The following is a 57,671-nucleotide window of genomic DNA, read 5'->3' as shown; positions in this document are numbered from 1 at the left end:
ACGCAACCAGCCAATTGCTTTCCCTGCACGTTATGCTGGTTCAAATCCGGATGCAATAATTGCCAAGGACCTAACCCAGCCAACACCCTATGGTGTATTAAAAACTCAAGGAATTAGTCCTATGAATCCGATCGTAAAAATCGACGATCTGGATTTGGTCAATGTCATTCAATTGCAAGAAAATTATGGGCCGATTTACTATATTACTTATCCAAATTTTCAGGTGATTACCACCTATAATCGCAGCCGAATGTACGCCACTGCTTTGTGGTTGTTAGGTACAGAAATCGTGAGTCGATAAGACTCTTATTTACCGCAAGACACAAAAGTCAACAAATATTTATGAGAAATAGTTCAAATTCTGGACTTTTTTCATACTTTGTTACAATTATGGTTATTTTTTAACCAACTATTGTTTATTTTACGTTCTTTTCAAGACTATTTTAATTAAAGACTAGACAGGCTATTACCGGCATGAATATTATCCATTTCGTCAAATGTAGTTGCATAAGTTAAATATCAGGCTCGTTTACTTGGTTTTTCAGCACTTTAGATTAACCTTTTGAACCCGCTGCTAGGAGTTGATTCGATGCATTCTTCAATCAAATACTTAATGGCCATTGCCACGACCGTCACACTAACGCAGTCGCAGGCAGAATTGGTTCAGTCATCATCATTAAATAATGATAATGACCGTTCGCGTGTTGCCACACGTGTTCTGAATCGTGAAGCTCAAAGCTTCAATTCAAACTTTACAAATTTAAACAGCCTTTCAATCACTGAGCGTTCTGGCGATAAAGTTCGTCGTGAAACGATTGCAGCTAAAATTGAAATCCCTGAAGATGAGCCTTCAGTGATTGAAAAACTGAACACTGTTGCTTCCAACACAGTTCGTAAATTCAGCCAGACTGGTACAGCATCTTGGTATGGTCGTCAGTTCCACGGTCGTAAAACGGCTAGCGGCGAAACTTTCGACATGAACGGAATGACTGCAGCTCACCGTAGCCTCCCATTGAATTGTTACATTCGTGTGACTAACAAGAACAATGGTAAGAGTGTGGTAGTGAAAGTAAATGACCGTGGTCCATTCCATGGCAACCGTGTACTTGATTTATCTTATGGTGCAGCCAAGCAAATTGGCATCACCAATGCGGGTACTGCCAAAGTTAGTATTGAGCGTGTACAAGGGCCAAACTCTTAAGATTTAGCTTATTAACGCATTTGACCAAAAGCCACAGATAATGTGGCTTTTTTTATGGAATGATTTGCTGTGCTTAAATTAGAACTTATTTCAGGTGTACTGTTACTGCTCTTATCCGCCCTGCTCGTCTATTGGTCTTTTTCCAGTAAGCTGACTTCCTGACGAGTGCGTTTTGACCACCACCCTGTTCTGCTTTATATTTTAAGAAATAGAAGCAGCAGGAGTGGAAAATGAAAACTGTAACGGAATGGTTTGATGAATACAGCGACAGTCATCAGAACAAGACTAACAAGCTGATCCACTGGGTCTGTGTGCCCACTATCTATTTTTCTATTATCGGTATTCTTGCTCACTTCAGTGCATTACTCACTGCATTACTGGTTGTCTTGGCGATGATCTTTTATACGCGTCTTGATATTGTATTGGCGGTTGCTATGGCAGCACTGACTTTAGTTATGGCCTGGTTGATATGGATCCTGCCAGTCGGCGTCGGTTTTTATATCGGGCTATTTGTTTTTGCCTGGGTTGGCCAGTTTTATGGGCATAAAGTGGAAGGTAAAAAGCCTTCTTTTTTTAAAGACCTCCAATTCCTTCTTATTGGCCCGATTTGGTGCATGGATGCGTATCTAGGTAAAGTAATTCCTTTTTGGAAAAGTCGCCAAATAAGCGAAATGAAGCGCATTTAGCGCTATTTCTCATTTTCCTTCATGGGAAGGACCTTATTGATAGGTTCTTCCTTGATGTTTTAACCAGCCATCAACGTGTTTTCGGCTTGGATCATGATGCGTCCAATGAATGACCCCACCTTTTTCGCTATATTCATATTCACCAAAAAATTCGACAACGTCGCCTTTTTGAATATTTGAAATACGCGGTGCCAGATCAATATTATGAGCGATCAGCACGGTATGGCCATTGTTTAGTTCTAAAATAAACTTCTGATGACGAGACCCTTCATTATCATCTTTTAATATCGCAACCACCTCGCCTGCACCTTGAACCTGAATATCACTTTGTCTTTGCTGATAAGCCTGTTGTATACGTGCAGTACCCGTATTTACCGTATTAATATTTGCACGATCAGGCTGCTGTTTATGTTGTTCAGTAGCTTCCTGTACAGGTGTGAAAGTATTAGTCAGTTGCTTGGACTCAGATAGATCAAGCCCTAAATAAGCAGCAACCAATAGTACGATGACTGCCCCAATCCCTATCTTTGCTTTATTTGCCATCATTCTCCCCTGATCAGTAATGACTTAATCATAAAAAAAGCCCCATTAAATGGGACTTTTTCTAACTTTTACCTAAAGGTAAAAATTATTGAGCAGCAGCAGCTTGAGCAGCAGCAACTTCATCAGCAAAGCTCATTTCAGCTTTCTTCTCGATGCCTTCACCCACTTCGAAGCGAGTAAATTGAGCAACTGTAGTACCAGTTGCTTTAAGGATTTCAGCAACTTTTTTGTCGTTGTCGATAACGTATTGTTGACGCTCAAGAACAACTTCGTTCAGGTATTTCTCAACAGAACCTACAACCATCTTCTCAACGATGTTTGCTGGTTTGCCAGATTCAAGTGCTTTCGCTTCAGCGATTTCTTTTTCTTTCGCGATTAGCTCAGCTGGAACTTGTTCAGCAGAAACTGCAACTGGGTTGAACGCAGCAACGTGCATTGCAATACCTTTACCAGTCGCGTCGTCACCTGTATAAGACACAACAACACCGATCTTAAGACCGTGTTTGTAAACTGCAAGGTTTTCGCCTTCAACAATTTTCGCACGACGTACTTGGATGTTTTCACCGATTTTTTGAACAAGCGCAATACGAGCTTCTTCAACAGTAGCGCCATCTTCAAGTTTAAGTTCAGCGATTTTAGCAACATCAGTTTCGTTAGCAGCAAGAGCAGCAGCAGCAACTTTAGCAGAGAAACCAGCAAAGTTTTCGTCTTTAGCAACGAAGTCAGTTTGACAGTTTACTTCTAAAAGAATTGCTTTGTTGCCTTCCTGAGCGATCGTGATCGCGCCGTCAGCAGCAATATTACCAGCTTTTTTAGCTGCTTTTGCTTGACCAGATTTACGTAGATTATCGATCGCAAGTTCGATGTCACCACCAGCTTCTGTCAAAGCTTTTTTACATTCCATCATTGCAAGACCTGTACGATCACGCAATTCTTTAACCATGCTTGCTGTAACTGCAGTCATGTTTATCTCCTAAATTCGGTAGAAAATGAATTCTTTATAGAACAGAAACGGCCCAGAGGATTCTCATGGGCCGCCTGCATACACGACGCTTACTTTGCCACCATCACGTGTCGCAAAAATGACAAGCTAGCGTCTAACGCATTAAGCCTCAGAAGCTGGAGCTTCTTCTGCTTTAGCTTGTGCATTTGCTTGTGATTGAGCATATTCTTTACCAGCAAGAATCGCGTCAGCCATAGCAGAAGCATAAAGAGTAACTGCACGGATCGCATCGTCGTTACCCGGAATAACGTAATCTACGTTGTCTGGGTTAGAGTTTGTATCAACGATACCGATTACAGGAATACCAAGGTTTTTAGCTTCTTTGATTGCAATTGCTTCGTGATCAACGTCGATTACGAATAGTGCGTCAGGTAAACCACCCATGTTTTTAACGCCGCCAAGACCGCGTTCAAGTTTTTCCATCTCACGAGTACGCTCAAGAGCTTCACGTTTAGTCAGCTTAGCGAAAGTACCGTCTTGAGATTGAGTTTGAAGGTCTTTTAGACGGTTGATTGACTGACGAAGAGTTTTCCAGTTAGTCAACATACCACCTAACCAACGGTGATCAACGTATGGTTGACCAGCGCGTTGAGCTTGCTCACGGATGATTGCAGAAGCTGCACGTTTAGTACCAACGAACAAAACTTTGTTCTTTTTGCTAGCCAATTGGTTAGCAAAGTTCAAAGCATCATTTAACGCAGGAACAGTGTGCTCAAGGTTGATGATGTGAATTTTGTTACGCGCGCCAAAGATGTATTGACGCATTTTTGGGTTCCAGAAACGAGTTTGGTGACCAAAGTGCGCGCCAGCTTGTAGAAGGTCGCGCATGCTTACGTTGTAATCTGCCATTTTCTTTACCTTAAAGATTTGGGTTAGGCCTCCATATATCCGCATTCTCCACCCTTGCGGGCACCCAGAGTAATGTGACGATATATGTGCGGATTTTTAATACACCATTCATCAAGCTACGCAAATATATTCACGAAAAAGCATTTGATAAAATGGGCGGCTATTTATACCATAGTCGCACACAAATTTCCAAAAGTTTTTAGAGATCATGAACACTACTTATCAAGCTCCCCGTCGTTTAATTAAATCCGCTGAAGATATCGAAAAGATGCGTGTAGCTGGACGACTGGCGGCAGAAGTTTTGGATATGATCAAACCGCATATCAAACCGGGTGTTTCGACGCTTGAATTGGATACGATTTGTCATGACTATATTGTAAATGTACAAAATGCGATTCCAGCATGTCTGGGTTATGGCGCAGCGCCAGGCCGTCCTGCTTTCCAGCATACCATCTGTACATCAGTCAACCATGTGGTTTGTCACGGTATTCCCTCTGAAGGCAAGATCCTAAAAAAAGGCGATATTCTTAATATTGACGTGACTGTCATCAAAGATGGTTTTCATGGCGATACCAACATGATGTACATCGTGGGGGGTGAAACTTCTATTCTGGCGAACCGCCTATGTAAAGTCGCTCAAGAAGCGATGTATCGTGGGATCGCAGTAGTTAAGCCAGGTGCAACCATGGGTGATATCGGTCATGCGATCCAAAAATATGTGGAATCTGAACGTTTTAGCGTAGTACGTGAATACTGCGGTCATGGCATCGGTACCACTTTCCATGACGAACCGCAGGTGCTGCATTATGGCCAGCCAAATACCGGTATGATCTTAGAAGAAGGTATGACATTTACGATTGAACCAATGGTCAATGCAGGTGTTTGGCAAACCAAATTGCTGGGTGACAAGTGGACGGTTGTGACCAAGGATCACAAATTATCTGCGCAATATGAGCATACTCTTTTAGTAACAAAACATGGCGTAGAAGTCCTGACTGCCCGCCCTGAAGAAGATTTGTCACGTTTTACGGCATAATCCTTACAGGAAGCGCACAAAAAAGGTTACCCACAGGTAGCCTTTTTTATTTTATATTTCACATATTTTATAGATTTCAAGTTTAGCCTGAAAGCCTTCAGTTACTGCGCCTTAACATCGAAGTTCAAGATAAACTTCGGCTATCAAAACACTTTTTCCGTAAAGTTTTATAAATTCTTTTGCCTAATGTGCACCAATATAGGCTAAGATATTGTGCTTTTTATTTTTTAATCCCTATAAGAAGGAATACCGCCGTGGACGTACGTCTCTCTGATCGTGTAAATGCCATCAAACCGTCCCCAACGCTTGCTGTGACTAACAAAGCTGCTGAACTTAAAGCTGCTGGTCATAACGTAATTGGCTTGGGTGCAGGTGAACCAGATTTTGATACACCACAACACATCAAAGATGCAGCAATTGCAGCGATTAACAACGGTTTCACCAAATACACCGCTGTAGACGGTACGCCAGGTCTTAAAAAAGCCATTATTGCCAAATTCAAACGTGACAACAACCTTGACTATGCAGCAAACCAGATCCTGGTTTCTTGTGGTGGCAAGCAATCATTTTTTAACTTGGCACTTGCCTTGTTAAACAAGGGTGATGAAGTCATCATCCCTGCACCATTCTGGGTAAGCTACCCTGATATGGTGATCATTGCTGAAGGTGTTCCTGTTATTGTGAAATGTGGTGAAGAACAACGTTTCAAAATTACTCCTGAACAATTAGAAGCGGCGATCACTGACAAAACTCGTCTAGTGGTATTGAACAGCCCTTCTAACCCGACTGGCATGATCTATACGAAAGCTGAACTAGAAGCTTTAGCTGCAGTACTGCGTAAATACCCAGAAGTGTATATCGCTTCTGATGACATGTATGAACCAATCCGTTGGGATGACGAGTTCTACAATATCGCAACTGTTGCGCCAGACCTTTATGACCGTACAATCGTATTAAATGGTGTGTCTAAAGCCTATGCAATGACAGGCTGGCGTATCGGCTACGCAGCTGGTCCTGCGAAACTGATTGGCGCAATGAAGAAAATCCAGTCTCAATCAACTTCTAACCCGACTTCAATTTCGCAAGTTGCTGCTGAAGCTGCATTGAATGGTCCTCAAGACGTACTTGAGCCAATGATTGAAGCATTCAAACGTCGTCATGACCTGGTTGTAAAAGGCTTAAATGATATCAATGGTATTTCTTGCCTACCTGCGGACGGTGCATTCTATGCATATGCAAACATCAAACCATTGATTCGTGCCAAAGGTCTTAAATCTTGCACAGAATTCTCTGCTTGGTTACTGGAAGAAACTGGTGTTGCAGTCGTTCCTGGTGATGCATTCGGTCTAGGCGGCTTCATGCGTATCTCTTACGCAACTGCTGACGAAGTACTGGTTGATGCACTTGCTCGTATCAAGAAAGCTGCTGATTCAATCGAAGGCGTAGATGCTGCGATTGCGTCTATCGAAGCTGAAAAAGCTGCTAAATAATTTAGAGACTTTCTCAAGTTTTTAAATAAGAAACCCGCGTTTATCGCGGGTTTTTTTATTTGTTCTCTTTAAATTTAACCTTAAATTTTGCACTTTCAAAACTAAAATTATGAGCGATCCGAATTAAACATCTCGATGACTTCAGCTTCAGTCATTTTTTGGGTTTGATTATTAAATAAATAGAAGGCTGGCTGATGATCCACATAAATCTCCAGATTAAAATCCAAATCCTCAGGTAATTCCTCCAATGTAAAAACATTGATATGGGCAAATGAGTGATCTTTGGTCCGCCAAAAAATAAAAGTACCACAAACCCTACAAAAGCCACGCTCCGCCCATTCTGAAGAGTTAAAAACAGATAAATACTGCTGATCGACAAAATGAATATCTTCGATATCAATAGTCATTAATGGCCCACCGGTCTGGCGGCGACACATCGAGCAATGACAGGCAGCAACTTCATGATTCCTGAGTTGTACTTCAAACCGAGTCACACCACATAAACATCTTGCTTTCATCAGTATTCCTCATTGAACTTATTTTTTATATTTATTTTTAAGCCAAGGTATAAACCCTGCATACTCCAATCATACAATTTTTAATTGATGCCTGAGCCTCCATCCATCTAGAATTTAAAGATCATTCCAAAATCTAAAATAACAAGAGCAAGCAATGGATATCAAGAATCTATCAGGTTTACAGATTATGCAAGAAATGTGTAATGGCAACCTGCCGATGCCTTCTATGGCAACAACCATTCCCATGAAACCTACTTTAATTGAAAGTGGTCAGGTCACGTTTGAGGTGCAGGCAGATCAACACCATTTAAATCCTTTAGGCGGTGTACACGGGGGCTTTGCTGCAACAGTACTGGACACCGTAACAGGCTGTGCAATTCATACCGTTTTAGAAGCAGGTGCAGGATATGGCACGATTGATCTCAATATTAAAATGTGTCGCCCCATTCCCCAAAACAGACCATTGACGGCTATTGGTCAACTCATTAATACCAGCAAAAATCTTGCAATCTCAGAAGGAAAAATTATCGATGAAGATGGCAAGCTTTATGCTTATGCAACAGCCACCTGTATGATTTTTCGTTAAAAACTTCTAGTTTAAGAAAGACTTAAAGCATACCCCACTTCGCATGCGGTGCTTGAACAGCTTTTGGTTGAGTCAAAGCCTGATACTCAAAATAATGTCTAGAGACATTCGCTAGACTTAATTCTTGAGTCTGTGCAGTAGATGTCTGCCAAACTTTAGACTGATTTGAACCCGTGATGAAATTTCCCGAAATAGCATAAATAAACAGATCTTTTGGCTGTATTTCAGGCGCATTCAGGAATACTTCAAAGCTAAATTGGCGCTCCTTCTCAACCAGCCATTTTTCTGCAAACCACAATTGTAACAAGTCACCCAAATACAACTGTTTTGCAGCTAAGGGCCATAAACGGATTTCAGCGCCATGAACAGGAGTAAAATATTGGGTAGAATCTTGAATAATATCAAGGTAGTTTTCTTGATAGAAAGACAGTTGAGCGAAAATTTGAGGGATAGTGAGCGTATTCATTCGCTTTCTCCGGTTTAGCCATTTTTGTGCTGGCAAGTAGGTTTAAATCCACACTGTTTGACCATCTGGTCAAACGACTTTATATTTTCAATTTAGCAATTCGCTTATGCACTGACAAGCTTTTTTTGAATTTTAAATTTGATTGTCTAAATTAAAATCAGACAAACTATATTTGCAATAAATATAGAAGTTTTTGCTTGACCCCTGTCAAAATCCCTCTATAATCGCATTCAGATTCTCCCATAGCTCAGTCGGTAGAGCGACGGACTGTTAATCCGCAGGTCCCTGGTTCGAGCCCAGGTGGGAGAGCCAAATTCAAGAAAGCCCAAGCATTTAAGACTTGGGCTTTTTTATTGTTCTAATCTTTACTCCCATCAAAACTTTTCATCTCCCCCTTCTCACCCCTCTATGAAATTAGAATGATCCTGATTGATAAACAGACTTCCATCAGATATGAAGGATTTTATTTTTAACTCGTACATTTTTTTAATATTTAATATTTAATATATCCCTAAGTAGAGCTGCCTTTAAATCCACACAGTAATAGTAGACATTTAAAATTGCTTAGGCTATTTTTTAAACTTAAAAGACACTGAACTATACTTTCGATAGATATAAAAAATCCCCCATTTTGGAGGATTTTTTTTAAGGATGCTTTAAGCAGCTTTTACTGGTACACCACTATGGAAGCGGAACATCTCATCTGGACTGAGAATCAGATTCTTTTCTACTTCACGAATATGTTCAATACGCGCCTGAATATCTTCTTTTGGATTTTTCAGTTTTGCTGTTTTCGCTACATCCATAGCGAGTGCTAGATAGTCCTCAAAATGGCGAGATTCGGATTTGAGCAGGTAACGGTAATAACGCCCAAGTTCTTCATCCACATACGGTGCCAGTGCATAGAATCGCTCACAAGAGCGAGCTTCTACAAAAGCACCAATGACTAGCACATCAATCAGCGCTTCCGGTTCATAAGTACGGATTTCTTTGCGTAAGCCACCGGCATAGCGTCCTGCACTGAGACCAGTCCACTTCTGACCACGCTTGTTCATGAATTCCAGCACCTGTTCATAGTGCAACATTTCTTCGCGTACCAGCTGTGCCAGCTTTACCTGTAAGTCTACGAAAAAGCTGTAACGAAACATCAGGTTCATTGCAGTACTGGCAGCTTTCTTCTCACAGTTGGCATGATCCTGCATCAGGATCTCCAGATTCTGTAAGGCTTCATCCAGCCAGGCTTTAGGAGTTTCACAACCCAAGAAACCAATGACTGGCTTCATGAGTTCATCATAATCAATATTCGACATAACTTTTTAATCTTAACGTGCAGCTTTAATTGCAGCCTTCATTTGTTGTACAGCTTGTGCCAGACCACCAAAAACTGCATCTGCAATAATCGAGTGACCAATGTTTAATTCATGAATTTGCGGAATTGCAGCAATTGGAGTGACATTATCCAGATTCAGACCATGACCTGCATTCACCACCAGACCTTTAGAAGCAGCATATTCTGCCCCTTTGATAATGCGCTCTAGTTCAGCTTTTTGTGCTTCAGGTGTTTCAGCATCCGCATAAGCACCGGTATGGATTTCAATCGTTGGTGCACCACACGCGACCGCAGCATCAATCTGGGCAAAGTCAGCATCAATAAATAGTGACACATCACAGCCAATCGCAGTTAGCTCTTGAGTAGCCTTCTTTACATCTTCAAAATGACCAACCACATCCAGACCGCCTTCAGTAGTGACTTCCTGACGTTTTTCAGGCACAAAACAGACATGATGCGGCTGAATTTCTTTAGCAAAAGCCACCATTTCATCAGTCACAGCCATTTCCAGATTCATATGCGTGGTCAATACCGGACGCATACGACGTACATCATCATCCTGGATATGACGACGGTCTTCACGTAAATGCAGGGTAATGCCCTCTGCACCCGCCTGTTCGCAGATCAATGCAGCATTGACTGGGTCTGGGTACGTCGTACCACGTGCTTGTCTTAAAGTTGCGACATGGTCAATATTGACACCAAGTAATGCAGCCATAATATTTTCCTAACTACGATTGAGATTGAGAATTTTGTATCCACAATTGCCGACTTTTGAGTGGCCGATCACCAAGTAAGGCAGTGATGACCTGTCGATAAAGCTTCGTCAATAATTGTAACTGTTCTGGATTAAAATCCATACCGTTTTCATAGCTCAACATAGTTAAAATCTGCTGTCCCGACATGGTTGAACGTGAGGCTTTGGCAGAGGGCATGAAACCATCATTGAGCTGAAAATAGTAATGCTGTTGAGGAGCGATAACTACCTGATTTGCATCGACTGAAAAGTCCAGACCATAGCCGAGTTCTTCCAGCAAAACATGCTCAAACTGGCGCAAGATCTGCTTGAGATAGGTATTCGGATCACTTTGCGTAGAAAGCTGCTGCAAAGCTACTAGAGTTTCGCCATATTTCGCATAAGTCTGCGGCATTTCTACTTCGAGTGGGCAGAGTCGCAGCAGAATCTCGTTCAGATAAAATCCTGAAAAGAATGCATCTCCAAAAAAGAAAATGGGCTGATTGACAATTTCAAGCTTCGTAAAATTTTTGAGTTCAGATTTACCAGACGCTTGCAAGCTGATTGGCTGATATTGTGGTGGTGGCGTCTGTCTTAAAATCCCATCGATACGGCCGTATTCCTGGGTAAATAAATGCACAATATGGCTGCGATCACGATATTTTCGGTGATGAATCAGGTATCCATGCAGCATTTCATTACGCATAGGCTGTTTCTTTAATCTTTATTCTTTTTTGATTTTTTATCATCTTCTTCGTCATCCCCATCAGGGATCACTGCACCCACAACAGCCGCAGTACCTTTGACTGCGACTTTTGTAGTTTTATAAGCAACTTTCACTGGAACGGTCACAACTTTATGAATACAACCCTGCAAGAATAAAACACATGCAGTAATTGCCAGCAATTTCATCATGATCCGTTCCTGTAAAATTAAATATCGCTATAACCTAAGCTTTTTAATGCTCTTTCATCATCAGACCAGCCACCTTTGACTTTCACCCAAAGTGTCAGCATGATTTTCTGTTCGAACATTTTTTCCATATCGACACGTGCATCCATGCCAATTTTTTTCAACTTAGAGCCTTTTTCACCAATCACAATGGCTTTCTGGCCAGGGCGATCAACGAAAATCGTCGCATCGATATAGGTACATGCTGGTTTCATGCGACCGGTTTTCTCATTCAAGGTCGGCTCTTCCGTTTTAAAGGATTCGATCTGAACAGTTAAGTCGTATGGCAGCTCTTCGCCCAACTGACGCATGATCTTTTCACGGATAATTTCAGATGCCAAGAAGCGCTCTGAACGGTCAGTCAGCTGATCCAGTGAATATAACGGTGGCTGGAACGGTAGATAGTTAGCAATCGTTGTACGCAGATGCTCAAGGTTAGCACCACGAAGCGCAGAAACCGGTACGATTTCAGCAAAGTTCATCAGCTTGGCACGTTCTTGAATCAAAGGTAATGCATGGTTTTTATTTTCTAGTGTATCAATCTTATTGATCACCAGAATGACCGGCATATCCGCATTTTTCAGCTTTTCCAAAACCAGGTCGTCGTTTGGCGTCCACTTATCTGCATCAACAACAAATAAAACCAGGTTCACATCACGCAATGCAGAATGCGCAGCGCGGTTCATCATTTTATTGATGGCACGTACTTCTTTCTTGTGCATCCCTGGAGTATCCACAAATACTGCCTGAGATTTCTCACGTGAATCAATACCCACAATCTTGTGACGTGTGGTTTGTGGCTTACGTGAAGTAATCGAAAGTTTCTGTCCCAAAATATGATTCATCAAGGTTGATTTACCCACGTTTGGACGACCAACAATCGCAACAAAACCACTGCGGTAATCCGAAGGGATTTCAGTGCCTTGTTCGCTAAAAAATTGACTAATTAAGTCATTGCTGTCGCTTTGCGACTCGTGATCAGCATCGATGTGATCGGAATGAGTAGTCATTAAGACTTATGCTCCAATAGTTTTAAAATTTCTGCTGCAACTGCTTGTTCAGCAAAACGGCGACTTGAACCCTCGCCGATCAGGATAGGTAAGTCCTCAATCCGGCACTCCACTTTGAAATGCTGGTTTGGGGCATCCCCTTGAATATCTACAACCTCATAAACTGGGAGAGGTTTCTTACGTGCTTGTAAATACTCTTGTAAGCGAGATTTAGGGTCTTTAAGCTGATCGGTCGGCTCAATATGGTCTAAATACGGTTCGTACCATTTTAACACAATCGGCTCTAACACGGTGAGATCACCGCAATCGACATAGATCGCACCAATAATGGCTTCTACCGTATCTGCCAGTATAGACTCACGATGATGACCACCAGATTTCAATTCACCGGTACTGAGAATTAAATTCTGGCTCAGCTTTAAATCATTGGCGATTTTTCCTAATGCTTCCTGACGAACCAGAGTCGCACGCATACGCGTTAAACGGCCTTCATTTTCGTGTGGATAAGCAGTGAAGAGATAATTGGCAATGATCATCCCTAAAAGCGAATCGCCCAGAAATTCCAGGCGCTCGTAGTTGTGTTTATGACTGACTGAACGATGGGTCAATGCCAGTTTCAGCAAATCAGCCTGTTTAAACTGATAGCCGATCCGCTTGGCAAGACGTTCATCATTTAGCTTTGACTGTGCTTTGATCAAACTCTTTCTCAAACTTCATCACTAAATCGATATTCATTAGAAAATTCTTGCGAACTTCATAATTCTTTCTTACGACCATCGCTTGCGCATTGTCGAGAATAACATTCTGCTTAATGTCAAAATCGCGAATATTATTCATCTCTAAACGCTTAGACAGTTCCGAATTAAATTTCTCCGGCGTGATATTTGCAGGAGCTGTTTTTAGTAGCTCCTCAATCTGGCTATCTACTAGGCGGTCATCGAAATACGGTCCCCATACCGCAATTGCGATTTTTGCCAGAAAAGCAAACCCCATAATTGCAAACAATATTGCAATATACGATGCACCTTGTTGATGTCTCATTTTTATTTTCCCAATTGAAACAATAAATTAGTCAATTGTTCCGTTTCGGCTAAACGAAGGTAATTTAAAACCTGGTTCTTTATGCATCCATACATAGAATGCGCGACCGGTTAAATTTTCTTCCGGAACAAATCCCCAGAAGCGACTGTCAGCACTTTGATCACGATTATCCCCCATCGCAAAGTACTGACCTTCTGGAACTTTTACTTCCCAATATAAACCATTTTCACCTGAATATTTACCATTTTCCACAAAGTTGATAAATGGTGCCTGACGCGCCACATTTACCCCTTCAAGCTCACGCATAGTAAAGGTATGCTTACCTAAAGTCTCTTTGTGATAAATTGATTCAGGCGTATCTAAACGGTCTTTTTCACGGCTAAATTCAACAGGAACTTTAGTGACTTTTTCACCATTAATAATCAATTGACCATGATCATAAACAATATGATCACCCGGTAAACCTACAATACGTTTGATATAGCTAATGCCAGGTTGTGGTGGATAACGGAATACCGCCACTTCACCACGTTCTGGACTTCCAGTATCAATAATTTTGCTATTTATGATGGGCAGACGCACACCATAATCAAATTTATTGACCAGAATGAAGTCACCTGTTTCCAGGGTGGGCACCATGGAATCAGATGGAATATTAAAAGGCTCATACAAGAATGAACGCAGAACCAGCACAACGGTCAGCACTGGCCAGAAGTCATATGCCCAGGTAATGATAAAATTTTCATTGCCCTTGCCTTTGGTCTGTCGTTGTTTCAGAACAAACTTATCAAGCAGCCATATTGCAATAAAAAACAGCGTGGCAGGAACAAGAATTAAATTAAAATCAAAATCCATGGGCTTATATCCTTATTATTTTAGCGTTCGACTTTTAATACGGCTAAGAACGCTTCCTGTGGGATTTCTACGCTACCCACCTGTTTCATACGTTTCTTACCTTCTTTCTGTTTAGACAGAAGTTTTTTCTTACGTGACACGTCACCACCATAACACTTCGCCAATACGTTTTTACGCATCGCTTTTACAGTAGAACGGGCAATAATTTGTGCACCAATGGCTGCCTGAATCGCGACATCAAACATTTGACGTGGAATCAGGTCTTTCATTTTTTCAACCAGGGCAATACCACGGTGACGTGCATCCTGACGGTGACAGATCATCGCCAAGGCATCCACTTTGTCACCATTGATCAGGACATCAACTTTAACCAATGATGAACTTTCAAAGCGCACAAAGTTATAGTCCAGTGAGGCAAAACCGCGTGAGCAAGACTTCAGTTTGTCGAAGAAATCCATGACCACTTCAGCCATCGGAATTTCAAAGGTAATGGATACCTGATTACTCATGAACTTCATGTCTTTTTGCACGCCACGGCGCTCAACACACAAGGTCATCACATTACCCAGATATTCTTGTGGTACTAAGATATGACATTCTGCAATCGGTTCACGCAGGTCTTCTACTGTTGAACCGTCTGGCATTTTTGATGGACTGTCGACATAGATGGTTTGACCATTTTTCATCACCGCTTCATAAATTACAGTCGGTGCAGATGAAATCAGATCCAGATCGTATTCACGTTCTAAACGCTCCTGTACGATCTCCATATGCAGCATACCCAAGAAGCCACAACGGAAACCAAAACCAAGTGCATCTGAACTTTCAGGTTCAAAGAACAAGGCAGAGTCGTTAATCTGTAATTTTTGCAGCGCTTCACGGAAAGGTTCAAAGTCACTGGCATCAATCGGGAACAGACCTGCATAAACCTGAGGTTTTACCTTCTTGAAACCTGGCAATACTTCAACATCTGGAGTAGAGGCAAGTGTGATCGTATCACCGACTGGCGCACCAAAGATGTCTTTAATGCCCGCAATCACAAAACCTACTTCACCCGCTTCAAGAATATCGGTTTCGGTATGCTTTGGATTGAAGATACCCACTGAAGTAATGATGTGCGTCTGACCAGTTGATTTCATCAACATCTTGTCGCCTTTACGTACACGACCCTGTTTCACACGAACTAAAGACACAACGCCCAGGTAGTTATCGAACCATGAGTCGATAATCAATGCTTGCAGCGGTGCATCACGGTCACCTGTTGGCGCAGGAATCACATTCACCAGAGTTTCCAGCACACCTTCAATACCCAGGCCTGTTTTTGCAGAACAGGTCGGTGCTTCAGTGGCTTCAATACCAATGATATCTTCAATTTCCTGAATTACACGCTCAGGTTCAGCCTGCGGCAAGTCAATCTTGTTCAGAACTGGCAATACTTCCAAACCTTGCTCAATTGCGGTATAGCAGTTTGCAACAGACTGTGCTTCCACGCCCTGTGCTGCATCTACAACCAGCAATGCACCTTCACACGCAGCAAGCGAACGCGATACTTCATAAGAGAAGTCTACGTGTCCCGGGGTATCAATGAAGTTCAGCTGATATTCCTGACCATTCGGGTGTGTGTAGTACAAGGTCACCGATGCCGCTTTAATGGTAATCCCACGTTCGCGTTCAAGTTCCATAGAATCGAGAACCTGAGCCTGCATTTCACGATCCTGCAAACCACCACAGGTTTGAATAAATCGATCCGCCAGGGTCGATTTACCGTGGTCAATATGCGCAATAATCGAGAAGTTACGAATGTTTTTAATATCAACAGATTTTTTAGCTTGCGCCATGGGCTACCTTGAGAAAAAAACGCGCCATGCAATATAAAGGGATTGCACAACAAAAGCCGAATAGAAATTGCCGAGGATTATAGCAGAATGCAGTTACAGAAAAAGAATTATATTTTCGTCGCTCATTCCACTACTTTGTTTGCCATGAAATCGCTCTGACCAAGTTTTTGCAATATCAGAGCGATTGTCATTAAATACATACAACCACATTTAAGTCTTCTTCATTGCTGATATTTAATCTGTCAGATACAACTGACTAAAATCCAAAGGATTGATATCTGCTAATAAGGGTTGATACGCTTGGGTAAATGTCGGTGACATCCGCTTCGGACGACCAGTGGCAATTTCCACACAGGCCCATTGCGTACTCCCTGTAAAGATTAGGTTCTGATCTGCCGGACGATAGAAGGCATATTGGCGGAATGAATAGAGTGCATTGATATCATTTAACCAAGTACGCAAAATCAGCTCATCACCTTCAAATGCTGCCTTACGATATTGCACTTGATGCTCAACTGCGACCATAGCATGCTTTAGTTCCAGGTACTGCTCTAGACCCAAACCGATCTGTTCAATATGCGCGGTTGCAACATCCTGCATCCACTGCACATAGACCACATTATTTACATGCCCCAAGATATCAATATGTTCTGGTTTTACTGTTAACTTCAGGTCAAAAATACCCTTCACGCGTTTCTTATCCTTTAGATCATATAGCGACTTAGAGTCTACAGATTTTATTTGCAGGGTAAATTGCCAAATATTAAAAAACCGCCTGAGTTCAGACGGTTTTTACCAACCAATGATGCGTTTATGAGACTCGCATGCCCACGATCACGCGCTGTCCTTGACGGATAAGTGTTACCCGCGCGACGCTGCCTTTGTTTAATTCAGATACAGTTTCTACAAACTGGTTGCTGTTCAGAACAGTCTTGCCATTAATATTGGTCACCACATCATTCGGCATGATACGTGCTTGTGCCGCAACTCCACCTGGACGCACATCCTGAATCACTACACCACCTTTGATGTCTAAACTACTCATTTCATTTGGTGTCAGGTTACGAATAGTGACCCCGATGACTGGTCCTTTGTTTGGTTGCGCCTGATTGCTGGCATTCGCTGGGGTATCGTCCGGTGCTGCACTTAAAGTGGCATTGATATTACGGCGTTTGTCATCACGCAAGACTTCTAACTGGATCTGCTGTTTTGGTGCAGAACGGTTTAAGTAATTCAACAATTCACTGGTACGAGAAATATCAGTCCCGTTATATTTAAGAATGACATCTCCCGCCTGTAAGCCTGCTTTGGCCGCTGGCGAGTTGGGTGCAATCTGGGTTACCAATGAACCTTCCGGCTTAGACAGCTTATAAGATTCTGCCAGATTACGGTCAATATCTTGCAAGCTTACGCCCAGATAAGAACGGGTAACTTTACCATTGCGTTTCAACTGGTCTGCCACTTCCATTGCGACATCAATGGGAATGGAGAATGACAAACCCATATAACCGCCAGTTCCACTAAAGATACGTGAATTCACCCCGACTACTTCACCCTGCTGGTTAAACAGCGGCCCACCAGAATTCCCCGGGTTTAAAGCTACGTCAGTCTGAATGAATGGCACTGCAGTTTCACCCATCATATTACGCATCTTGGCGCTGACAATTCCGGCAGAAGCCGAATAGTCAAAACCAAATGGTGAACCGATGGCGAGTACAGGCTCACCGACACGTAAACGCCCCACATCTCCCGTGCGTAATTCCGGGAAACCTGCACCATTGACCTTCAGTAAAGCCACGTCAGTACGTTCATCGCTACCTACAACTGTCGCATCAATTTCACGACGGTCATTTAAGGTAATGGTCACCTTGGATGCATTTTCAATCACATGGTGATTAGTCAGCAAATAGCCGTCTTTACTGATAAAGAAGGCGCTGCCATACCCTGTTTTTTCTTGAGGCGCACGTGGCTGAGGAATAATGACCTGATTACCAAAGAAACGGCGCAAAATATCTGGAATTTGTTGTTGTAATAGCTCTTCTTCGGACATTTTTTTAACAACATTGACACTCACCACTGCCGGACTGACTTGTGCAACCAGATTTGAAAAATCAACTGGAGTGGCAGCCCCCGCCTGCAATGCTGTCATTGTTAACGTTGCTGCAAATATTCCGTGTTTAACATCCAAGATTTTCATATATTTATTCACTCAAATGACTGATAAACCTATTTAAATTAGTTTTATCATAAACTATACAAAATTTAAGTAACGAAATGTTCTTATTCTACTTGCTGATATTATGCCATTTTTAAAGACTTAAGTTTCAGCTTTCATTACTTTTTTTCATAAATTTATGGGTAGATAAATGCTTGCCTTTTGTACAAAAAAGCGCTGTGATAGCCGGACTTTTTTTCAGTTAGCTGAATAGTCATGTCTAATTTACACACGACACATCATTTTGATGTGATTATTGTGGGCAGCGGCGGCGCCGGCTTAAGTTTAGCCTTATCTTTACCAGAACATTTTAATATTGCAGTTTTAGCCAAATCAACGCTTACGGATGCGAGTACATTTTATGCCCAGGGGGGTGTGGCAGCTGTACTTGATGAAATGGATTCTCTCGAGCAGCATATCGATGACACCATGATTGCCGGGGCACAATTGTGTGAAATGGATGCAGTCAAGCAGACCGTTGAAGGTGGCAAGCCTTCAGTCGATTTCCTGCTTAAGCATGGCGTGCAGTTCACACTAGATGAACAGGAACAACTGCATTTGACTCGTGAAGGGGGCCATTCTCAGCGCCGTATTATTCACGCAGCAGATGCTACAGGACGTGCAATTTCCACTACTTTGGTACAGCGCGCTCAAGAAAAGCAGAATATTCATATCTTTGAAAATTATATTGCGATTGATCTGATCTGCTCCAAAAAGCTTGGTCATGCAGGTGAAAACCGGGCACTCGGCCTGTATGCATTGGATGAACACACCGAACAGGTACATACTTTCCTAGCACCATTTACTGCCCTAGCCTGTGGTGGTGCAATGAAGGCGTATCTTTATACCTCCAATCCAGATATTGCCACTGGTGACGGTATTGCGATGGCTTATCGTGCCGGCTGCCGTGTCGCCAATATGGAGTTTAACCAGTTTCATCCGACCTGTTTATACCACCCGCAAGCGCGTTCATTCCTGATTACTGAAGCCATGCGTGGTGAAGGAGCATACTTGCGTCTACCGGATGGTGAACGTTTCATGCTGCGTTTTGATGAACGTGCTGAACTGGCACCGCGCGACATCGTGGCGCGTGCCATTGACTATGAAATTAAACGCTTGGGGATCCGTCATGTATGGCTGGACATTACCCATAAAGATGAAGGCTTTATTAAAGAGCACTTCCCGACGCTGTATGCACGCCTATTAGAACTGGGAATTGATATCACCAAGGAAATGATTCCGGTCGTACCAGCAGCACACTATACCTGTGGCGGTGTAGTGGTTGATGAGAATAGTCAGACTGATATTGCTGGTCTATATGCTATTGGGGAGACGTCTTATACCGGTCTGCATGGCGCGAATCGTATGGCCAGTAATTCACTGCTGGAATGCTTTGTTTATGGCATGAGTGCAGCCAAGCATATTCAGGAAAATTTTAAAGTGGATCAATCCGTACCTGAAGTCCCAGCTTGGGATGATTCCCAGGTAACGAACCCGGATGAAGATGTAGTGATTCTGCAAAACTGGGATGAGCTGCGTCAGACCATGTGGAACTATGTAGGCATTGTCCGTACCACCAAGCGTCTGGAACGTGCCTTACACCGGATTGAAATGCTGAAAAAAGAAATTACCGAATATTATCAGGATTATCAGGTCAGCAAAAACCTGATAGAACTGCGTAATCTGGTGCTGGTATCGGAGATGATTGTGCGCTGTGCCATGCAACGTAAAGAATCCCGTGGTCTGCACTATACTTTGGACTATCCGGAACAGTTATCTGAGTTACGCAAAACCGTACTGATTCCACCAAGTTTTAAAGTGGAACAACCATTGGTGAATGCAGCAGAAGTTTAAATACTTAAGTGTAAAAAACCGGATCTCATGATCCGGTTTTTTATTTGCTACATATCTTGATTGCAGCTTTCAAGATTTTTAGATAGATCTGAACTCATCACTTGAGTATAAGCGCAACTACGGCCTGCCGTCTAATGTGAATAATGCTCATTAAGTCTCTCTAGCAGTTTTTTTTCGAAAGTGGATGTAGCTTCTGTTGAATTAGCTGCTAACTTCATGATCTGCAGTTGCCATTGCCTCTTTCAATCTTCCCACAAATTATGCCTCATTATTTGCACAGGGCCAGCTTTTGTATCGCCGCTCCCAAATCAGCTATATAAATAATAATTAAATCACAACCAATTGAATTTATTTATTTTATCATTATAAAAAAAATATAGTTCTTTTATTTTATGTGATTAAGATACTGATTTAGGCGGAATCGCATAAGTTCCGGTGACATGTGCAACAGGTTCTTCCATACCTTCTGAATAGACCCAAACTTCCCCGACAATAAGCGCTTTTCCAACTTTTATCAGGCGACATTTTCCAATCAGATCACGCTGTCCATCCGGCTTACGCAAAAAATTAATATTGATATTGGTGGTAACAGCTAATCCCACCAGACCAATCTCTCCTAAAATTGCGACATACAAACCAAAGTCCGCGATCGTCATTATGGTTGGCCCAGAAATCGTACCACCTGGACGCAACTGGCTATCACTCACACGGTAACGAACAGTTGAGGTTTGAGGCTGTACATTAATGACCTCACAATGCTCAAGGCTTTGCGGAAATTCTACTTCTAAAAACTGCTGGATCTGTTCAAGTGTACTTTTCATAAAAAATCTTCCATATTGAAAACAATATAGAAGATTTTTTAAAGAATTGAACTGGTTTTAATCTGACTGCTCAGACCACCTGTAATTCTGCCATGGCTTGAGCGAAAACCTGCTCTGGAGTTTGAGTCGCATCGAGACGCTTCATACGTTGCGGATGACGCTGCCACAAAGTTTCATAACCGCTTCTTACTTTCTCAAAGAAAGAGACTTTCTCCTGTTCAAAACGATCCAGCGCACCACGTTCACGGGCACGGTTCATGCCGAGTTCAATTGGCGCATCCAGCCAGAAAGTGACATCTGGCATACGTGTCACGAAATTATCATTCAGCAAATTCAGCTTGGCTTCACTGAGTCCACGCCCTGCACATTGATAGGCAAAACTGGCATCAGTAAAACGGTCACACAAGACTATCTTACCTGCCTCGAGCGCAGGCAGAATAACCTCTGCTAAATGCTGCGCGCGTGCGGCATACATCAATAACAGTTCAGTGTCATTACACATGGCTTCTTCATGATTCACCGCCAGTAACAGTGAACGGATTTGTTCAGCCATTGGCGTGCCACCCGGTTCACGGGTCAACACCACTTCTTTACCCTGTGCAACAAAATCATCATAGATACGACGAATGAGCGTGGTTTTCCCTACACCTTCAGTGCCTTCAAAGCTGATAAACATGCTCACTCCTTAATTTTTTGAACGTAAAACAGTGAGATATTCCTGCACTGCTCTATTGTGATCTTGTAGATTCGTGCTGAACTTATGCCCACCATTACCCGTTGCAACAAAGTAAATATTTTGTGAATTATCTGGATGCATCGCTGCTTCAATCGCTTTTTTGCTCGGCAGGGCAATTGGTGTTGGCGGCAAGCCTGAAATGGTATAGGTGTTATATGCTGTCGGTGTACGCAGATCCTGACGGGTAATATTGCCTTGATATTTATCTCCCATGCCATAAATTACGGTCGGGTCAGTTTGCAAGCGCATCCCCATTTTCAGACGGCGTACAAATACACCAGACACCTGCTCCAGTTCGCTATCCAGACTGGTTTCTTTTTCAATAATCGAGGCCATGATTAGTGCTTCATATTTATTCTGATAAGGCAAATCACTGGCACGGTTTTTCCAAGCCTCATCTAAAGACTGCATCTGATGACGATACAAATCTGTCAGAATCTTACGGTCGGTTTCACCTTTGGCAAAGAAATAGGTATTCGGTGCAAATAAACCCTCAGGATGATCAAACGGAATATTTAACTCTTTCAACAATTGATCAGTTGGCAGATTTACTACTTCTTTCGTGACTAAATCATCTTTCTTTAAAGTATCGATCAGCTGTTTGAAAGTGGTACCTTCAATCACCAGAATACGGTTCATCTGGGCATTTTCCGAATTGGAAATCATTTCCAGCACTTGACGGATACTCATGCCATCGCGTACTTCATAAACACCTGCTTTCATCGTGTCATGAATGATAAAACGCTGATAAACTTTCAAAAGGATCGGAAAGCTGACATGACCTTCTTTCGCCAGACGGTCAATAAAGCCAGAATAGGTATCCCCAGCACTGATCGCCAGCATCTGTTTTTTACCTTCAACCGGATAATCTCTAAACAGGCTGCTTTTGAGAATCACGGCCAAGATCAATACAAGACCCAGGACAACGACCAATACACCTTTAAGTGGAAAAGCTGATTTCGCTTTATTTTTCTTTTTTCGTGTGGATTTGCTGGCGGACATATTTTAAATGATCTGATGTAAATGAAGACGATGAAATAACTCAATACAGACTTCTGTATCCAGTGTTTTTTGTTCAAATTGAGTAACAATTTTCATAGGGCTCAGTGCGTTGCAGAAGAATAGACTCTGAATAGAAGAAATTTCATTCAAATCCAGACTGCGCTGTTCACACATAATGCCTTGCTGCAACATACGTTCCAGAATCTCGGCACGCATTACCCCGGTAACGCCATTATAGCGAAGTTCCGGAGTAATCCACGTGTTGTTTATCCTTAAAAAACAATTACTGCTCACCCCTTCAACAATTTCACCCTGCACATCACAAACCAGTGCTTCGCTCCAGCCCTGCTGATCTGCTTCCTGTTTGAGCATGATCTGCTCTAAACGATTCAGTGTTTTTAAGCCGACTAATTGCGGCATACACAGACCAAGTGCAGTATTTAAGACACCACTTTCAATCTGCTCAAAGTGATGCTCATGAAGCATTTGCGGATAGTAATACAGCCAAACATCTGCTGGATGGTCTGGCAAGCTATAGCCGCGCTGGCCAATGCCCCGACTCAGAATAATTTTCAAGGTGCCGTTTAAGCTAGAAGTTAATTCACGTAATTGTTCTAAGGTTGCATCAATCAGGCTTAAATCCGCTTGTAGCTGCATTTTCTGACTGCTTATATGCAGGCGTGATAAATGCCGTTCCTGCAGTTCAATACGGTTATTGCGAATCCGGGCTGTCGTAAAGCAGCCATCGCCATAATGAAAGGCGCGATCAAGCAAATCTATCTGATTGACTTGTTGTGCATTTTTAAAACACAGCATGATTTCCCACCTCTCAGGTCGATGTCACAGCATACAAAGCTATACTGCATCCACATATCTGTTTTACTCACATAAAATTCTTTTTTAATTATTTTTTATGTAAAAAAACTCCAGCTATTCTTGCCCCATCCAACAAAAACCAAAAACACTTGAGGCAAATATGAACGTCCATAAATTAAAAATTGGGGTACTTGCAGCACTGATTTCAGCGACTGCATTTAGTGTGTCTGCAAAGGATTTTTTAAATGTATCCTATGACCCAACTCGCGAATTGTACGACAACTTTAACAAAGAATTCAGTGCTTACTGGAAAAAATCTACTGGCCAAGATATTAATTTTAAACAGTCACATGGCGGTTCAGGCAAACAGGCACGTGCCGTGATTGATGGTCTGGATGCAGATGTCGTTACACTGGCTCTGGCAGCAGATATTGATGAAATTGCTAAACGTGGCCTGTTACCGGCAGACTGGCAGAAGAAATTCCCGCAAAACTCGACACCATATACCTCAACAATTGTTTTCTTAGTCAAAAAAGGCAATCCGAAAGGCATTAAGGACTGGGGCGACCTAGTTAAACCGGGTGTAGATATCATTACGCCAAACCCGAAGACGTCTGGTGGCGCGCGCTGGAACTACCTGGCAGCTTGGGCATGGGCAAAACACCAGCCAGGGGGTAATGATGCCAAGGCACAAGAATTCGTTCGCCAGATTTATAAACAGACCAAAGTACTGGATTCTGGTGCGCGTGGTGCAACAACGACATTTGCTGAACGCGGCATTGGTGATGTATTGCTGGCTTGGGAAAATGAAGCACATCTGGCACTTCGTGAACAACCCGGCAAGTTTGAAATCATCACGCCTTCTCTGTCTATTCTGGCTGAACCACCTGTGGCAATTGTAGAAAAGAATGCCAAGAAAGATGGTAATGAAAATCTGGCTAAAGCCTACCTCAACTATCTGTACTCACCTGCTGGCCAAGCCGTTGCAGCAAAGAACTTCTACCGTCCTCGTAATGCAGCCGTGTTAAAGCAATACAGTCATGTATTTAAATCACTAAAACTGGTTACGATTGATAAAGAATTTGGAGGCTGGACTAAGGTTCAGAAGCAACACTTTGACAATGGCGGTATCTTTGACCAGATCGTAAAAGCAAACAGTGCAAAATAAAGTCTTATAAATGCAGCGTTAATGGCCTTATTTAATAAGGCCATTTTTGTTTCAGATACGTACTTATCCACTTATCTTTTATTTTCATATAAAATTCATTTTTAATTATTTTTTATGCATAAAGAATAAGTTTATTCTTCACTCATGTTACAAAACGTGTAAGAGTTTGAGGTTCACATGAGCATTACAACAAAATTAAAAATTGGGGTCTTGGCTGCTGTCGTTTCAGCAACTTCTTTTGGTGTAGCAGCGCGGGATTTTCTGAATGTCTCTTATGATCCGACGCGTGAACTCTATGAAGACGTCAACAAAGAATTTGGCAAATACTGGAAAAGCCGTACGGGCCAAACTATTAACTTTAAACAGTCACATGGTGGTTCTGGTAAACAGGCACGTGCTGTGATTGATGGTCTGGAAGCTGATGTAGTGACCTTAGCACTGGCTGCTGATATCGACGTTATTGCAGAAAAAGCCAAATTACTCCCTGCGGATTGGCAAAAAAAATTGCCTCACAACTCTACACCTTATACATCAACCATCGTATTCCTGGTGCGTAAAGGCAATCCAAAGAATATTAAAGATTGGGGCGATCTGGTTAAACCTAATGTCGCAATCATTACACCAAATCCAAAAACCTCTGGTGGGGCGCGTTGGAATTATCTGGCAGCGTGGGCTTATGCAAAACACCTACCAGGCGGTAATGATGCCAAAGCACAAGAATTTGTTCGCAAAATCTACAAGCAAACCAAAGTCCTAGATTCAGGTGCACGTGGTTCAACAACGACATTTGCTGAACGCGGTATCGGTGACGTATTACTGGCTTGGGAAAATGAAGCGCATCTGGCACTTCGTGAACAACCCGGCAAGTTTGAAATCATCACGCCTTCTCTGTCTATTCTGGCTGAGCCACCAGTTGCGATCGTAGAAAAAACAGTAGCGAAAAAAGGCAACAAATACCTGGCACAAGGTTACCTGAACTTCCTCTACTCACCACTAGGTCAAGAAATTTCAGCACGTAACTTCTACCGCCCACGCAATGAAAAAGTACTGGCAAAGTACAGTCAGGTCTTCAAGCCACTAAAACTGGTGACTATTGATCAGGAATTTGGTGGTTGGGACAAAGTGCAAAAGGCTCACTTTGAAAATGGCGGCATTTTCGATCAAATCGTGAAAGCCAATACAGCAAAATAAGTTTCGCATTGAACAGATAAGGAGCATTCGCATGATACATACCCTCATTGTTCCAGGTGTAGGTGGCAGTGAACATGATCACTGGCAATCCTGGTTGCAACGTGGTCTGATGCAATGCTCCCGTGTTCAACAGCAAAACTGGAATCATCCGGTACTGAGTAGCTGGGTAGCGCAGTTTGTCAAATCTGTACAGCAAATTGAAGATGATATTGAAATCGTAGCGCACAGCTTTGGCTGCCTGACCAGTCTTGCAGCACTTGACCAGCATCCAGAACTTTGTCGAAAAATTAAAAAACTGGTTCTGGTGGCTCCGGCCAACCCAGCCCGTTTTAGTGAAAATGGCTTTGCACGTGATAGCCAAACAGATTACAGCGCTTATTTCCATCAGCTCAAGCTTCAGGTTCCGACCATCATGCTGATCAGTGAAAATGATCCTTGGCTGAGTTTTGAAGATGCACATGCTTTTGCCAGATCCTGGAAAATCCAGCCGGTTAATCTGGGCGCCGTCGGTCATGTCAATGTTGCTTCGGGCTTTGGCCCCTTCCCTGAAATTAAACAATACCTGAATTCAGAGATGTCGATGCAACATATCAGTAATGCTGATGAAGGCAAGTATTTTTTTAAATTTGCATTTTAGATGTTGCAAATTATGCTTGTCGCAAATTTCATTTTTAATATTCGCTGGTTGTCTTCAATCAGCATTCTCTCTTTTGAGGAGTAATCATGTCGCAGCGATCCCGAGTGCTGCCAGGATTTGGTCTATCTCTAGGCTTTACCCTAGCGTATTTGTCATTAATCGTTCTTATTCCGCTGTCTGCCGTATTTATTAAATCGCTTGGCATTGGCTGGGATGGCTTATGGGAAATCCTGAGCTCTGAACGTATTCTCAAATCACTTCAGCTGAGTTTTAGTGCCGCCATTATCGCAGCCCTGATCAATGTTGTTTTTGGTCTGTTACTGGCTTGGTGTCTGGTACGTTATAGCTTCCCAGGTAAACGTATTATTGATGCTCTGGTAGATTTACCATTTGCCCTGCCAACTGCCGTAGCCGGTATTGCATTAACTTCACTGTATGCACCTACAGGCTGGATCGGTCAGTATCTGGAACCAATAGGTATTCAAGTGGCTTATACCCCGATAGGTATTACCTTGGCGCTGATCTTTATTGGGATTCCTTTTGTGGTGCGTACGGTTCAGCCAGTACTGTCTGATCTGGAAACTGAACTTGAGGAAGCTGCTTCTGCGCTCGGGGCAAACCGCTTCCAAATCGTGACCAAAATAATTTTCCCGATTCTGCTACCCGCATTGATTACAGGCTTTGCCCTGGCATTTGCACGTGGCGTGGGTGAATACGGTTCGGTCATCTTTATTGCCGGTAACCAGCCGTTTAAAACGGAAATTGCTCCACTCATGATTATCTCGCGTCTGGAAGAATATGACTATGCGGGTGCAACCACGATTGCTGTCGTGATGCTATTGATTTCATTTGTGATGCTGTTCCTGATTAACTTGTTACAAGCTTGGGCTAGCCGTCGCACAGGGAGAACTGCACGATGAGTTTAAATACCAACAGCAATGCACTTGCTGAAAAGCTGCAATCCCGTGATGCAACTCGCGAGCCAAAATGGATACGTTATACCCTACTCACAATTGCGCTAATCTTCTTTTTAAGCTGCCTGATTCTGCCACTGGTATTGGTCTTTGTTGAAGCATTTAAGCAAGGCGTCGGCGTATATACTCAGGCACTGGTTCATCCAGACACATTATCTGCGGTGAAACTAACGCTATTAACTGCTGCAATTGCAGTACCGTTAAACGTGGTATTTGGTGTGGCGGCTGCCTGGTCAGTGGCGAAGTTTAACTTCCCGGGCAAGTCCATTCTGACCACGATTATCGATATACCTTTCTCGGTATCCCCAGTCATCGCCGGTATGATGCTGGTGCTGATTTTCGGTACCCAAGGCTGGATGGGTAGCTGGTTAATGGATAATGACATTAAGATCCTGTACGCCGTACCCGCAATTGTTTTGGCCACCATCTTTATTACGGTACCTTTCGTAGCGCGTGAATTGATTCCTTTAATGGAAGCTCAAGGCACTGAAGAGGAAGAAGCTGCAATTGTACTCGGTGCATCAGGCTGGAAAACCTTCTGGAAAGTGACCCTGCCAAATATTAAATGGGGTCTAATCTATGGTGTGATTCTGTGTAATGCACGTGCCATGGGTGAGTTCGGCGCGGTATCGGTAGTATCCGGTCATATCCGCGGTGAAACCAATACTTTGCCGCTACATGTCGAAATTCTCTATAACGAATATACCTTTAGTGCTGCGTTTGCTGTGTCTTCGCTCCTGGCTCTCCTCGCAATTGTGACCCTGGTGCTTAAAACCTGGGTAGAAATGCGCCAGGAAAAACAAAACAAACGTAATGACGATTTAACAGTTTCTTAAGGAATGCCCACATGAGTATTCAAGTTAAAAATATTGAAAAACACTTTGGTGCATTCCATGCACTGAATAATATTTCCCTGGATTTCCCGGATGGCCAGTTAGTAGCTCTTTTGGGTCCTTCAGGCTGTGGTAAAACCACCCTGCTGCGTATTATCGCTGGTCTTGAATCTGCAGATGGTGGTCAGGTCATTCTGGAAGGTCAGGATGCAACCAACGTCCATGTGCGTGAACGTGAAGTCGGTTTTGTCTTCCAGCACTATGCGCTGTTCCGTCATATGACAGTGTATGACAATGTGGCATTCGGTTTACGTGTTCGCCCACGTTCAACCCGTCCATCAGAGACTGAAATCAAGAAACGTGTTACCCGTTTACTGGATCTGGTTCAACTGGGCTTTCTGGCAGATCGCTACCCTGCTCAATTATCTGGTGGTCAGCGTCAGCGTATTGCGCTTGCGCGTGCCCTAGCGGTTGAACCACGCGTACTACTACTAGATGAACCTTTTGGTGCGCTAGATGCCAAAGTGCGTAAAGAACTGCGTCGCTGGTTACGTACCCTGCATGATGAGCTGCATATCACTTCTATCTTCGTGACGCACGACCAGGAAGAAGCACTGGAAGTTGCAGATCAAATTGTGGTGATGAACAAAGGGAATGTCGAACAGATTGGTTCACCACGTGAAGTATATGAAACCCCGAAAACGCCATTCGTGTTCGACTTCCTTGGTCAAGCCAACCGTTTCGAAGGTCAGAATAATGGTGGCATTATTCAGTTGGGTGAAGATCGTATCCAATTTGAGGGAGCTCAAAAACATCCACAAGGTGACGTGATTGTATTCGCCCGCCCTGATGAATTGCGTATCTCCGCTCAGCCACAAGAGAATGCAATTCAGGCGACTTTCATTCGTGAATTATGGATTGCCGGTAAAGTCGTTGCAGAACTGAATGACCGTCAGGGTAACCTGATTGAAATTTCACTGACGCCTGAAGAAGCGCGAGCGCATCAATTCCGACCAAATCAGACCGTATGGTTAAGTCCACTTAACCTGCATTTATTTGCAAATCAGGTTGCTTAAGAAACATTCAGATGGGGCCATTTCAGCCCCATCCGCTTATAGGGTATATAGAAAATGAATTTCCAACAATTAAGAATTATTCGAGAAACTGTTCGTCAAAAATTTAATTTAACTGAAGCTTCTGCAGCACTGTATACCTCACAATCGGGTGTGAGTAAGCATATTAAAGACCTGGAAGATGAACTTGGTGTACAGTTGTTCATCCGTAAAGGTAAGCGTCTACTCGGTCTGACTGAACCAGGTCAGGCACTGCTCGGAATTGTGGAGCGCATGCTGGTCGATGCTGACAATATCAAACGTCTGGCAGATGACTTTAACAAGGTTGATGAAGGGACATTGACCATTGCGACAACGCATACCCAGGCACGTTATGTATTACCGCCGATCGTGAATCAGTTCAAAAAAGAATTTCCAAAAGTTCATCTGATTCTGCAACAGGCCAGTCCGGTTGAAATTACTGAAATGCTGCTACAAGGTGAAGCAGACATCGGGATTGCGACTGAAGCCTTAACTACTGAAGATAACCTGGCCAGTGTGCCGTACTATAACTGGCAACACAGCATTATTACGCCTCAAAACCACCCATTAACCAAGAAAGATAATATCCGTATTGAAGATCTGGCGAATTATCCGATCATCACTTATCACGGTGGTTTTACAGGCCGTTCTAAAATCGATACCGCTTTTGAAGAAGCAGGTTTTGATGTGGATATCGTAATGTCCGCCCTAGATGCCGACGTAATCAAAACTTATGTAGAGCTGAATATGGGGGTCGGTATTGTCAATGATGTGGCATACGACCCAGAACGTGATTATCGCTTAAAACAGATTAAAACTGATATTTTTGGTGTAAATACCACATGGATTGCTGTACGTAAAGGCCATTTATTACGTGGTTATGGCTACGAATTTATCTCGCTTTGCTCTCCAGATGCAGACATTCGAGCACTAAAAAAAGTAGCTTATCCGGATGACTAATTTATAAAATCTAAATAAATGGAATGAGGCTTTTTAGCCTCTTTTTTATGCTTGTTTCAACTAAGTATGTTTGAAATACAGGCATAATTGAGCTTCAGAAGAATATTTAAAAATTAAGAACCTTATGGACTTTTAGCCTGATTTATTGAAGTATGATTAAACACTTAAATTAATTTAATAACTTGATAGATATAAAAAAACGAGCCGAAGCTCGTTTTTTTATTAAATCAAATAATTAGAAGCGGAAGCTTACACCCAGTTTAGCTACTGGTAACCATTCATATTTATTGTCTTCACGAATATTACGTTCTTCACGTTCTACTTGATCGGCAAAATCAGCAACTATCCCATCTTCACTTGTAGCCGAACCTGAAGATGTTAAGTTGACTGTTGGATTACCGTTATAGTAAGCACCGATCTCACCAAACAATCCCCAACGGTTAGTAATTGCAGGAGAGAAACCAATACCTACATATGGGGCAATATTATTTTTGTAAGATAATTGACCATCAATACGTGCACCTCCAGGACCTGCTTCAAATGGAACATCATTAACACTGAAGCTTTCACCAGCACCTACACGACGAGTAATATCATAATCATTATCAATATATGCTACACCTGCAGCCATATAGAACCAGTTTGCCCAAGGACGAATTTCAGCATTCAAGTAGGTTAAATTATTATCCATATCTAAGTCATATTTCGAACCGTCAATTGATAAATCATCGGTCCAAGAAATGTCACCACCGTTATAACCCAAGGTTAAACCTACGTATGGGTTTACACTCCAGGAGATTGCACCACCGTAACCAGTAGTACCGACTTCAGCACGTACAGATGCTGGCTTAAAGAAAGAGAATTCAGCAACGCCTTCATCGGTTACAATGACTTCATCAGCGGCCATGACAGAAGTGGTTGCCGCAGCAAGTACGGACAGCGCAAAATATTTAGCAAAAGTTTTCATCTATGTCTCCTCAAAAAAATTATTTTTAACGTTTTTACTCTTCGTTATGCCTGCATCTTAATTCACAATATGATCACTCTTTATTCAAGTTTTGCTGAGTTTATGTAAACTTTTGATACATTTGATGCCTTTTATATGATTTTCATGAGGTTTTTTGCACAGTCACCTTAATTAGATGCTTTTACTGGAAATTTTCTGTTTATTGATTAAATCATGAGCTATATAAAGATAATATTCATTAATTTTTGAATGAAACTTGACACATCCATTTTCTCCATAATTCGGAAGAATTAATTTTGATATAAGTCGTGTTTTCCATCTAATCTTTGCTCAATATAGTGTAAAATCTTGGAAATTTTTTTTCTGGAAGGAAGATCATGTCTCAGCTTTCAACAATCATTGAACAAGCGTTTGAAGACCGTGCGAATTTCACAGCAGCGGATTGTCCTGCTGAAGTTCGTCAAGCAGTTGAGGAAGTAATTGCTGGCCTGGACAATGGCTCTCTACGTGTAGCTGAAAAAATCGATGGTGAATGGGTCGTTCATCAATGGATTAAGAAAGCTGTACTGTTGTCTTTCAAACTGAATGACAACAAACCAATGGAAGCATGCGATCTTCGCTTTTATGACAAAGTAGATACTAAATTTGGTGACTGGACTGAAGAACAGTTCAAAGCTGCTGGTGTACGTGTCGTACCACCTGCTGTAGCACGTAAAGGTTCTTACCAGGCGAAAAACGTGGTATTGATGCCTTCTTATGTGAACATTGGTGCGTATGTTGATGAAGGTACGATGGTTGATACATGGGCAACTGTAGGTTCATGTGCGCAAATCGGTAAAAATGTTCACCTGTCAGGTGGTGTAGGGATTGGTGGTGTTCTTGAGCCACTTCAAGCAAACCCAACCATTATCGAAGACAACTGCTTTATCGGTGCACGTTCTGAAATCGTAGAAGGCGTAATCGTAGAAGAAGGCTCTGTGATTTCTATGGGCGTATTCATTGGTCAATCTACCAAGATTTATGACCGTGAAACTGGCGAAATCCACTACGGCCGTGTACCTGCTGGTTCAGTCGTTGTATCTGGCAGCCTTCCTTCTAAATGCGGTAAATACAGCCTGTACGCTGCTGTGATCGTGAAAAAAGTTGACGCGAAAACACGTGCGAAAACTAGCCTGAACGATTTGTTGCGTGAAGACTAAGTCCTAACTTTTTAGGAACTTAATGTTCCTCAGAGCTTTAGTCGCTCTTCGTCTCTACGGTCAGCAATGATCGTAGGGATTTTTATTTTTATACATTGTTCTTTCTTCCCTGGTTAATTTTGTTATGAGTACGCTTCGATCTTCTGCTATCCCTGTTTCTGATCCGTCTGCGGGTTTACGCATCACGGAGATCTTTTATTCATTACAGGGTGAAGCCAATACTGCAGGTCTGCCAACGGTCTTTATCCGTCTAACCGGTTGTCCTTTACGTTGTACCTATTGCGATACCACTTATTCTTTCGAAGGTGGTGAGCGTAAATCTTTAGAAGAAATCATTCAAACCACACTCGATTTTAAGACACCTTATATCTGCGTGACTGGTGGTGAACCACTGGTGCAGCCGAATGCCTTGCCTTTAATGCAGCGCCTGGCCGATGCAGGCTGTGAAGTCTCCTTGGAAACCAGCGGTGCGCTGGATGTGTCTAAGGTAGACCCTCGTGTATCAAAAGTATTAGACTTGAAAACGCCAACTTCGGGTGAAGTTGCACGAAATTTGCTTTCCAATCTCGACCATTTAACCCAGCACGATCAGATCAAGTTCGTAATCTGTAATCGTGAAGATTATGAATGGTCCAAACAGCAGGTTGAACAGTACCAGTTGAATGAAAAAGTCAGTACGGTCTGGTTCTCGCCTGCTTTTGAAGTTGAAAAAGGTACGGCGCGTATGCCACAGCTGGCACGTGATCTGGCCCAATGGATTTTAGAAGACCATCTCCCTGTTCGCTTCCAGCTACAGTTACATAAACTATTATGGAATGACGAAACTGGTCGTTAATTATTTATCAAATATTTTGGAGATTTAGCTATGCGCCCTCGTGCCATTGTATTGTTATCTGGCGGATTAGACTCAACCACGTGTTTAGCCTGGGCGCAGGCACGCTACGAATGTATTGCTTTAAGTTTTATGTATGGCCAGCGTTCGACCACTGAACTTGATGCAGCAAGAGCTTTGACTGGTCGTGCAGGTGTGGAACATCGTGTCATCAATATTGACTTAGGCAACCTCGGTGGCTCTGCCCTGACTGATCACAGTATTGATGTGCCAGACCAACTTCAGGAAGGTATTCCTGTGACGTATGTCCCAGCACGCAATACAATTTTCCTGTCTTATGCACTGGCTGCAGCTGAAGTTTTTGGTGCAGAAGCAATTGTGATCGGAATTAATGCCGTCGATTATTCCGGTTATCCTGACTGTCGTCCTGAATTTATTGAAGCCTTTGCCAATATGGCTCGCCTTGCCACCAAGGTCGGTGTAGAAGGTCAAGCGCTCAAATTTGAAACACCTCTGTTACATTTATCCAAAGCAAATATCATTCGCTTAGGTCTTGATCATGGCGTAGACTATAGCCAAACGGTATCTTGCTACCAGGCAGATGACCAAGGACGTGCCTGTGGTACATGTGACAGCTGCCGTCTGCGTAAACAAGGTTTTGCAGATGCAGGTGTTGAAGACCCGACACGTTATATACCGTAATAACAAGGTAGAGTTTATGAAAAATTTTAAATCAAATATTGTTCTTTCAGCTTTAGTTTCAGCCGCTGCGATGTTTGCAACTACTGCTCAAGCAGATGACAGCAAGCTGCAAAATGCTTATAAAAGCACCAATGTTAAAGCTGCTTTGATCAATGTTTGTAAAGATGAAACTGGTAAAGGCAAACAGCTGACCAGTGCTGAAGTGAGCAAATATTGTACTTGTGCGGTTGAGGCAGATGGTAAATTGACCAATGCACAAAAATGGGAAATTCAAAGCACGATTAACCAGAAGAAAAGTCCAGCAACTTTAGCTTTTGTACAAAAACAAAATAAAGATTTGCAGGCATGTTTTGGTCCACAGTTAACTGGAAAGTTAAAAACTTTAACTGAACAGGCTCAAAAAGCTGCTGCTGCCAAAAAATAATTTCTGATTATTCTTTGCATAAATAAGCCACTATAATGTGGCTTATTTTTTTGTGAAAATTACAACAGCAATGGAGTTTTTTATGTCTGAGATCGGCTTGCTTGACCATGTTTTCCCTACTACGACTGGTGAAATCAACTTGACTCAATTAGATGCAGCGTGGTTAATCATCTATTTTTATCCAAAAGACTCCACCCCAGGCTGTACTACACAAGCTGCTGGTTTTTCCTGTCTAAAAGACCAGTTTGATGCGCTAAATACAACAATTCTGGGGGTATCACGCGATTCAGTTAAAGCTCACCAAAACTTTACGGAAAAGCAGAACCTGAGCATCAACCTGATCAGTGATAAAGAAGAACTACTCTGCACTCACTTTAACGTGATTAAAGAAAAGAACATGTATGGCAAAAAAGTTATGGGCATTGAGCGCTCTACTTTCATTTTCCATAATGGCAAACTGGTGAAGGAATACCGTAAAGTAAAAGCAGCGGGGCATGCTGAACAGGTTTTAGAAGATTTAAAAGCACTCCAAGCAACTTAAAATCTATTTGATATAAAAAAATGAGTCCCAATTAGACTCATTTTTTTATCACTCAAACAAAGATGAAGGATACTGTAATTCCCCACATTACCATCGCAATCAGTACATCAAGATATCAGTTCACAGCAACAAGCCATGAAAGGCTGTCAAGCTCAACTGATTGGCGCTATGCATTATAGAATGGTAGCGACACCTGCATTTTCTCAGCGATGGTTTAGTCAAGGCATTCATCGCAAGTCTCTGCATAAGGCCCCTGCGATTGTTTATAAAGATCAGGATCACATGCATGGTAAAGCTTGACTGACTCATTACGGTCTTTCTCAACAAAGCTATCCTTCTTACTCTATTTCTTCTTCGACTACTTTTGCAGAAGCAGTCTTTGCCGGACTGGGTTATGGTCTGGTGCCGGATTATCAGATTGCAGATCGGTTTCAACAAAACGCTTTGCTAGAAATCCTTCCAGAATGCAGAACAGATGTGAAACTGTATTGGCATCACTGGAAACAGCAGTCACCAGCTTTACAACAACTCACCCAAACTATTCTAGAACAGGCAGAGCAACATTTAAATTATCCCCTTCCAATTTAGACTGCTCTGCCACATTTAAAGAAATGAACAGCTAAATTATGAGGCCTTCCACTGCCCGATCAGATGAATATTGACCTTTTCACCTACACCAGCTGTGGCTTTTTTCATACCAAAATCTGAACGGTTAATCACTGTTTTCGAATTCACATCAAGTAAATTCGGGTTGGTTTTATTTGGTGTTAGCGTGGTATCAAAAACTACTGGACGCGTCACACCCCGTAAACTCAAATTACCCAATACCTGATAGCGGTTCGTTCCATTTGGTTTAAACTGGGTACTTTTAAAATTCACAGTTTTATAACGTGAAGCATCAAACAGATCTTCACCCATAATCATATTTTTTAGACTTGGCTTGGACAGCTGTAGACTATCTACCTGCATGGTAAATTCAGTTGAAGCCTGTTGTGGTTTTTGAGGATCAAACTGAATCGAGGCTTGGAATTGCTGAAAACTTCCCTTTACGACAGTCAAACCCAATGAATTAATACTAAAACCCACGCTACTTTTAGGCGTCAAGCTCCAGCTGGCAGAGGCTGCTGATATACTTACTACTGAAAGGCATCCTGCATAGGCTATATTTTTTAGGATAAGATTCATTGTGTTGCTCCCTAACAATCAAATGAACTCCTCACCTTAAAACAGTTTTAGCTCAGATTCGTTTTATCATTCGTTTTAAACTTGTGTGCCAATTGTTGATAAGTCTCAGTATTTTTAAACTTATGTAAAAACTCGCTGGTTCCTAAAGGAAATGCTGATTCCATAATGTCACCATGATAATAGGCTTCCCGTAATGGTGTTGCTGAAATGGCACCGACTAGACTGTCTAGTTCCACCATTTCCCATTCTGGGAACAGTCTTAAATAATAAGAGGACTCATCTTTAAAATGTCCAATCAGACCAACTTTGGCATTTAGCTCTGCCACTCCGGCAACCAGTAATTTTACCAGTTTTTGCCATTTTTCATCATTATAGACATCAATGACATGTACGAATTTAATACGCTTCTGATCTGCTTCGGAAAAATTCGACAGGATCATTTCTTCACGTTCAGAGGCCAGAAATGGGTTTTTTATATTACGTTCCTGCTGCGCTGATCCTAAAGCCAGAATCACCTGCTGGCTTTGCTGCAAAGCAATTTTAATGGTTTGCATATGTGCCAGATGAAAAGGCTGGAAGCGACCAATAAAAACCAGATAATCAAATTTATATTTCATAGCACATCTTACTTTTATGAACGCATCAGTTATGTCGTAGGGAAATTTTTACGACATAATAAGCGCCAATAAATTCATATTAATAAAGCAAGGATAGTACGATGACACTGAGCTGTATTCAACAACCGCATCAGCATTTAAATGCGAATTTAGACAATGGCATACTGACCTTAGCCATTCACCGTCCTGAAGCGAAAAATGCGCTCTATGGCGAGCTGTACTTATGGATTGCTCAGGCCCTGGATGAAGCGGATCAGGATAGTAGTGTGCGTGTGGTGATTCTACGTGGTCAGGATGCGGACTTTAGTGCCGGCAATGACATGCAGGACTTTATGAAGTTCATCCAGACGCCTTTACAGGGTAAAGCCGGTGATACACCGCCATTTGTCCTGCTGAAGTCTGCTGCAAAATTCTCCAAGCCTTTGATTGCTGCAGTGCGTGGCGTTGCCATTGGCATCGGGGTAACGATTCTGCTGCACACCGATCTGGTGTATAGCGATAATACGGCCCTGTTCCAGATTCCATTTGTCAGCCTTGGCCTGTCTCCTGAAGGTGCATCAAGCAAACTGCTGGTACAACAGGCTGGCTATCACAAAGCCGCTGAACTGCTCCTGACAGCTCAAAGATTTAATAGTGAAAAAGCCTTAAGTGCGGGTTTGATCAATAGCATCGAAGAAGATGTGTATGCAGCTGCACAAAAACAGGCTGAAACTCTTGCCGCTTTGCCATTGGCGTCTATTAAGCAAACCAAAGCACTAATGAAGCATAATCTGGCTGAAATTATTGAATGCATTGATGATGAGGCAGAAATCTTTATGAAGCGTGTAGGCTCACCTGAAATGATGGAAGCAGTTCAGGCCTTTATACAAAAACGGAAACCTGATTTCACACAATTCAACTAATTCTGAAACTTATCTTTTAATTGAGGCAGTTTAGACTGCCTCAATCTTTTATATTTTTGAAAGAACCCAGCTTATGACAAATGAAAACTCCCAAACGACTTCTCAAACAACTGATAGTTCAAATCCTGACAAGAAGCGTTATTACGAGCCGGCACCACAGGATATTGATGTAGAGAATTTCCGTAAGGTCATTGAAAGCCGCCGTTCAGTGCGTAAATTTACCAAAAAACCAATCCCTGCTGAGGTACTGGATGCCTGTCTGGATCTGGCATTACTGGCACCAAATTCATCAAATCTGCAGCCATGGACATTTTATGTTGTGCAGAACCCATCCAAGAAAAAGCATCTGGTGAAAGCCTGCATGAACCAATTGGCCGCTAAAACGGCTTCTGAACTGATTGTTTGTATTGCACGTACTGACCGCATTGATAAAATGGCCAAACTGAATATTAGTGAGTTTCCATTTCCTGAGGCGCCTCCAGCAATCAAGAAGTACTATAAGTACATTCCCTATAACTACAAGACAGGTTATCTGAATGCCTTTGGTAACTTTAAGAAAGTCGCTTTCAAAGTAGCCCGTACTCTGGATAAGCAGATGCCGGTTTCTGCTTTCAGCCCCGCTGATGCAAAACTATGGGCGACTAAAACCACGGCGCTGGCTTGTGAAAATTTGGTTTTAGCTTTACGCGCTTATGGTTTTGATAGCTGTATGATGGAAGGCTTCGATGAGCCCATGGTTCGTGAAATTCTGAAATTAAATGACGAACAGTATCCGGTCATGGTGATTGGTGCAGGTGAACGTGCTAAAGATGGGGTATTCTTCCCGCAGTACCGTTTTGATCGTGAGTTGTTTATTCAGAAGATTTAAGTACGTTTATTGAATGAATATCACGGCCTCGACTGTTTTCTTAAATTAACTGATATACGCGTAGGCATTTTCGTTACTTTGACAGGCCAAAGTAACCAAAGCCATTGCCAGACAGAAGGTTCATCCTTGAACCTCTGTCTGGCAGGTGACATCCATGTCACCTCAATGTAAATTCACTACTATTTTGAAAAGAAATAATATTTGATACGCGGATGGCGAAAAGGAAGAAATCTATTTAGAGCAAATACAAGTCGATGCTAAATCATTTTTTAAGAATAGTTCGCTCTTAATTTCCGATAATCAATCCAGTTACAATGAAATCCGACCGGTACCCGAACTGGTAAATGAATCGTTGCAATGGGTCCTTCTGTAATATGCTGGGCATCCAGAATTACCACTTTCGAGGGGCTACAATCTAAAGCATGGATATAAGACATTAGCCAGCCATCCTTTTCTGCCTGAGCATCTTCCCATGCGACAAAGACAGACTCACCAGTGACCCAGTTTTTTCCAAAGGAATAGCTTTCTGTGGTTCTGGTTCTTAAATTAAAACACATCACTGTATTGCTGCTGACATGGGAAGGATCGTCAAATTCACCAAAAGAAATACTATAGATATAACGATACTGTCGCCCGATAAATGCTTCATTAATCCGTGGGAATTCCTGTTTCATCTCGGATAATATCGTCCGAACCACTTTTCCAGTACCGTGTTCAAAAATGAATCGTTCTAGCCGAATATCCTGATCTTCAATCGGTCCCTGAATCGAACTGACCAATGCTTTGGAGTGCACCACCGCATCCATAACCACATCACCAGAATCCAGCTCATAAGCATTCACGGTATGAAAAATAAAACAGGGATCAATCTCATACCAGCGAATATCAATTGCTTTACCGCCAAAAGGCAATATACCAATGCGTGCCTGCCGTTTTGGATTCCATTGATATGGCAACATTGAACCCTTTAATGCACTGCGTACAGAAAAGTTCACATTCAGATCCAGAATCAGCACCTGAGATTTGGTAATGGCACAATCATGAATCATCGGACCATGTTTCACTGGAATGTCGACATGATGTTTCAACTTACCTTTTGAATCTATCTGCAAATAAAAAACTTTGTTCTGACTTAAAGCATCATAACAAATCGCATGAATATCGCCCGTTTCAGGATCAATATGCGGATGGGCAGTAAATGGAAAATCCTGATCATCTTCAAATAAATGATGTCGTTTTGACTCCAGTGCAGCATTCAACTCAATTGGATATGCACCCGCTTCTACCAGTGCCCAGATTTTTCCGGCAAAGTTAATAACATTGGTATTCACGGCATCAGCAACACCGCGCGTTTTGCCTGGAGTGAGTGGTCGGTGAAGTTTCTTCTGCACACTGGCATCTCCCACATAACTGCTTTTATACCAATGTGCCTTACCGCCTTTTAGTCTCAAGGCATGAATCATGCCATCGCCAGTGAACCAATAATAATTTCTGGGATTTTTGACCAGAATTGGATTTGGGCCAATCCGCATTAGTGCACCATCGAGTTCTGCCGGAATCTGTCCTTCTACCATGAGTTGAGTAGAGAAATGCTCCTGCCGTTGCGGGGCAAATATACCATCCAGATAAGGATTATCATTGGAATAGGGAATACGACTATGCAGAATTTCTGCACTGTATTGAATGGATTTACTAAGCGTATTTTTGAGCATTCTGCTCAGCGGTTTTGGCCACTGCATTGTTATTTTCCTTATTGTATTTTTTATCTGGAGTGCTATGGCAAATTTTATAATAACAAAACCAGTTTTACTGTTTTTCAAATGTAGACTGACGGCGCGCCAGGATGAACACGCCGTAATGAATATGATATGAATAATACTTTGATTTTAGACCTTGATATCCAGCAGCTGGATAAACTCAAAAGCTGGCTCTTCATAAGGATGGCTTTCTTTTAAGGCTTTAGCGACCTCGACTGCCTTTTCATCAGGCACCAGAATTTCTACCCGCCATTCTTCCACCTGTTCCAATTTTCCCACTTCACCAATATGAGGATCTGCACCTTCTTGCGGCTTAAACTGTCCAGTTCCCAAAACCTGCCAGGCGCAGTTCGTATACTCACCAATACCCCCTGCTCCTGCTGAAAACACTGCATTTTTAGTATCTTCCAGATTTTCGTCCGGTACGTAATAAATCAGCTTTAACATATATTCCTTCCTGAAATTCAAATATTTATTGTATTTTTAAGGGCCTGGGTAATTATCTTCAATGCAGGATTTTGAGAATTCTTGTTAAATGTTGCATACAAGCCTAGTTTTGGGAGCACCTGATCCGTCTGGATGATTTTCACATGATCATACAAAAATCTCAGTAAATACTCAGGAGCAAAACTAAAACCCATTCCCATATTGGTCAGATTGATGTGTTGCAATACATTGGTCACCCACAGTAGCTGTTCATGTTCGAGCTGATCAATATCAAGCAGCTGATCCAGCTTTTCATAAAACACGGGTGTTGCATTCTGCTCACACATAATCATATTGTGATTTTTCAGTTCCTGTAATTTCAGGATTCGATCTGTAGGATGCAAATGCTGAGCAGCTAGCAAGTAAATCTGTTCGGTCAATAAATGAATATTGTCAAAATCTGGATGATCCAGATGAAAGCGGGTAATACATAAATCCAGTTCAGCATTTTTTAGCCGCTGAATCTGCTCCATACAGGTCAGGCTATGCAAGTGAATTTTTAAGTCAGGCATGGTTTTTTTAAGCTGTGCCAGAATCTGGGGCATCACCTTGATTTCTGCAACATTCAGAAAGCCAATATGAATCTGATTATTTTTCTGCTGTGCGACCTGGCGTGCTGCTGCCACTGCCAGCTTGGCATTTTCTAGTGCTTTTTCCGCGTAGATCTGAAAAGCACGTCCTTCATCGGTAAGTTTGACTTTTCTGGATGAACGATCAAACAGGTTCACCCCAACTTCCTGTTCCAGATCCTTAATTTATTGGCTTAATGACGGTTGAGCGGTAAACAGCTTTTCGGCAGCCTTGGTAAAACTTTGTTGCTGCGCCACAGTCATAAAATAGCGTAAATGTCGAAGTTCCATAAGCTGCCCGGTTTCTGATCAGGTCAGCATCTTAAGATTATGACCCGCGCATTGCAAATAAGAATAGGTCGATAGTTTATATGAATATCGGTATATGAACAGATCCTGTTTTACTAGACTGCATGACCATATAGATGGCTTGTTCTTCACGCATATACATGGAGTCTTGTATGACACAGCATTATGACACTGATGTTTTGATCATTGGTACCGGTCCTGCAGGTTCAACATTGGGTTTGGCTTTGGCCAATTATGGTATCAAGGTACAACTGTTTACCCAGTTTAGCTGGCCAGCCAATAGTCCACGCGCACATATTACTAACCAACGTGCCATGGAGGTATTACGTGATTTAGGAGTTGAAGAACAGGTCAAAGAAATTGCTACACCTTGGGAACAAATGGGTGAAAGCCTGATTACTACCAGCCTGGTTGGCGAAGAAATTGCACGCATGAGTGCCTGAGGTACCGGTGATGAACGTCATGGTGACTATATCAAAGGCAGTCCATGCCCACTGGTTGATCTGATTCAGCCAAAAATGGAAGCTTTACTGGTGAAGAATGCGGGTGAACGAGGCGCCGTTTATAACTTTAATACTGAATATCTCTCTCATGTACAGGATGAACATGGCGTCACAGCAATTTTCCTGAACCGTATTACCAATACTGAATTTAGCTTAAGAGCGAAATATCTGGTCGGTATGGATGGTGCCAAGTCACGAGTACTGGAACAACTTGGTTTGCCATTGGAAGGCGTCATGCCGTGCCGGTACAGTGTATGTGACCTTTAAGGCTGATTTGACTAAATATGTGCAGCACCGCCCTGCCATCCTGCAATGGATTGTCAATCCGGAAGCGAGCTTTGGTGATCTTGGTATGGGCTTACTGCGTACCATTACACCATGGAATGAATGGATTATGGGCTGGGGCTTTGACATTTCCAAAGGTGAGCCGCAAGTCACTGAAGAATAGGTTCGGGCACGTCTCAATACATTTGTTGGTGCTGAAGTAGAAGATGTCGAAATTCAAAAACTGTCTTACTGGTATGTGAACCAGACCTGGGCAACCGAATATTCCAAAGGCCGTGTGTTCTGTGGCGGAGATGCAGTGCATCGTCATCCACCATCCAGTGGTTTAGGTTCAAATACCTGTTGCAGGATGCCTTTAACCTGGGCTGGAAACTGGCTTATGCAGTCAAGGGCTGGGCTGCGCCTTCCCTGCTGGATTCCTATACAATTGAACGTGCACCTGTGGGCAAACAGATCGTGTCGCGTGCGAACCAGTCACGTTTTGACTATAAATACCTGAAAGAAGTCTTTGGTTTTGATCAAGGCGTGGCTACACAAAAACAAATGCTGGAGCGTATCTTTGCTGAAGATGAGCAAGGTGCTGAAATCCGTCAAAAGCTGTTTAAAGCATTGGCAGTTAAAAACTATGAGTTTAATGCGCAAGGTGTAGAGTTAAATCAGCGCTATACCTCTAATGCAGTCATTAGTGAAGCTGAGCCTGAAAGATTTGAGCGTGATCAGCAGCTTTATCTGCAAGCAACAACACGTCCGGGTGCTAAAGTGCCACATACCTGGCTGATTAATACCAATGGTCAAAAGCAGTCCACTCTGGATATTACCGGTAAAGGTCGTTTTACCCTGCTGACTGGTTTATCGGGTAAAGGCTGGAAACAGGCGACCGAATCACTGAACTTACCTTATTTGAATGTAATTCAAATCGGTTCACGTGACTACCGCGATGTGTATGGCACCTGGAATGCCAAGTCTGAAATTCATGAATCTGGTGCAATTCTGGTTCGTCCGGATGGTTATGTCGCATGGCGTTATCAGGACAGTACCAATGATCAGTTTGATTTTGTGAATACACTGAAGGCGGTGTTGAAACAGATTCAATTAACTGTTTAGAGATAAAGAGCCACCTTCGGGTGGTTTTTCTTTATTAGTGGTAAAAGAATTATAGTTGTCGATCATTAAGATTATACATCTTTTCCCTAATATCTCATTATTTTAAAAATACCCTACGGCATAGATGCCACTCGTCAACTCGTAGGACATAGATGCCCATCAGGCTAACAAAGGATTTTGGTTACTTTACGGAATATATTTCTCATTCTTCAAAGTAACCAAGACGCTTCATTAAAAGTAATACACACATAAAATCAAAAATGAAAAAAACCACCTCTCGGTGGCTTTTATTAAATCTGATGATCAAGAACCCTGTAGCAAATAACTGCCTAGCAAAAATAGCACCTGTAAACCAACAACAAAACCAAATAACCACCAACCTTTCTGACGTAGTTCCGTTCTATCTATTATTCTGAGTGTTTTAGCCATGTCATCACCTCATACATGAGTGTTGATACTGAAATGATCTATATCATCTTTGCTTTAAAATGCATATTTATTGTGCATAAATTACACAATATCACCTCTATACCTATATAAAAGCAAAATCCAAACCAGTTCAGTGAGAGATTAAAAATAAAAGCAAAATGCTTTAAAAACAAAAAACCACCGAATGGGTGGCTGAGTATCTACATCTTACTGAATAAATTACTATTTTTCCATATGGTAAATTTTAGTTATTGTTTTTAAAAACTATTAATTACAATAATCATTTCGCGGCATTATCATCGAAGTACTATCCAATGCTTTAGAAAATTCTACTTTTTCGTAAAAGCGTTGTTTAGTATTGGTTGTGATTTCCTCTATACTTTTTCACAACATTCGATGAAACATGATTTTCAAGCGGAAATACATCGTATATGCACGAGATTGCTCGTGCGACTTCAAAATTTAATCTTCTCACATGAATCGTGTCAGTTTTATCTACCATTAATACTGCTTGCGCTGAGCTTTGGCAACTATCCTATTTTTTAGCCGTATCGATTCGATGAAAGTTCACTCCCCACATATACCACTCACAACCTGCTAAAAACGTGAATATAAACACTGTCATTATTTTTATAATTATTTTATGCATCAAATAAAGCTGTAATAAACTCTACCTCTAAATTCGTAATACAATTCAGCTAAATTCAACTGACATATGAAAATTATACAAAACGAGTTTTGGCAAATAAAAAAAGCCACCTTCCGGTGGCTTTCTCAACTCACTGATTTAATTAACCAATAAATTTACGAGCATTACGGAACATACGTAACCAAGCACCGTCCTGATCCCAGTCTTCTGGTTTCCAAGAATGCTGGATTGCACGGAAGTTACGCTCAGGGTGTGGCATTAGGATCGTTGCACGACCATCTTTAGAGGTCACGCCAGAGATCCCTTCAGGCGAACCGTTCGGGTTCAGTGGATATTGCTCAGTTGCATTACCCTGGCTATCTACATAACGCATGATTACCTGGTTATTGGCATTCAACGCAGTAATGCTTTCAGCTGATGCAACCACACGACCTTCACCATGAGCCACAGCGATTGGCAGGATTGAGCCTTCCATACCTTCAAGCAATACAGAATGAGATTTCTCTACACGAACGTTTACGCTACGCGCTTCAAATACTTCTGACTTGTTACGATGGAAACGAGGCCATGCATCCGCACCTGGAATCAATGGAGCCAATTGAGACAACATCTGACAACCGTTACAAATACCTAAAGAGAAGGTTTCCTGGCGGTTGAAGAATTTCTCAAACTGGTCACGCAGTTGCTGGTTAAACAGTACTGATTTTGCCCAGCCGCCGCCTGCACCCAATACGTCACCATAAGAGAAGCCACCACACGTCACCAGACCTTCGAAATCATCCAGGCTGATACGACCAGCAAGCAAGTCACTCATGTGTACGTCAACAGTATTGAAGCCGACTTTATCGAATGCTGCTGCCATTTCTACATGACCATTTACGCCCTGCTCACGCAGAATCGCCATATTTGGACGACGTGAGTTGATGTACGGTGCTTCGATTTGCTCGTTCAGATCAAATGTCGGTTGAGCAATCAAACCTTTGTGCGCTTTGTCAGTAACTAACGCAAATTCTTGATCTGCAGTTTCTACGTTGTCACGCAGACGCTGGATTTGATGAGAAACTTCAGTCCAAGCCACTTGCAGGTCCGCACGTTCCAGTACCAGACCATTTACAGATAACTGATCAGAATTATTCACTGTACCTACTATAGAGATCGCATCTTTCAGTGTAGATGCTGCGATTTCTGCTTGTAATGCTTCCCAATCTGCTTTCGCAATTTGCAGAACTGCACCGATTTCTTCAGCGAACAGTGAAGCTACAGTTTGTTGTTCCAGAGCTACACCAAGACGTGAAGCGAACATCATTTCCGCAACAGTTGCCAGTAAGCCACCATCACCGATGTCATGGTAAGCCTTGATCAGACCACGGTTGTTCCAATCTTGAACCAGTGCAAAGAATGCTTTGAAGTCTTCAAAGCTGTCGACATCTGGAGTGACAGAACCGATAGCTTTATACACCTGAGCCAGGATCGAACCGCCTAAACGGAACTGACCTTTAGATAGATCAATACGAACCAGTACAGATTCAATATTTTTCAGCTCAGGTGTTAATGTTTTACGAACATCAGTGACTGGTGCAAATGCAGTAATCACGCCTGACATTGGAGAAGTCACAGATTTGTCTTCGCCTTCGTCATTCCAGGTGGTACGCATTGAAAGCGAGTCTTTACCAACTGGAATTGCAATGCCCAGTGCTGGACACATTTCCATACCAATCGCTTTAACGCCTTCAAATAGGGCTTGATCTTCACCCGGTTGACCCGCAGCAGCCATCCAGTTTGCAGATAGTTTAATATCGCTAATTTGATCAATCTTGGCAGACATAATGTTCGAGATTGATTCAGCAACAGATAAACGCGCAGAAGCTGCTGGGTTTAACAATGCAACTGGTGGACGTTCGCCCATTGCCATTGCTTCACCAGTGTAACCTACAAGGCTTGTTGTGGTGACTGCAGCATCCGCTACAGGCACTTGCCATGGACCAACCATCTGGTCACGTGCAACCATCCCAGTAATCGAACGGTCACCAATGGTGATCAAGAATGATTTAGAGGCAACCGTCGGGTTCTTAATGACACGATAAATCGCATCTTTAAGATCAGTCACTTTAGACGCATCGAAGTCGTCGCCTTTGCGTTCAGCTGTTTCGTATGAGCGGCTCATACGTGGTGTACCGCCAAGCATCACCTGCATTGGCATATCCACAGGTTTGTTGCCGAATAACGGATCTTCAACAGTCAAGTGACGCGCTTCAGTCGCTTCACCCAATACCGCAAACGGACAACGTTCACGTGCACAGATTGATTCAAATAATTCTAATGAAGACGGGCGGATCGCAAGTACATAACGCTCTTGTGCTTCGTTTGACCAGATTTCCATTGGAGACATACCTGGTTCAAGCGATGGAATCTTACGCAGATCAAGTACCGCACCAAGCTCATGATCGTTCACAAGTTCAGGCATTGCATTTGAAATACCACCCGCACCTACATCGTGTACAGACACGATCGGGTTGTGATCTTCCATGCGCCAGCAAGTATCAATCACTTCCTGACAACGGCGTTCCATTTCCGGGTTTTCACGCTGTACAGAAGCAAAGTCCAGGTTTTCACCAAGTTTACCGCTGTCTACAGAAGACGCTGCACCACCGCCAAGACCGATCAGCATCGCAGGACCACCAAGAACGATCAGTAAATCGCCTGGCTGGATTGCATCTTTTTCAACATGGTCTGAACGGATATTACCGTAGCCACCGGCAATCATGATTGGCTTATGGAAACCTTTGACTTCGCCATTTACATTTTGTTCAAAAGTACGGAAGTAACCATTTAATGCAGGACGACCAAATTCATTGTTGAACGCGGCACCACCCAATGGACCTTCAATCATGATTTGAAGTGGAGATGCCATACGTGATGGTTTGCCGTAGTTTTCTTCCCAAGGCTGTTCAAAGCCAGGAATATTCAGGTTAGATACGGTGAAACCAGTTAAACCAGCTTTTGGCTTACCACCACGACCTGTTGCACCTTCATCACGGATTTCGCCGCCTGAACCTGTCGCTGCACCGGCAAATGGTGCAATCGCGGTTGGATGGTTGTGGGTTTCCACTTTCATCAGGATGTGAGCAGCCTGGCTCTTGTATTTATAAACGTGTTGACCGTTTTCTTCTTGCGTTGGGTAGAAACGCTGAGTATCAAAACCAACAATCACCGATGCGTTGTCTTTATATGCTGACAATACGTCTGTTGGTGATTCTTTATAGGTATTTTTGATCATCTGGAACAATGATAATGGCTGAACTTCACCATCAATGGTCCATTCAGAACCAAAGATTTTATGACGGCAGTGTTCAGAGTTTGCCTGAGCAAACATCATCAGTTCGATGTCATTCGGGTTACGGCCCAGTTTAGTGAACGCTTCTGTCAGGTAATCAATTTCCTGATCAGACAGTGCAAAACCAAACTCATTGTTGGCTTTTACCAGTGCTTCTTTTCCTTGACCCAGAATATCAATCGAGTTCAAAGGTTTTGGCGCAGTTTCGATGAATAGTGCAGCCGCATCTTCAATTGCATTAAATACGCTTTCAGTCATGCGGTCATGCAAGACCTGTAATGCTTCTGTAGAAAGCTCTTTTACACCCTTCAGCGTAAATAAAACACCGCGTTCAAGACGATGAACCGGTGTATTACAATTCTTGAAAATATCAGTCGCTTTCGAGGACCACGGCGAAATCGTGCCGACACGCGGTGTGACTAAAATCTGGATTTCATCACTTGCAGCCTGGTGCAGTTCAAATGATTGACCATCGTTGAGAAGCTGTAAAGCGGATTGCTGTTGTTGCTCGTTGAGCGCTTGGTCAAAAAGATAAACAAATTGACTTTCTAGTGATTGAACAGAACTAATTGACGACAAACGCGAAAGTAGTTGAGTTTTCTTAAAAGAAGAATGTGCAGGTGCACCGGCAACGATAAACATGCTGATTTTGGCTCCACGGGATGGTCTTGTGAACCATGCCACAATGTGACTTGAGAGAGCGCATATTCTACTGTGAAATACTGGAATCAGCTAGTGAGGAATTAATAAATCTGATCGCTAAACTATCAGGATTTTTAAAATAATACTTTTATTTTCAGTTAAAAAAATTTAATGTAGTCGATTAGATTAACACATTTTCTTGCAGAAAAATCAAAACCGTTAAAGTTTTATTTTTAGTCGCAAAATTGTATTATTTTTCAACAACAAATTTATCTAGAATTAAACCTTCTTACTTGCTTCAGTGTGCCGAATACCTTAAAAAAACTCCCTTTATTTGAAAATAAATATTTCTTGTCGTCTATTGAAGTATCTCAATATTAAAATCATCTTTTAAACACTCTTTACTCTTATCTCACTTTAAGACGGCAACTTATGTCGCAACTCCATATATTTTTAGCTCCATTTTTGGCATCATGTGTTAAAGAATTGATTGAATAATGATAAATGACTCAAATGCGTTGGCTGGAATTACTCTCCACTGTCCGTATTGGCAGCAAAAAGCAAAGTTCTGAACTGGCGCGTAGCCCGTTCCATAAAGACTATGATCGTATTATTTTTTCGCAAAGTTTTCGCCAGCTAAATCGTAAAACCCAGGTCCACCCTCTGACTCAGCATGATGGCATTCATACCCGTTTAACCCATTCACTGGAAGTGTCCTGTATTGGGCGTTCCCTGGGTATGCTGGCTGCGGAAAAAATCAAGGATCAGTTACCTCCCTGGATTTCTCCTGCCGATGTCGGTGCCATCATTCAGGCTGCCTGTCTGGCACATGATATTGGTAATCCGCCTTTTGGCCATGCCGGTGAATACGCTATTCGTGAATGGTTTGATGATGCCTCTCATACTGATTTCCTGAAAAACTTAAGTCCGGAGCAGGAAGCCGATGTTCGTCAGTTTGAAGGTAATGCTCAAGGTCTGCGCCTGCTGACCAAGATTGACTATCATCCTAACGATGGCGGTATGCGTTTGACCTATGCCACTTTAGGTGCTTACTTGAAATATCCATGGCTCTCTCAGACCATCGATCCTACTGGCAATACGCCAGCCAGCCATCGTCCGAAATTTGGTTGTTATCAGTCTGAAAAAGAGATTTTAAAAGAAATTGCTGAACAGCTTGGACTGATACAGCTGGGTGAATATCGCTACTGTCGTCATCCCCTAACCTATCTGCTCGAAGCTGCCGATGATATCTGTTATGCCCTGATTGATCTGGAAGATGGCATCAGTCTGAATATGCTCAGCTATGCCGAAGTAGAACCAGTATTTTTAAACTTGTTAGGGGATTATGGAACACCTTCCGAGATCGGGATGCCGGATACAACCTGGCAGCAAAAAATTGCTGCCCTGCGTGGCCGGGTAATGAAACGTCTGGTAGCTGAAGTCACGACGGCATTTGCCCATCACCAGCAGGAAATTCTGATGGGCCAGCTAAAAGGCTCATTGTTAGGTTATTGCAGTTCAGACATTGAGATCGGGATTAACCGGGCCAAAGAACTGGCGAGAGACAAAATCTTTGAACATCCGCAAAAAGCCGGTCTGGAAATTATTGCTCATCAGAGTCTGCAAACCATTCTGGATGCCTTTATTCCCTTAACCACACCCCATAAAAACCTGAGCTTTAAGGAACAGCGCCTGATGGCAATTCTGAACCGTTCAGGTGCGCAGTTCCATGCCGATCATTATGACAATATCATGCAGGTACTGGATATTATTTCCAAGTTTTCGGATCATCAGGCTTATAACCTGGCTCAGGAACTGCATGGCAATAAAGCTGGATTAATTTAATAATTTATACGATTTGCTGATAATCTCGACAAATCGCAACTTTTTGATTTGCAGTATTTTGCCTTTAGACCGAATGCTGACTACTATGCCCGTATTGAAATTGAGTATTTATAAAAAATGATTGGATGTCTGATTGGTGAAGTGCTGGCACTGGAAGCACCGACTGTTTTATTGAATGTAAACGGCGTGGGTTATGAAATTGATACGCCATTGACTACCTTTTGCCAGCTGCAAAAAGGCCAGAAAATTACCCTATGGACGCATTTGGCCGTGCGTGAAGATGCCCAGTTACTTTATGGCTTTATCAATGCCCAGGAAAAAACTATTTTCCGTACTTTATTAAAGGTGAATGGCGTTGGTCCTAAAATGGCACTTGGCATTTTGTCTACCCTGAGTGTAGAAATGCTGATTCATACCGTTGAACATGAAGATGTGAATACACTGGTGAAAGTGCCCGGCGTAGGTAAAAAAACCGCAGAACGCCTGATGATTGAATTGCGTGACCGCTTTAAAGCCATGGCTTCAGGTACAGCACCAAGCAACTCTACCACTGAGCAAATTCAATTTACTGGCAATTCTGCAGTGGCAGAAGCGGAAGCTGCATTACAGTCATTGGGTTACAAACCTCTAGAAGCCCAAAAACTAGTTAATGCAGCCAAAGGTGATTTTACTGAAGCCAGTGATATTATCCGTGCAGCGTTGAAGTCGATGAATAAATAATAGGAAAATGACTTAATGTTAAATAAGTTTGTTTATTCTCTTATTTATATAAATTACTCGCGACATGGATGTCGCCAGTTGAGTTGGGGTACAGGACGTACCCTCAACTCAACAAAAGATTTTTGTTACTTTTGATCTTTCAAAAGTAAAACAACGCCTACACAATGGCAGCTAAACACAAATCATTATTTGAGGCTGTTTCCGCAGCATCAAACAGCTTCAATAAAGAGATTAAGTTAATAGATATGCAAGACCGTCTCATCAGTGGTTCTGAAAAACCCGAAGATCAGTTTGATCGTGCGATTCGCCCAACCTCCCTCGATGACTACATTGGTCAGCCAGTGGTTCGTGAGCAAATGGAAATTTTTATCGGTGCAGCCCGCGGCCGTGAAGAAGCCCTTGATCATACCCTGATCTTTGGTCCTCCCGGTCTGGGCAAGACCACGCTGGCCAATATTATTGCACGTGAAATGGGTGGTAATCTCAAATCCACTTCTGGCCCAGTGCTTGAACGTGCAGGTGACTTGGCGGCCATGCTGACCAACTTAGAGGAAGGTGACGTTTTATTTATTGATGAAATTCATCGTCTTTCACCCGTCATTGAAGAAATTCTTTACCCGGCGATGGAAGATTACCAACTCGACATCATGATTGGTGAAGGTCCTGCGGCACGTTCGATTAAACTGGATTTACCGCCATTTACGTTGGTGGCTGCTACCACACGTGCAGGTTTGCTCACCTCTCCGCTGCGTGACCGTTTCGGGATTGTGCAGCGTCTAGAGTTCTATTCAGTTGAAGACTTAACCCATATTGTGAAACGTTCAGCGAGTTTGATGGATGTGCCTATGACCGACGAAGGTGCGCTTGAAGTTGCTCGCCGCTCTCGTGGTACACCACGTATTGCCAACCGTTTACTGCGTCGTGTGCGTGATTATGCGCAAGTCAAAGGTACAGGCGAAGTCACGCAAGATATGGCACAACGTGCACTTGATATGCTGAATGTGGATAAAGATGGGTTGGATACGCTTGACCGTCGTTATTTGTCGATGCTGCTTGAGCGTTTTGATGGTGGTCCTGCGGGTGTTGAAGCGTTGGCTGCAGCAATGGCTGAAGATTCAGGAACGCTTGAAGATGTGATTGAGCCGTATTTAATTCAGCAAGGGTATGTCATGCGTACTGCACGTGGTCGTATTGCAACCAATATGGCGTATTTGCAGTTTGGGATGACACCGCCTGAACCGAAATAGAAGTGATTTCAAGAAGCAGCTTAGGCTGCTTCTTCATTTAGCATATTAATTAAAAATATGTTTAAACTTGCATTAATATATCCCAACTTATATTCAAGTTCTTCTAGTTGGTCAGTACAATCCTTATCTCCCAAAATACAGCTAATTAACTGCGTTGCCATATCTAATAAGTCAAATAACTCCTTTCTAACTTGTTCATCTAGCACCTCACCTGGTCTGATATATGAAAGCACCTTGGTTATACTATTTTCAAACTGATGGTAATTCAGCTTTAAACTTTCATTATCTAAACTGGCTATGTTTTTAGTAATCAAATATCGAAATTTAGCATTACTTAAAAAACCAATTCCATATGATGAAATTTCAGAAATTATAACTCTAAGGTTTTCTGCCCTACGTTGTTTATAGAGCGTTTTTAATTCTTTAACTTTTATTTCATTTTGGGATTTAATCAAGTCCTCATTAGACTTGATCTGTGATTCAGTTGATTTTTTTACAACGTATATAGTAATTAAAAATCCAATAAAGCTGATAATTGCTGATGCTATAACACTAATTACAACAACCCAATCTGTCGAATGCTGCAGATCTAAATAAACTTTCTGATCTTTAGGCTGTTCTAGTACCAAAGCTTGTTTTTCTTCTATTGCCACGTTATCCCCTTTCTTATTTAAAATCGACTAATAATTCTTTATATTCTAAACACTTTCAAATCGTGACAAAAGAAAAAGCCAACTGACCATGTCTAAATCAGTTGGCAAAAGCACAAACCTTTTTCTAAGTTTTATTCTGCTTATTTTTCTTCTTTCTTAAACTCCTTAAAGTCTGCTTTACGAATCATGGCATGAATCCCTTTGGTTTTATCGACCACTTGAGACACCTCAAAATCCGTCGCAGCGCTTAAATACGCATAGGCAATTTCTTCTGAAATCCCATATTCATCAACCAGAAAACGTACCGCTTCACGCGTTGATTTACGCATCGCTTCATCAAGGTCTTCATCTAAACCTGGTGTAATCCAAAACTCATCATTTTCACCCAAAGGCTGCTTCAACGATTTACCTGGTATTTTGTCACTCCCCGCTTTTAATACCGTAATTTTAAAGGTCGCACGTGCAGAACCTTCAAGTGCGGTCAATGCGACCTCACCATCACCTTGAACAAAATGACTATCACCCGTATAGAACAACGCACCCGGTACTTGAACTGGATAGTAAGCCGTTGCACCTGCGGTTAAATCATTAATATCAATGTTACCGCCATAGAACGATGGTGGCACAGAATGCACAGGGTCGCTCGTATTTGGTGCAACGCCCATCGTGCCCATAAATGGATTCAATGGGAAACGAATTGCTTTGCCTGACTCGGTTTTTAAAACGCCTTCCCAAATACCCTCTTTATTCTTTTCAATTGGAGTAAAGATGGAAACATTGCCATAGGCTTCTGGGTTTGCAGGCGATGCATGATCATGCTTTTGACGCTTAGGAAACTCAGGCAATGTGCCTTTGCCATGGCGGTTCGAAATCACACCATACGGCACACGTGGCTCAACCTTTAAAATCTCGACTTTTAAAATATCACCTGGCATCGCATCTTTAACATAGACAGGTCCGGTAATAATATGTGGACCGTCTTTATGGAAATCGTGTTTCAGCTTTGAACCTGTAATTAGTTTCGCTTCAGGCAAAATATGCTCAGGTTTCACACCTTTAGAAGTGAAATACTTTTCAGCATCACGCCCTTGGTCTTCAAGCAAGCCTTCATGCGAAACTGTATCAAAGGTAATAGTGCTGCCCGATGGAATGGTCAACACAGGTTTGGCATCTTTGTTAGGTAAATAGCCCCAAGTGATGGTATTCAAGGTGCTTGGAACATAATAATTCCCTTTATATTCCCCACTTTTGAGTAGGACTGGTTTACTTTCAAGCTGTTTTAAAATTTTAAAATCTTCAGCTACCGCATGTGCAGAAATAAAAGAAAAGCTTGCTGCAACAGCAAGAGACAAAGCTAAAGGTTTTAACATATGTTCAAATTCCATGAAAAATTAATGCAAGCTAACTTCATGCAATCCCAATGCCAATCTGGTACATACCCCATCATAAATATTCAAAATTTAATCATTTGATCGATCTATACTTCTTTGAATAAATTTCAATATAGAAAGCAGGTATATGAAGAGAGAAAAACCACATGTCCCTGTGATACATAAAATTACAATAAAACTTACTGAATAATTTCCTTAAACAGCAAGGTAACTCCCTCTTTATACCTTAGAAGTATTGACTATATACCGTGCAGGTTTTGGTTAATTTAAAGCCAGTATGCCATTCTAGAATATCCTTTTAACCATCTCCGATTCTTAAGGTTCTCCCCAGATATGAATATGTATAAGCAGCTTTGTCTTTGTCTTCCACTTGCGTTTGCCAGTCAGATGAGTCTGGCAGACTGGATTGATAATTCTGTGCAGAAAGCTGAAGCTCATACCATCAAATTACGCCAGCATATCCACCAACACCCGGAACTAGGCAATATGGAATTTAAAACCTCCGAACTGGTGCAAAGGGAACTGAAGTCCTATGGTATTGAAGTACGTAAAGGCTATGCCAAAACCGGTGTAATCGGTGTATTAAAAGGTGCAAAACCTGGCCCTGTGATGGCCTTACGCGCAGATATGGATGCACTACCAATTAAAGAAACTGCACCTGTGCCTTTCGCCAGCAAACAAAAAGCCATTTATCAAGGCAAAGAATCTTATGTGATGCATGCCTGCGGTCATGACGCACATACTGCCATGCTCCTAGGTGCTGCCAAAGTTCTGGCCGCTAACAAGGACAAGATTGCAGGAACAGTGGTGTTTGTATTCCAGCCAGCTGAAGAAGGCGGTGCAGATATTGATAATTTCACCCATGGTGATCAGATTGGCTCACGCAAAATGATTGCCGATGGTGCCTTGAACAATCCAAAACCTGAAGTCATTTTCGGGATGCATGTCATGGCAGGCATGCCAAGTGGCAATATTTTCTATAAAGATGGTGCGATTTTAAATAGTGCCGATCATTTACGTATTCAGGTGAATGGCGGTCAGGTACATGGCTCCATGCCTTGGGCAGGGAAAGACCCGATCTATGCTTCTGCCCAGATGGTGACCAATTTACAAAGTCTGATCAGCCGTAAAGCCGACCTGACTAAAGGGATGGGCGTGGTCAGTATTGGCAGCATTCAGGGCGGTACAACAGGTAACGTCATTCCAGATCAGGTCAATATGGTTGGCACCATCCGCTCCAATAGTGAAGATGTGCGTCAAGGCATTTTAAAAGAGTTGCCGAAAATGCTGGAACACAATGCTGCTGCCAACGATGTCAAGGTCAAGGTTGAAATTTCTCCCTATGCACCGGTCACCACCAATGATAAAATTTTGACTGAATTGATGCGCCCGACATTGGCGAGTGTGCATGGCGAAGATAAACTGCATGTTTTAGACAACAATGCTAGCGCTAGTGAAGATTTTGCTTACTATGGCCAGCTGATGCCATCCCTGTTTGTGTTTGTTGGAGCAACACCAGCCGATCAGGATATGAATCAGGCCGCACCAAACCATAACCCGAATTTCACTGTGGATGATGCGACCCTGAAAACCGGTGTAGAAAGTCATGTTCGCTTTGTCCTCGACTACCCGAAAGTAGCTGAACAGGTCCAGGCCAACTGGAAAAAGAAAAAATAATCTGATGTATCCAAATGAATGAGTTTTGGAACTCATTCATTTTTTCATCTTTCTATACAACACTTTTTTATCTGTTCTGATTTAAACATCAGCTCTCTTCTCTTATATTCCGGAATAATCATAGGTAGATATTTACCGTACTATTTTCAGCTCCCCTTAGAAAGAAAATCAGTCTATGAACTATTATAATAAAAAACGGATCAAATCAGCTAGAGTCTAGTGTTTAAATCAGAACAGGTGATTTACTTACCTTTTGCTAGTGATTCTTAATGTTGTTCAATTAGTTTAATTAAAAACTGTATAAGATGAGATTAATTTATTTTAGCTATTATTTAATAGCATGCTATTCATCTATTTAAAAGCTGTCTAAATAACTTGTATTTTCAAATATATTTTTGCTTCAATACCTCCTCTCTTATCGTCTAATATTCAAGCATGTTAAGTATCTTATATAATTTAAAACTTTGATTCTTTATTACATATTAGACCTCTTTCATAAATCATTTTTTGCTCAGTTCCAAGTTGTAGATTCCAGCGATTAAATTGAATCTCAAACCAAGCCTTTTACCTCTATTTCGATAACGCTCAGCAAGGATTTTGAAGGTTTTCAGGCTGCCAAATACATGCTCAATTCCGATTCTTCTTTTATTGATTTCTTGATTATAGATTTTCAATTCAGGATCCAATTTACAATGTCTTTTGGCTTTTAATGGCAACAGGCTATTCGGATACAACACATAAATCCCCTGATAGCCTTTATCTGCAAGGATAAAAGCCCCAAAAGGAATCTGGTTTAAATTGCGTTTGAACAACTCAAAATCATGCACTGCACCGCGACTGGTACATAAACTCAGAATTTGCTGAGTTTTGTAGTGAATCATGGCCTGTACTTTAAAGGTATGGGTCTTTTTCTTGCCGCTATAGCTTTTCTTCTGTTTTTTTAGGCCTTTGGATTGGAATTTCCGTGGCATCCACGATCACAACATTCCAGTCGATGCCTTCGCCCTCGGGTAAATCTTTGGGTAAATTAAACAGATTGGACCGAATCAGGCAGTCTTCAACATGACGGACAATTCTTGAGGCTGTGGGCTCTGAAACCCCGTAACTCGTCGCAACGTGAAATAAGGTTCGGTATTCCCGCCAATAGCTCAGACAGAGCAGAACCTGATCCTCCAGGCTTAACTTGGGCGGTCTGCCTTTGGCAGAGACATGCTTCTGCAATTGCTCAACCATCAAATAGAAAGTTGACCATGAGATGCCTGTGTATCGCTTGAACTGAGGATCAGAAAGCTTGTTTGAATCGATGTATTTCATCCGCAGATTATGCACGAATGCTAAGAAATCCGGAGTGCAAATATTAACCAAAAAGAAGATCGTTTTTTGATTTATGAAAG

58 protein-coding genes, 1 tRNA gene and 2 pseudogenes (1 of these 61 running past the window's edge) are annotated in these 57,671 nt (G+C 42.2%); 29 read left to right on the top strand and 32 right to left on the bottom strand.

Translation table 11 applies throughout. From position 1 onward, the window contains the following. The 3 genes from mltB to B3D47_RS08995 all read left to right on the top strand — a co-directional run. Nucleotides 1–301, top strand: the 3' end of a protein-coding gene (mltB, locus tag B3D47_RS09005) for a lytic murein transglycosylase B (RefSeq protein WP_286861492.1). The gene continues 701 nt to the left of window position 1, outside the view; the window shows 301 of its 1,002 coding nt (coding positions 702–1,002); the start codon falls outside the window, past its left edge; its stop codon occupies nucleotides 299–301. A gap of 288 nt (nucleotides 302–589) precedes the next feature. Further along, on the top strand, nucleotides 590–1,201 hold the full coding sequence (locus B3D47_RS09000) for a septal ring lytic transglycosylase RlpA family protein (RefSeq protein ID WP_004815231.1): 612 nt from the start codon (nucleotides 590–592) through the stop codon (nucleotides 1,199–1,201). 230 nt (nucleotides 1,202–1,431) lie between these two features. Continuing rightward, nucleotides 1,432–1,887 carry a DUF962 domain-containing protein gene (locus B3D47_RS08995; RefSeq protein ID WP_004815228.1) on the top strand — a complete coding sequence of 152 codons (456 nt, stop codon included), beginning with the start codon at nucleotides 1,432–1,434 and terminating at the stop codon, nucleotides 1,885–1,887. Between the two features lie 33 nt (nucleotides 1,888–1,920). Here B3D47_RS08995 and B3D47_RS08990 read toward each other — a convergent pair whose 3' ends face one another. The 3 genes from B3D47_RS08990 to rpsB all read right to left on the bottom strand — a co-directional run bounded on the left by B3D47_RS08990 (nucleotide 1,921) and on the right by rpsB (nucleotide 4,282). Continuing rightward, a complete protein-coding gene (locus B3D47_RS08990; RefSeq protein ID WP_163171080.1) occupies nucleotides 1,921–2,430 on the bottom strand; it encodes a DUF3465 domain-containing protein in 510 nt (169 codons plus the stop codon). An 85-nt stretch (nucleotides 2,431–2,515) separates the two neighbouring features. Then, on the bottom strand, nucleotides 2,516–3,394 hold the full coding sequence (gene tsf / locus B3D47_RS08985) for a translation elongation factor Ts (RefSeq protein WP_004815225.1): 879 nt from the start codon (nucleotides 3,392–3,394) through the stop codon (nucleotides 2,516–2,518). 141 nt (nucleotides 3,395–3,535) lie between these two features. Then, the gene (rpsB, locus tag B3D47_RS08980; protein ID WP_004892292.1) at nucleotides 3,536–4,282 is read right to left on the bottom strand and encodes a 30S ribosomal protein S2; all 747 of its coding nucleotides are present in this window, start codon (nucleotides 4,280–4,282) and stop codon (nucleotides 3,536–3,538) included. A 208-nt stretch (nucleotides 4,283–4,490) separates the two neighbouring features. On the opposite strand from rpsB, the gene map reads away from it, so the two are divergent. Both map and B3D47_RS08970 read left to right on the top strand, forming a co-directional pair. After that, the gene (gene map, locus B3D47_RS08975; protein WP_004892289.1) at nucleotides 4,491–5,318 is read left to right on the top strand and encodes a type I methionyl aminopeptidase; all 828 of its coding nucleotides are present in this window, start codon (nucleotides 4,491–4,493) and stop codon (nucleotides 5,316–5,318) included. A gap of 254 nt (nucleotides 5,319–5,572) precedes the next feature. After that, complete coding sequence (locus B3D47_RS08970) at nucleotides 5,573–6,808, top strand: pyridoxal phosphate-dependent aminotransferase (RefSeq protein ID WP_004815219.1); 1,236 nt, start codon at nucleotides 5,573–5,575, stop codon at nucleotides 6,806–6,808. Nucleotides 6,809–6,915: 107 nt separating this feature from the next. Here the strand turns inward: B3D47_RS08970 and B3D47_RS08965 are convergent, their stop codons facing one another. Then, complete coding sequence (locus B3D47_RS08965) at nucleotides 6,916–7,326, bottom strand: GFA family protein (protein ID WP_004892283.1); 411 nt, start codon at nucleotides 7,324–7,326, stop codon at nucleotides 6,916–6,918. Nucleotides 7,327–7,480: 154 nt separating this feature from the next. Here B3D47_RS08965 and B3D47_RS08960 point away from each other — a divergent pair, with 154 nt between their 5' ends. After that, complete coding sequence (locus B3D47_RS08960) at nucleotides 7,481–7,912, top strand: PaaI family thioesterase (protein WP_286861488.1); 432 nt, start codon at nucleotides 7,481–7,483, stop codon at nucleotides 7,910–7,912. A gap of 22 nt (nucleotides 7,913–7,934) precedes the next feature. On the opposite strand, the gene B3D47_RS08955 is transcribed toward B3D47_RS08960, so the two are convergent. Continuing rightward, nucleotides 7,935–8,378, bottom strand: coding sequence for a hypothetical protein (locus B3D47_RS08955; RefSeq protein WP_286861486.1), 444 nt, complete (start codon nucleotides 8,376–8,378; stop codon nucleotides 7,935–7,937). A gap of 236 nt (nucleotides 8,379–8,614) precedes the next feature. Here B3D47_RS08955 and B3D47_RS08950 point away from each other — a divergent pair. After that, a tRNA-Asn gene (locus tag B3D47_RS08950) sits at nucleotides 8,615–8,690 on the top strand. A gap of 344 nt (nucleotides 8,691–9,034) precedes the next feature. Here the strand turns inward: B3D47_RS08950 and B3D47_RS08945 are convergent. The 11 genes from B3D47_RS08945 to B3D47_RS08895 form a co-directional block, all read right to left on the bottom strand. Beyond that, nucleotides 9,035–9,688: a tRNA-(ms[2]io[6]A)-hydroxylase gene (locus B3D47_RS08945; protein ID WP_286861484.1), complete on the bottom strand. Its 654-nt coding sequence runs from the start codon at nucleotides 9,686–9,688 to the stop codon at nucleotides 9,035–9,037. Nucleotides 9,689–9,700: 12 nt separating this feature from the next. Next, nucleotides 9,701–10,426 carry a pyridoxine 5'-phosphate synthase gene (gene pdxJ / locus B3D47_RS08940; protein WP_273798685.1) on the bottom strand — a complete coding sequence of 242 codons (726 nt, stop codon included), beginning with the start codon at nucleotides 10,424–10,426 and terminating at the stop codon, nucleotides 9,701–9,703. A 13-nt stretch (nucleotides 10,427–10,439) separates the two neighbouring features. Then, nucleotides 10,440–11,150, bottom strand: coding sequence for a DNA repair protein RecO (recO, locus tag B3D47_RS08935; RefSeq protein WP_286861480.1), 711 nt, complete (start codon nucleotides 11,148–11,150; stop codon nucleotides 10,440–10,442). 11 nt (nucleotides 11,151–11,161) lie between these two features. Then, a complete protein-coding gene (locus B3D47_RS08930) occupies nucleotides 11,162–11,359 on the bottom strand; it encodes an NF038104 family lipoprotein (RefSeq protein ID WP_248602918.1) in 198 nt (65 codons plus the stop codon). 17 nt (nucleotides 11,360–11,376) lie between these two features. Next, entirely contained in the window at nucleotides 11,377–12,405 is a 1,029-nt protein-coding gene (gene era / locus B3D47_RS08925; protein WP_004815199.1) for a GTPase Era, read from the bottom strand. Then, nucleotides 12,405–13,103, bottom strand: a complete 699-nt coding sequence (gene rnc, locus B3D47_RS08920) for a ribonuclease III (RefSeq protein ID WP_004815197.1) — start codon at nucleotides 13,101–13,103, stop codon at nucleotides 12,405–12,407. The genes era and rnc overlap by 1 nt, the downstream gene beginning before the upstream one ends. Further along, on the bottom strand, nucleotides 13,075–13,446 hold the full coding sequence (locus B3D47_RS08915) for a DUF4845 domain-containing protein (protein WP_004815195.1): 372 nt from the start codon (nucleotides 13,444–13,446) through the stop codon (nucleotides 13,075–13,077). Before B3D47_RS08915 ends, rnc begins: the two co-directional genes overlap by 29 nt. Before the next feature lie 27 nt (nucleotides 13,447–13,473). Continuing rightward, nucleotides 13,474–14,301 carry a signal peptidase I gene (gene lepB, locus B3D47_RS08910; RefSeq protein ID WP_004815193.1) on the bottom strand — a complete coding sequence of 276 codons (828 nt, stop codon included), beginning with the start codon at nucleotides 14,299–14,301 and terminating at the stop codon, nucleotides 13,474–13,476. A gap of 20 nt (nucleotides 14,302–14,321) precedes the next feature. Next, nucleotides 14,322–16,139: a translation elongation factor 4 gene (gene lepA / locus B3D47_RS08905; RefSeq protein WP_004815191.1), complete on the bottom strand. Its 1,818-nt coding sequence runs from the start codon at nucleotides 16,137–16,139 to the stop codon at nucleotides 14,322–14,324. Between the two features lie 234 nt (nucleotides 16,140–16,373). Beyond that, complete coding sequence (locus B3D47_RS08900; protein ID WP_349679240.1) at nucleotides 16,374–16,829, bottom strand: acyl-CoA thioesterase; 456 nt, start codon at nucleotides 16,827–16,829, stop codon at nucleotides 16,374–16,376. 121 nt (nucleotides 16,830–16,950) lie between these two features. Then, nucleotides 16,951–18,336: a Do family serine endopeptidase gene (locus tag B3D47_RS08895; RefSeq protein WP_004892260.1), complete on the bottom strand. Its 1,386-nt coding sequence runs from the start codon at nucleotides 18,334–18,336 to the stop codon at nucleotides 16,951–16,953. 228 nt (nucleotides 18,337–18,564) lie between these two features. Here B3D47_RS08895 and nadB point away from each other — a divergent pair, with 228 nt between their 5' ends. Continuing rightward, nucleotides 18,565–20,208, top strand: coding sequence for an L-aspartate oxidase (nadB, locus tag B3D47_RS08890; protein WP_180184787.1), 1,644 nt, complete (start codon nucleotides 18,565–18,567; stop codon nucleotides 20,206–20,208). Nucleotides 20,209–20,606: 398 nt separating this feature from the next. Here nadB and B3D47_RS08885 read toward each other — a convergent pair whose 3' ends face one another. The 4 genes from B3D47_RS08885 to pabC form a co-directional block, all read right to left on the bottom strand. Next, nucleotides 20,607–21,029 (bottom strand): PaaI family thioesterase, encoded by a 423-nt coding sequence (locus tag B3D47_RS08885; protein ID WP_004892257.1) that lies wholly within the window; start codon nucleotides 21,027–21,029, stop codon nucleotides 20,607–20,609. 70 nt (nucleotides 21,030–21,099) lie between these two features. Then, entirely contained in the window at nucleotides 21,100–21,705 is a 606-nt protein-coding gene (gene tmk / locus B3D47_RS08880) for a dTMP kinase (RefSeq protein WP_286861470.1), read from the bottom strand. A 9-nt stretch (nucleotides 21,706–21,714) separates the two neighbouring features. Next, nucleotides 21,715–22,767 carry an endolytic transglycosylase MltG gene (mltG, locus tag B3D47_RS08875; protein WP_008307628.1) on the bottom strand — a complete coding sequence of 351 codons (1,053 nt, stop codon included), beginning with the start codon at nucleotides 22,765–22,767 and terminating at the stop codon, nucleotides 21,715–21,717. Nucleotides 22,768–22,770: 3 nt separating this feature from the next. Then, complete coding sequence (gene pabC, locus B3D47_RS08870) at nucleotides 22,771–23,583, bottom strand: aminodeoxychorismate lyase (RefSeq protein ID WP_286861467.1); 813 nt, start codon at nucleotides 23,581–23,583, stop codon at nucleotides 22,771–22,773. 160 nt (nucleotides 23,584–23,743) lie between these two features. Here pabC and B3D47_RS08865 point away from each other — a divergent pair, with 160 nt between their 5' ends. The 7 genes from B3D47_RS08865 (at nucleotide 23,744) to B3D47_RS08835 (ending at nucleotide 30,440) form a co-directional block, all read left to right on the top strand. Next, on the top strand, nucleotides 23,744–24,751 hold the full coding sequence (locus B3D47_RS08865) for a sulfate ABC transporter substrate-binding protein (protein WP_004892246.1): 1,008 nt from the start codon (nucleotides 23,744–23,746) through the stop codon (nucleotides 24,749–24,751). Nucleotides 24,752–24,928: 177 nt separating this feature from the next. Then, nucleotides 24,929–25,942: a sulfate ABC transporter substrate-binding protein gene (locus B3D47_RS08860; protein ID WP_286861466.1), complete on the top strand. Its 1,014-nt coding sequence runs from the start codon at nucleotides 24,929–24,931 to the stop codon at nucleotides 25,940–25,942. A 31-nt stretch (nucleotides 25,943–25,973) separates the two neighbouring features. After that, a complete protein-coding gene (locus B3D47_RS08855) occupies nucleotides 25,974–26,579 on the top strand; it encodes an RBBP9/YdeN family alpha/beta hydrolase (RefSeq protein ID WP_180184663.1) in 606 nt (201 codons plus the stop codon). Nucleotides 26,580–26,665: 86 nt separating this feature from the next. Next, entirely contained in the window at nucleotides 26,666–27,499 is an 834-nt protein-coding gene (gene cysT / locus B3D47_RS08850; RefSeq protein ID WP_004815168.1) for a sulfate ABC transporter permease subunit CysT, read from the top strand. Continuing rightward, nucleotides 27,496–28,389, top strand: a complete 894-nt coding sequence (gene cysW / locus B3D47_RS08845; RefSeq protein ID WP_286861462.1) for a sulfate ABC transporter permease subunit CysW — start codon at nucleotides 27,496–27,498, stop codon at nucleotides 28,387–28,389. The genes cysT and cysW overlap by 4 nt, the downstream gene beginning before the upstream one ends. 11 nt (nucleotides 28,390–28,400) lie before the next feature. Further along, nucleotides 28,401–29,462, top strand: coding sequence for a sulfate/molybdate ABC transporter ATP-binding protein (locus tag B3D47_RS08840; RefSeq protein WP_004892238.1), 1,062 nt, complete (start codon nucleotides 28,401–28,403; stop codon nucleotides 29,460–29,462). Between the two features lie 54 nt (nucleotides 29,463–29,516). After that, complete coding sequence (locus B3D47_RS08835) at nucleotides 29,517–30,440, top strand: CysB family HTH-type transcriptional regulator (RefSeq protein ID WP_004892236.1); 924 nt, start codon at nucleotides 29,517–29,519, stop codon at nucleotides 30,438–30,440. Nucleotides 30,441–30,675: 235 nt separating this feature from the next. Here the strand turns inward: B3D47_RS08835 and carO are convergent, their stop codons facing one another. Then, entirely contained in the window at nucleotides 30,676–31,407 is a 732-nt protein-coding gene (gene carO / locus B3D47_RS08830) for an ornithine uptake porin CarO (RefSeq protein WP_004892234.1), read from the bottom strand. 377 nt (nucleotides 31,408–31,784) lie between these two features. Here carO and dapD point away from each other — a divergent pair, with 377 nt between their 5' ends. The 7 genes from dapD (at nucleotide 31,785) to B3D47_RS08795 (ending at nucleotide 35,693) form a co-directional block, all read left to right on the top strand. Next, the gene (gene dapD / locus B3D47_RS08825; RefSeq protein WP_004815162.1) at nucleotides 31,785–32,606 is read left to right on the top strand and encodes a 2,3,4,5-tetrahydropyridine-2,6-dicarboxylate N-succinyltransferase; all 822 of its coding nucleotides are present in this window, start codon (nucleotides 31,785–31,787) and stop codon (nucleotides 32,604–32,606) included. Nucleotides 32,607–32,730: 124 nt separating this feature from the next. Beyond that, nucleotides 32,731–33,441 (top strand): 7-carboxy-7-deazaguanine synthase QueE, encoded by a 711-nt coding sequence (queE, locus tag B3D47_RS08820; RefSeq protein ID WP_004892230.1) that lies wholly within the window; start codon nucleotides 32,731–32,733, stop codon nucleotides 33,439–33,441. Between the two features lie 30 nt (nucleotides 33,442–33,471). After that, entirely contained in the window at nucleotides 33,472–34,140 is a 669-nt protein-coding gene (queC, locus tag B3D47_RS08815) for a 7-cyano-7-deazaguanine synthase QueC (protein WP_004815160.1), read from the top strand. Between the two features lie 16 nt (nucleotides 34,141–34,156). Continuing rightward, nucleotides 34,157–34,564: a hypothetical protein gene (locus tag B3D47_RS08810; RefSeq protein WP_004892225.1), complete on the top strand. Its 408-nt coding sequence runs from the start codon at nucleotides 34,157–34,159 to the stop codon at nucleotides 34,562–34,564. A gap of 82 nt (nucleotides 34,565–34,646) precedes the next feature. Then, nucleotides 34,647–35,105: a peroxiredoxin gene (locus tag B3D47_RS08805; RefSeq protein ID WP_004892223.1), complete on the top strand. Its 459-nt coding sequence runs from the start codon at nucleotides 34,647–34,649 to the stop codon at nucleotides 35,103–35,105. A 135-nt stretch (nucleotides 35,106–35,240) separates the two neighbouring features. Next, the gene (locus B3D47_RS08800) at nucleotides 35,241–35,405 is read left to right on the top strand and encodes a hypothetical protein (protein WP_004892221.1); all 165 of its coding nucleotides are present in this window, start codon (nucleotides 35,241–35,243) and stop codon (nucleotides 35,403–35,405) included. Continuing rightward, nucleotides 35,406–35,693 (top strand): LysR substrate-binding domain-containing protein, encoded by a 288-nt coding sequence (locus tag B3D47_RS08795; protein WP_081400759.1) that lies wholly within the window; start codon nucleotides 35,406–35,408, stop codon nucleotides 35,691–35,693. It begins immediately after the preceding gene. A 36-nt stretch (nucleotides 35,694–35,729) separates the two neighbouring features. Here B3D47_RS08795 and B3D47_RS08790 read toward each other — a convergent pair whose 3' ends face one another. Further along, nucleotides 35,730–36,290 (bottom strand): YceI family protein, encoded by a 561-nt coding sequence (locus B3D47_RS08790; protein ID WP_004892218.1) that lies wholly within the window; start codon nucleotides 36,288–36,290, stop codon nucleotides 35,730–35,732. A gap of 47 nt (nucleotides 36,291–36,337) precedes the next feature. Beyond that, nucleotides 36,338–36,907: a nicotinate-nicotinamide nucleotide adenylyltransferase gene (locus B3D47_RS08785; protein ID WP_004892217.1), complete on the bottom strand. Its 570-nt coding sequence runs from the start codon at nucleotides 36,905–36,907 to the stop codon at nucleotides 36,338–36,340. 101 nt (nucleotides 36,908–37,008) lie between these two features. Here B3D47_RS08785 and B3D47_RS08780 point away from each other — a divergent pair, with 101 nt between their 5' ends. Beyond that, entirely contained in the window at nucleotides 37,009–37,809 is an 801-nt protein-coding gene (locus B3D47_RS08780; RefSeq protein ID WP_262467054.1) for an enoyl-CoA hydratase, read from the top strand. Between the two features lie 73 nt (nucleotides 37,810–37,882). Then, nucleotides 37,883–38,677 (top strand): nitroreductase family protein, encoded by a 795-nt coding sequence (locus B3D47_RS08775; protein ID WP_286861441.1) that lies wholly within the window; start codon nucleotides 37,883–37,885, stop codon nucleotides 38,675–38,677. A gap of 269 nt (nucleotides 38,678–38,946) precedes the next feature. On the opposite strand, the gene B3D47_RS08770 is transcribed toward B3D47_RS08775, so the two are convergent. The 3 genes and pseudogenes from B3D47_RS08770 to B3D47_RS08760 all read right to left on the bottom strand — a co-directional run bounded on the left by B3D47_RS08770 (nucleotide 38,947) and on the right by B3D47_RS08760 (nucleotide 41,780). Continuing rightward, entirely contained in the window at nucleotides 38,947–40,416 is a 1,470-nt protein-coding gene (locus B3D47_RS08770; RefSeq protein WP_286861438.1) for a carotenoid oxygenase family protein, read from the bottom strand. A gap of 147 nt (nucleotides 40,417–40,563) precedes the next feature. Further along, nucleotides 40,564–40,881: an NGG1p interacting factor NIF3 gene (locus tag B3D47_RS08765; protein ID WP_286861435.1), complete on the bottom strand. Its 318-nt coding sequence runs from the start codon at nucleotides 40,879–40,881 to the stop codon at nucleotides 40,564–40,566. 17 nt (nucleotides 40,882–40,898) lie between these two features. Next, a pseudogene (locus tag B3D47_RS08760) lies at nucleotides 40,899–41,780 on the bottom strand (LysR substrate-binding domain-containing protein). A 170-nt stretch (nucleotides 41,781–41,950) separates the two neighbouring features. On the opposite strand from B3D47_RS08760, the pseudogene B3D47_RS08755 reads away from it, so the two are divergent. After that, nucleotides 41,951–43,690 (top strand): annotated as a pseudogene (locus B3D47_RS08755) (FAD-dependent monooxygenase). Nucleotides 43,691–43,993: 303 nt separating this feature from the next. Here B3D47_RS08755 and B3D47_RS08750 read toward each other — a convergent pair. Together B3D47_RS08750 and purL are read right to left on the bottom strand one after the other, a co-directional pair. Next, nucleotides 43,994–44,119, bottom strand: a complete 126-nt coding sequence (locus B3D47_RS08750) for a KGW motif small protein (protein WP_004815134.1) — start codon at nucleotides 44,117–44,119, stop codon at nucleotides 43,994–43,996. Between the two features lie 791 nt (nucleotides 44,120–44,910). After that, complete coding sequence (gene purL, locus B3D47_RS08745; protein WP_286861431.1) at nucleotides 44,911–48,744, bottom strand: phosphoribosylformylglycinamidine synthase; 3,834 nt, start codon at nucleotides 48,742–48,744, stop codon at nucleotides 44,911–44,913. Nucleotides 48,745–49,248: 504 nt separating this feature from the next. On the opposite strand from purL, the gene B3D47_RS08740 reads away from it, so the two are divergent. From B3D47_RS08740 to ruvB, 3 genes are all read left to right on the top strand, one after another. Then, nucleotides 49,249–50,589, top strand: coding sequence for a deoxyguanosinetriphosphate triphosphohydrolase (locus B3D47_RS08740; protein ID WP_004815127.1), 1,341 nt, complete (start codon nucleotides 49,249–49,251; stop codon nucleotides 50,587–50,589). A 117-nt stretch (nucleotides 50,590–50,706) separates the two neighbouring features. Further along, a complete protein-coding gene (ruvA, locus tag B3D47_RS08735; RefSeq protein WP_004892200.1) occupies nucleotides 50,707–51,309 on the top strand; it encodes a Holliday junction branch migration protein RuvA in 603 nt (200 codons plus the stop codon). Between the two features lie 245 nt (nucleotides 51,310–51,554). Continuing rightward, on the top strand, nucleotides 51,555–52,556 hold the full coding sequence (gene ruvB, locus B3D47_RS08730) for a Holliday junction branch migration DNA helicase RuvB (protein WP_286861426.1): 1,002 nt from the start codon (nucleotides 51,555–51,557) through the stop codon (nucleotides 52,554–52,556). 20 nt (nucleotides 52,557–52,576) lie between these two features. Here the strand turns inward: ruvB and B3D47_RS08725 are convergent, their stop codons facing one another. Both B3D47_RS08725 and B3D47_RS08720 read right to left on the bottom strand, forming a co-directional pair. Further along, on the bottom strand, nucleotides 52,577–53,209 hold the full coding sequence (locus B3D47_RS08725) for a hypothetical protein (protein ID WP_273798666.1): 633 nt from the start codon (nucleotides 53,207–53,209) through the stop codon (nucleotides 52,577–52,579). A 140-nt stretch (nucleotides 53,210–53,349) separates the two neighbouring features. Next, a complete protein-coding gene (locus tag B3D47_RS08720) occupies nucleotides 53,350–54,579 on the bottom strand; it encodes an acetamidase/formamidase family protein (protein ID WP_005222795.1) in 1,230 nt (409 codons plus the stop codon). Nucleotides 54,580–54,939: 360 nt separating this feature from the next. On the opposite strand from B3D47_RS08720, the gene B3D47_RS08715 reads away from it, so the two are divergent. Beyond that, nucleotides 54,940–56,277, top strand: coding sequence for an amidohydrolase (locus B3D47_RS08715; protein WP_286861591.1), 1,338 nt, complete (start codon nucleotides 54,940–54,942; stop codon nucleotides 56,275–56,277). Between the two features lie 500 nt (nucleotides 56,278–56,777). Here the strand turns inward: B3D47_RS08715 and B3D47_RS08710 are convergent, their stop codons facing one another. Then, a complete protein-coding gene (locus B3D47_RS08710) occupies nucleotides 56,778–57,248 on the bottom strand; it encodes an IS5/IS1182 family transposase (protein ID WP_004809604.1) in 471 nt (156 codons plus the stop codon). Beyond that, the coding region (locus B3D47_RS08705; RefSeq protein WP_286861419.1) for a transposase family protein at nucleotides 57,196–57,671 on the bottom strand (476 nt) is incomplete at its 5' end. The genes B3D47_RS08705 and B3D47_RS08710, both read right to left, overlap by 53 nt.

This window comes from Acinetobacter sp. UBA3461 (genome assembly GCF_002381195.1).
GTDB lineage: Bacteria > Pseudomonadota > Gammaproteobacteria > Pseudomonadales > Moraxellaceae > Acinetobacter > Acinetobacter schindleri.
This window is presented reverse-complemented; position numbering and strand designations above follow the sequence as displayed.

Excerpts from the sequence above, each read along its gene's own strand:
- B3D47_RS08885 (WP_004892257.1), bottom strand. The coding sequence starts at position 21,029 with ATGAAAAGTACACTTGAACAGATCCAGCAGTTTTTAGAAGTAGAATTT.
- B3D47_RS08805 (WP_004892223.1), top strand. The coding sequence starts at position 34,647 with ATGTCTGAGATCGGCTTGCTTGACCATGTTTTCCCTACTACGACTGGT.
- B3D47_RS08800 (WP_004892221.1), top strand. The coding sequence starts at position 35,241 with ATGAAAGGCTGTCAAGCTCAACTGATTGGCGCTATGCATTATAGAATG.
- B3D47_RS08835 (WP_004892236.1), top strand. The coding sequence starts at position 29,517 with ATGAATTTCCAACAATTAAGAATTATTCGAGAAACTGTTCGTCAAAAA.
- B3D47_RS08955 (WP_286861486.1), bottom strand. The coding sequence starts at position 8,378 with ATGAATACGCTCACTATCCCTCAAATTTTCGCTCAACTGTCTTTCTAT.
- B3D47_RS08860 (WP_286861466.1), top strand. The coding sequence starts at position 24,929 with ATGAGCATTACAACAAAATTAAAAATTGGGGTCTTGGCTGCTGTCGTT.
- B3D47_RS08770 (WP_286861438.1), bottom strand. The coding sequence starts at position 40,416 with ATGCAGTGGCCAAAACCGCTGAGCAGAATGCTCAAAAATACGCTTAGT.
- ruvA (WP_004892200.1), top strand. The coding sequence starts at position 50,707 with ATGATTGGATGTCTGATTGGTGAAGTGCTGGCACTGGAAGCACCGACT.
- pdxJ (WP_273798685.1), bottom strand. The coding sequence starts at position 10,426 with ATGGCTGCATTACTTGGTGTCAATATTGACCATGTCGCAACTTTAAGA.
- tsf (WP_004815225.1), bottom strand. The coding sequence starts at position 3,394 with ATGACTGCAGTTACAGCAAGCATGGTTAAAGAATTGCGTGATCGTACA.
- rpsB (WP_004892292.1), bottom strand. The coding sequence starts at position 4,282 with ATGGCAGATTACAACGTAAGCATGCGCGACCTTCTACAAGCTGGCGCG.
- purL (WP_286861431.1), bottom strand. The coding sequence starts at position 48,744 with ATGTTTATCGTTGCCGGTGCACCTGCACATTCTTCTTTTAAGAAAACT.
- B3D47_RS08720 (WP_005222795.1), bottom strand. The coding sequence starts at position 54,579 with ATGTTAAAACCTTTAGCTTTGTCTCTTGCTGTTGCAGCAAGCTTTTCT.
- cysW (WP_286861462.1), top strand. The coding sequence starts at position 27,496 with ATGAGTTTAAATACCAACAGCAATGCACTTGCTGAAAAGCTGCAATCC.
- B3D47_RS08855 (WP_180184663.1), top strand. The coding sequence starts at position 25,974 with ATGATACATACCCTCATTGTTCCAGGTGTAGGTGGCAGTGAACATGAT.
- ruvB (WP_286861426.1), top strand. The coding sequence starts at position 51,555 with ATGCAAGACCGTCTCATCAGTGGTTCTGAAAAACCCGAAGATCAGTTT.
- B3D47_RS08740 (WP_004815127.1), top strand. The coding sequence starts at position 49,249 with ATGACTCAAATGCGTTGGCTGGAATTACTCTCCACTGTCCGTATTGGC.
- B3D47_RS08715 (WP_286861591.1), top strand. The coding sequence starts at position 54,940 with ATGTATAAGCAGCTTTGTCTTTGTCTTCCACTTGCGTTTGCCAGTCAG.
- B3D47_RS08775 (WP_286861441.1), top strand. The coding sequence starts at position 37,883 with ATGACAAATGAAAACTCCCAAACGACTTCTCAAACAACTGATAGTTCA.
- B3D47_RS08785 (WP_004892217.1), bottom strand. The coding sequence starts at position 36,907 with ATGAAATATAAATTTGATTATCTGGTTTTTATTGGTCGCTTCCAGCCT.
- B3D47_RS08780 (WP_262467054.1), top strand. The coding sequence starts at position 37,009 with ATGACACTGAGCTGTATTCAACAACCGCATCAGCATTTAAATGCGAAT.
- mltG (WP_008307628.1), bottom strand. The coding sequence starts at position 22,767 with ATGTCCGCCAGCAAATCCACACGAAAAAAGAAAAATAAAGCGAAATCA.
- B3D47_RS08750 (WP_004815134.1), bottom strand. The coding sequence starts at position 44,119 with ATGGCTAAAACACTCAGAATAATAGATAGAACGGAACTACGTCAGAAA.
- dapD (WP_004815162.1), top strand. The coding sequence starts at position 31,785 with ATGTCTCAGCTTTCAACAATCATTGAACAAGCGTTTGAAGACCGTGCG.
- B3D47_RS08960 (WP_286861488.1), top strand. The coding sequence starts at position 7,481 with ATGGATATCAAGAATCTATCAGGTTTACAGATTATGCAAGAAATGTGT.
- B3D47_RS08765 (WP_286861435.1), bottom strand. The coding sequence starts at position 40,881 with ATGTTAAAGCTGATTTATTACGTACCGGACGAAAATCTGGAAGATACT.
- pabC (WP_286861467.1), bottom strand. The coding sequence starts at position 23,583 with ATGCTGTGTTTTAAAAATGCACAACAAGTCAATCAGATAGATTTGCTT.
- B3D47_RS09000 (WP_004815231.1), top strand. The coding sequence starts at position 590 with ATGCATTCTTCAATCAAATACTTAATGGCCATTGCCACGACCGTCACA.
- lepA (WP_004815191.1), bottom strand. The coding sequence starts at position 16,139 with ATGGCGCAAGCTAAAAAATCTGTTGATATTAAAAACATTCGTAACTTC.
- B3D47_RS08995 (WP_004815228.1), top strand. The coding sequence starts at position 1,432 with ATGAAAACTGTAACGGAATGGTTTGATGAATACAGCGACAGTCATCAG.
- map (WP_004892289.1), top strand. The coding sequence starts at position 4,491 with ATGAACACTACTTATCAAGCTCCCCGTCGTTTAATTAAATCCGCTGAA.
- era (WP_004815199.1), bottom strand. The coding sequence starts at position 12,405 with ATGACTACTCATTCCGATCACATCGATGCTGATCACGAGTCGCAAAGC.
- tmk (WP_286861470.1), bottom strand. The coding sequence starts at position 21,705 with ATGTTTATCAGCTTTGAAGGCACTGAAGGTGTAGGGAAAACCACGCTC.
- B3D47_RS08945 (WP_286861484.1), bottom strand. The coding sequence starts at position 9,688 with ATGTCGAATATTGATTATGATGAACTCATGAAGCCAGTCATTGGTTTC.
- B3D47_RS08840 (WP_004892238.1), top strand. The coding sequence starts at position 28,401 with ATGAGTATTCAAGTTAAAAATATTGAAAAACACTTTGGTGCATTCCAT.
- queC (WP_004815160.1), top strand. The coding sequence starts at position 33,472 with ATGCGCCCTCGTGCCATTGTATTGTTATCTGGCGGATTAGACTCAACC.
- B3D47_RS08790 (WP_004892218.1), bottom strand. The coding sequence starts at position 36,290 with ATGAATCTTATCCTAAAAAATATAGCCTATGCAGGATGCCTTTCAGTA.
- B3D47_RS08965 (WP_004892283.1), bottom strand. The coding sequence starts at position 7,326 with ATGAAAGCAAGATGTTTATGTGGTGTGACTCGGTTTGAAGTACAACTC.
- cysT (WP_004815168.1), top strand. The coding sequence starts at position 26,666 with ATGTCGCAGCGATCCCGAGTGCTGCCAGGATTTGGTCTATCTCTAGGC.
- carO (WP_004892234.1), bottom strand. The coding sequence starts at position 31,407 with ATGAAAACTTTTGCTAAATATTTTGCGCTGTCCGTACTTGCTGCGGCA.
- B3D47_RS08865 (WP_004892246.1), top strand. The coding sequence starts at position 23,744 with ATGAACGTCCATAAATTAAAAATTGGGGTACTTGCAGCACTGATTTCA.
- B3D47_RS08710 (WP_004809604.1), bottom strand. The coding sequence starts at position 57,248 with ATGCCACGGAAATTCCAATCCAAAGGCCTAAAAAAACAGAAGAAAAGC.
- B3D47_RS08930 (WP_248602918.1), bottom strand. The coding sequence starts at position 11,359 with ATGATGAAATTGCTGGCAATTACTGCATGTGTTTTATTCTTGCAGGGT.
- B3D47_RS08895 (WP_004892260.1), bottom strand. The coding sequence starts at position 18,336 with ATGAAAATCTTGGATGTTAAACACGGAATATTTGCAGCAACGTTAACA.
- queE (WP_004892230.1), top strand. The coding sequence starts at position 32,731 with ATGAGTACGCTTCGATCTTCTGCTATCCCTGTTTCTGATCCGTCTGCG.
- recO (WP_286861480.1), bottom strand. The coding sequence starts at position 11,150 with ATGCGTAATGAAATGCTGCATGGATACCTGATTCATCACCGAAAATAT.
- lepB (WP_004815193.1), bottom strand. The coding sequence starts at position 14,301 with ATGGATTTTGATTTTAATTTAATTCTTGTTCCTGCCACGCTGTTTTTT.
- B3D47_RS08810 (WP_004892225.1), top strand. The coding sequence starts at position 34,157 with ATGAAAAATTTTAAATCAAATATTGTTCTTTCAGCTTTAGTTTCAGCC.
- B3D47_RS08990 (WP_163171080.1), bottom strand. The coding sequence starts at position 2,430 with ATGGCAAATAAAGCAAAGATAGGGATTGGGGCAGTCATCGTACTATTG.
- B3D47_RS08915 (WP_004815195.1), bottom strand. The coding sequence starts at position 13,446 with ATGAGACATCAACAAGGTGCATCGTATATTGCAATATTGTTTGCAATT.